Origin of the sequence: Paenibacillus validus NBRC 15382 (genome assembly GCF_004000985.1) — a bacterium.
Taxonomy (GTDB): Bacteria; Bacillota; Bacilli; order Paenibacillales; family NBRC-103111; genus Paenibacillus_G; species Paenibacillus_G validus.
In genome coordinates, this window is the sequence record NZ_BIMH01000003.1 from 114,221 (window position 1) to 171,891 (window position 57,671).

The 57,671-nt window shown below is 49.2% G+C and carries 53 protein-coding genes, 1 pseudogene and 1 riboswitch (2 of these 55 running past the window's edge); of the genes and pseudogenes, 15 read left to right on the forward strand and 39 right to left on the reverse strand.

Features of this window, described 5'->3' with window-relative positions; all coding sequences use genetic code 11:
- Positions 1–695: the 5' portion of a purine/pyrimidine permease gene (locus PVA01S_RS03525; protein ID WP_127605218.1), read on the reverse strand. It extends 637 nt beyond the left edge of the window; only the first 695 of its 1,332 coding nucleotides appear in the window; it begins with the start codon at positions 693–695; its stop codon lies beyond the left edge, outside the window.
- 242 nt (positions 696–937) lie between these two features.
- Here PVA01S_RS03525 and PVA01S_RS03530 point away from each other — a divergent pair, with 242 nt between their 5' ends.
- Entirely contained in the window at positions 938–1,264 is a 327-nt protein-coding gene (locus PVA01S_RS03530) for a hypothetical protein (RefSeq protein WP_127605220.1), read from the forward strand.
- A gap of 72 nt (positions 1,265–1,336) precedes the next feature.
- Here PVA01S_RS03530 and PVA01S_RS03535 read toward each other — a convergent pair whose 3' ends face one another.
- The 7 genes from PVA01S_RS03535 to PVA01S_RS03560 all read right to left on the reverse strand — a co-directional run bounded on the left by PVA01S_RS03535 (position 1,337) and on the right by PVA01S_RS03560 (position 10,350).
- Entirely contained in the window at positions 1,337–2,920 is a 1,584-nt protein-coding gene (locus PVA01S_RS03535) for a SagB family peptide dehydrogenase (RefSeq protein ID WP_127605222.1), read from the reverse strand.
- A gap of 19 nt (positions 2,921–2,939) precedes the next feature.
- Positions 2,940–4,883: a TOMM precursor leader peptide-binding protein gene (locus PVA01S_RS03540; RefSeq protein WP_127605224.1), complete on the reverse strand. Its 1,944-nt coding sequence runs from the start codon at positions 4,881–4,883 to the stop codon at positions 2,940–2,942.
- Positions 4,880–6,802 carry a putative thiazole-containing bacteriocin maturation protein gene (locus PVA01S_RS03545; RefSeq protein ID WP_127605226.1) on the reverse strand — a complete coding sequence of 641 codons (1,923 nt, stop codon included), beginning with the start codon at positions 6,800–6,802 and terminating at the stop codon, positions 4,880–4,882. Before PVA01S_RS03545 ends, PVA01S_RS03540 begins: the two co-directional genes overlap by 4 nt.
- Before the next feature lie 54 nt (positions 6,803–6,856).
- On the reverse strand, positions 6,857–7,240 hold the full coding sequence (locus PVA01S_RS26450) for a hypothetical protein (protein ID WP_164751725.1): 384 nt from the start codon (positions 7,238–7,240) through the stop codon (positions 6,857–6,859).
- 420 nt (positions 7,241–7,660) lie between these two features.
- Complete coding sequence (locus PVA01S_RS03550) at positions 7,661–8,257, reverse strand: MSMEG_1061 family FMN-dependent PPOX-type flavoprotein (protein WP_127605228.1); 597 nt, start codon at positions 8,255–8,257, stop codon at positions 7,661–7,663.
- A 48-nt stretch (positions 8,258–8,305) separates the two neighbouring features.
- The gene (locus PVA01S_RS03555; protein ID WP_127605230.1) at positions 8,306–9,316 is read right to left on the reverse strand and encodes a FecCD family ABC transporter permease; all 1,011 of its coding nucleotides are present in this window, start codon (positions 9,314–9,316) and stop codon (positions 8,306–8,308) included.
- Positions 9,313–10,350, reverse strand: coding sequence for a FecCD family ABC transporter permease (locus tag PVA01S_RS03560; protein ID WP_244932886.1), 1,038 nt, complete (start codon positions 10,348–10,350; stop codon positions 9,313–9,315). The genes PVA01S_RS03555 and PVA01S_RS03560 overlap by 4 nt, the downstream gene beginning before the upstream one ends.
- A 184-nt stretch (positions 10,351–10,534) precedes the next feature.
- Here PVA01S_RS03560 and PVA01S_RS03565 point away from each other — a divergent pair, with 184 nt between their 5' ends.
- Positions 10,535–11,494 (forward strand): ABC transporter substrate-binding protein, encoded by a 960-nt coding sequence (locus tag PVA01S_RS03565; RefSeq protein WP_127605232.1) that lies wholly within the window; start codon positions 10,535–10,537, stop codon positions 11,492–11,494.
- Between the two features lie 104 nt (positions 11,495–11,598).
- Here PVA01S_RS03565 and PVA01S_RS03570 read toward each other — a convergent pair whose 3' ends face one another.
- Entirely contained in the window at positions 11,599–12,384 is a 786-nt protein-coding gene (locus tag PVA01S_RS03570) for a formate/nitrite transporter family protein (RefSeq protein ID WP_127605234.1), read from the reverse strand.
- Positions 12,385–12,631: 247 nt separating this feature from the next.
- Here PVA01S_RS03570 and gdhA point away from each other — a divergent pair, with 247 nt between their 5' ends.
- Together gdhA and PVA01S_RS03580 are read left to right on the forward strand one after the other, a co-directional pair.
- Positions 12,632–13,993, forward strand: coding sequence for an NADP-specific glutamate dehydrogenase (gdhA, locus tag PVA01S_RS03575; RefSeq protein ID WP_054799229.1), 1,362 nt, complete (start codon positions 12,632–12,634; stop codon positions 13,991–13,993).
- Positions 13,994–14,142: 149 nt separating this feature from the next.
- Positions 14,143–14,931, forward strand: coding sequence for an MBL fold metallo-hydrolase (locus PVA01S_RS03580; protein WP_127605236.1), 789 nt, complete (start codon positions 14,143–14,145; stop codon positions 14,929–14,931).
- Between the two features lie 5 nt (positions 14,932–14,936).
- Here the strand turns inward: PVA01S_RS03580 and PVA01S_RS03585 are convergent, their stop codons facing one another.
- Positions 14,937–16,226, reverse strand: coding sequence for a nucleobase:cation symporter-2 family protein (locus PVA01S_RS03585; protein WP_054799227.1), 1,290 nt, complete (start codon positions 16,224–16,226; stop codon positions 14,937–14,939).
- Positions 16,220–16,840 carry a xanthine phosphoribosyltransferase gene (locus PVA01S_RS03590; RefSeq protein WP_054796137.1) on the reverse strand — a complete coding sequence of 207 codons (621 nt, stop codon included), beginning with the start codon at positions 16,838–16,840 and terminating at the stop codon, positions 16,220–16,222. The genes PVA01S_RS03585 and PVA01S_RS03590 overlap by 7 nt, the downstream gene beginning before the upstream one ends.
- A 167-nt stretch (positions 16,841–17,007) precedes the next feature.
- Positions 17,008–17,111: riboswitch (purine riboswitch) on the reverse strand.
- A 182-nt stretch (positions 17,112–17,293) separates the two neighbouring features.
- Between PVA01S_RS03590 and PVA01S_RS03595 the strand changes: the two genes are divergently transcribed.
- Positions 17,294–18,052: a DeoR/GlpR family DNA-binding transcription regulator gene (locus PVA01S_RS03595; RefSeq protein WP_054796143.1), complete on the forward strand. Its 759-nt coding sequence runs from the start codon at positions 17,294–17,296 to the stop codon at positions 18,050–18,052.
- Between the two features lie 39 nt (positions 18,053–18,091).
- Here PVA01S_RS03595 and PVA01S_RS03600 read toward each other — a convergent pair whose 3' ends face one another.
- The 7 genes from PVA01S_RS03600 to PVA01S_RS03630 all read right to left on the reverse strand — a co-directional run bounded on the left by PVA01S_RS03600 (position 18,092) and on the right by PVA01S_RS03630 (position 25,578).
- Entirely contained in the window at positions 18,092–19,381 is a 1,290-nt protein-coding gene (locus PVA01S_RS03600; RefSeq protein ID WP_127605238.1) for an MFS transporter, read from the reverse strand.
- 46 nt (positions 19,382–19,427) lie between these two features.
- Positions 19,428–20,267 carry a carbohydrate ABC transporter permease gene (locus PVA01S_RS03605; protein WP_127605240.1) on the reverse strand — a complete coding sequence of 280 codons (840 nt, stop codon included), beginning with the start codon at positions 20,265–20,267 and terminating at the stop codon, positions 19,428–19,430.
- Between the two features lie 14 nt (positions 20,268–20,281).
- A complete protein-coding gene (locus tag PVA01S_RS03610) occupies positions 20,282–21,178 on the reverse strand; it encodes a carbohydrate ABC transporter permease (protein WP_127605242.1) in 897 nt (298 codons plus the stop codon).
- An 84-nt stretch (positions 21,179–21,262) separates the two neighbouring features.
- Positions 21,263–22,582, reverse strand: a complete 1,320-nt coding sequence (locus tag PVA01S_RS03615) for an ABC transporter substrate-binding protein (RefSeq protein WP_164751726.1) — start codon at positions 22,580–22,582, stop codon at positions 21,263–21,265.
- A gap of 131 nt (positions 22,583–22,713) precedes the next feature.
- On the reverse strand, positions 22,714–23,172 hold the full coding sequence (gene rpiB / locus PVA01S_RS03620; RefSeq protein WP_054796132.1) for a ribose 5-phosphate isomerase B: 459 nt from the start codon (positions 23,170–23,172) through the stop codon (positions 22,714–22,716).
- A gap of 163 nt (positions 23,173–23,335) precedes the next feature.
- The gene (locus tag PVA01S_RS03625) at positions 23,336–24,397 is read right to left on the reverse strand and encodes a LacI family DNA-binding transcriptional regulator (protein ID WP_127605246.1); all 1,062 of its coding nucleotides are present in this window, start codon (positions 24,395–24,397) and stop codon (positions 23,336–23,338) included.
- Positions 24,398–24,534: 137 nt separating this feature from the next.
- The gene (locus PVA01S_RS03630; RefSeq protein WP_127605248.1) at positions 24,535–25,578 is read right to left on the reverse strand and encodes an oxidoreductase; all 1,044 of its coding nucleotides are present in this window, start codon (positions 25,576–25,578) and stop codon (positions 24,535–24,537) included.
- 322 nt (positions 25,579–25,900) lie between these two features.
- Here PVA01S_RS03630 and PVA01S_RS27130 point away from each other — a divergent pair.
- Positions 25,901–26,373, forward strand: a pseudogene (locus PVA01S_RS27130) (DeoR/GlpR family DNA-binding transcription regulator).
- An 84-nt stretch (positions 26,374–26,457) separates the two neighbouring features.
- Here PVA01S_RS27130 and PVA01S_RS03645 read toward each other — a convergent pair.
- Positions 26,458–26,862, reverse strand: coding sequence for a winged helix-turn-helix transcriptional regulator (locus tag PVA01S_RS03645; RefSeq protein ID WP_127605252.1), 405 nt, complete (start codon positions 26,860–26,862; stop codon positions 26,458–26,460).
- A gap of 157 nt (positions 26,863–27,019) precedes the next feature.
- Between PVA01S_RS03645 and PVA01S_RS03650 the strand changes: the two genes are divergently transcribed.
- Both PVA01S_RS03650 and PVA01S_RS03655 read left to right on the forward strand, forming a co-directional pair.
- Positions 27,020–28,225, forward strand: coding sequence for an MFS transporter (locus tag PVA01S_RS03650; protein WP_127605254.1), 1,206 nt, complete (start codon positions 27,020–27,022; stop codon positions 28,223–28,225).
- Between the two features lie 112 nt (positions 28,226–28,337).
- Positions 28,338–29,177: an aldo/keto reductase gene (locus PVA01S_RS03655; protein WP_412760895.1), complete on the forward strand. Its 840-nt coding sequence runs from the start codon at positions 28,338–28,340 to the stop codon at positions 29,175–29,177.
- A gap of 96 nt (positions 29,178–29,273) precedes the next feature.
- Here PVA01S_RS03655 and PVA01S_RS03660 read toward each other — a convergent pair whose 3' ends face one another.
- The 9 genes from PVA01S_RS03660 to PVA01S_RS03700 form a co-directional block, all read right to left on the reverse strand.
- Complete coding sequence (locus tag PVA01S_RS03660; RefSeq protein WP_127605256.1) at positions 29,274–30,542, reverse strand: nickel pincer cofactor-dependent isomerase, group 22; 1,269 nt, start codon at positions 30,540–30,542, stop codon at positions 29,274–29,276.
- A gap of 17 nt (positions 30,543–30,559) precedes the next feature.
- Entirely contained in the window at positions 30,560–31,555 is a 996-nt protein-coding gene (gene pdxA / locus PVA01S_RS03665) for a 4-hydroxythreonine-4-phosphate dehydrogenase PdxA (RefSeq protein WP_127605259.1), read from the reverse strand.
- Positions 31,552–32,934 carry a four-carbon acid sugar kinase family protein gene (locus tag PVA01S_RS03670; RefSeq protein WP_127605261.1) on the reverse strand — a complete coding sequence of 461 codons (1,383 nt, stop codon included), beginning with the start codon at positions 32,932–32,934 and terminating at the stop codon, positions 31,552–31,554. The genes pdxA and PVA01S_RS03670 overlap by 4 nt, the downstream gene beginning before the upstream one ends.
- Positions 32,935–33,413: 479 nt before the next feature.
- The gene (locus PVA01S_RS03675; protein WP_127605263.1) at positions 33,414–35,276 is read right to left on the reverse strand and encodes a PrpR N-terminal domain-containing protein; all 1,863 of its coding nucleotides are present in this window, start codon (positions 35,274–35,276) and stop codon (positions 33,414–33,416) included.
- A 215-nt stretch (positions 35,277–35,491) separates the two neighbouring features.
- Positions 35,492–36,391 carry an SDR family oxidoreductase gene (locus PVA01S_RS03680; RefSeq protein WP_127605265.1) on the reverse strand — a complete coding sequence of 300 codons (900 nt, stop codon included), beginning with the start codon at positions 36,389–36,391 and terminating at the stop codon, positions 35,492–35,494.
- 193 nt (positions 36,392–36,584) lie between these two features.
- Entirely contained in the window at positions 36,585–37,340 is a 756-nt protein-coding gene (locus tag PVA01S_RS03685) for an amino acid ABC transporter ATP-binding protein (protein ID WP_127605267.1), read from the reverse strand.
- Between the two features lie 23 nt (positions 37,341–37,363).
- Entirely contained in the window at positions 37,364–38,077 is a 714-nt protein-coding gene (locus PVA01S_RS03690) for an amino acid ABC transporter permease (protein WP_127605269.1), read from the reverse strand.
- A 12-nt stretch (positions 38,078–38,089) separates the two neighbouring features.
- A complete protein-coding gene (locus tag PVA01S_RS03695; RefSeq protein WP_127605271.1) occupies positions 38,090–38,797 on the reverse strand; it encodes an amino acid ABC transporter permease in 708 nt (235 codons plus the stop codon).
- A gap of 185 nt (positions 38,798–38,982) precedes the next feature.
- The gene (locus tag PVA01S_RS03700; RefSeq protein ID WP_230876158.1) at positions 38,983–39,876 is read right to left on the reverse strand and encodes a transporter substrate-binding domain-containing protein; all 894 of its coding nucleotides are present in this window, start codon (positions 39,874–39,876) and stop codon (positions 38,983–38,985) included.
- Between the two features lie 300 nt (positions 39,877–40,176).
- Here PVA01S_RS03700 and PVA01S_RS03705 point away from each other — a divergent pair, with 300 nt between their 5' ends.
- The gene (locus tag PVA01S_RS03705; RefSeq protein WP_127605394.1) at positions 40,177–41,343 is read left to right on the forward strand and encodes an acyl-CoA dehydrogenase family protein; all 1,167 of its coding nucleotides are present in this window, start codon (positions 40,177–40,179) and stop codon (positions 41,341–41,343) included.
- Between the two features lie 256 nt (positions 41,344–41,599).
- Entirely contained in the window at positions 41,600–42,724 is a 1,125-nt protein-coding gene (locus PVA01S_RS03710; RefSeq protein ID WP_127605396.1) for an L-dopachrome tautomerase-related protein, read from the forward strand.
- Between the two features lie 261 nt (positions 42,725–42,985).
- On the opposite strand, the gene PVA01S_RS26990 is transcribed toward PVA01S_RS03710, so the two are convergent.
- From PVA01S_RS26990 to PVA01S_RS03735, 6 genes are read right to left on the reverse strand one after another with little or no spacing between them, the layout of a single operon-like run.
- Positions 42,986–43,375: a hypothetical protein gene (locus PVA01S_RS26990; RefSeq protein ID WP_196426927.1), complete on the reverse strand. Its 390-nt coding sequence runs from the start codon at positions 43,373–43,375 to the stop codon at positions 42,986–42,988.
- Positions 43,348–44,058 (reverse strand): mannose-1-phosphate guanylyltransferase, encoded by a 711-nt coding sequence (locus PVA01S_RS03715; protein ID WP_196426926.1) that lies wholly within the window; start codon positions 44,056–44,058, stop codon positions 43,348–43,350. The genes PVA01S_RS26990 and PVA01S_RS03715 overlap by 28 nt, the downstream gene beginning before the upstream one ends.
- A complete protein-coding gene (locus PVA01S_RS03720) occupies positions 44,051–45,157 on the reverse strand; it encodes a glycosyltransferase (RefSeq protein WP_127605273.1) in 1,107 nt (368 codons plus the stop codon). Before PVA01S_RS03720 ends, PVA01S_RS03715 begins: the two co-directional genes overlap by 8 nt.
- A complete protein-coding gene (locus PVA01S_RS03725; RefSeq protein WP_127605275.1) occupies positions 45,157–46,338 on the reverse strand; it encodes a glycosyltransferase family 4 protein in 1,182 nt (393 codons plus the stop codon). The genes PVA01S_RS03720 and PVA01S_RS03725 overlap by 1 nt, the downstream gene beginning before the upstream one ends.
- A 46-nt stretch (positions 46,339–46,384) precedes the next feature.
- Positions 46,385–46,906: a hypothetical protein gene (locus PVA01S_RS03730; protein ID WP_127605277.1), complete on the reverse strand. Its 522-nt coding sequence runs from the start codon at positions 46,904–46,906 to the stop codon at positions 46,385–46,387.
- Between the two features lie 46 nt (positions 46,907–46,952).
- Positions 46,953–47,744 (reverse strand): transposase, encoded by a 792-nt coding sequence (locus PVA01S_RS03735; protein WP_244932887.1) that lies wholly within the window; start codon positions 47,742–47,744, stop codon positions 46,953–46,955.
- A 493-nt stretch (positions 47,745–48,237) separates the two neighbouring features.
- Between PVA01S_RS03735 and PVA01S_RS03740 the strand changes: the two genes are divergently transcribed.
- From PVA01S_RS03740 to PVA01S_RS03760, 5 genes are all read left to right on the forward strand, one after another.
- Positions 48,238–48,528, forward strand: a complete 291-nt coding sequence (locus tag PVA01S_RS03740; RefSeq protein ID WP_127605279.1) for a helix-turn-helix domain-containing protein — start codon at positions 48,238–48,240, stop codon at positions 48,526–48,528.
- Entirely contained in the window at positions 48,503–49,444 is a 942-nt protein-coding gene (locus tag PVA01S_RS03745) for a DUF1861 family protein (protein WP_127605281.1), read from the forward strand. The genes PVA01S_RS03740 and PVA01S_RS03745 overlap by 26 nt, the downstream gene beginning before the upstream one ends.
- 88 nt (positions 49,445–49,532) lie before the next feature.
- Entirely contained in the window at positions 49,533–50,093 is a 561-nt protein-coding gene (locus PVA01S_RS03750; RefSeq protein WP_127605283.1) for a 50S ribosomal protein L25, read from the forward strand.
- 188 nt (positions 50,094–50,281) lie between these two features.
- Positions 50,282–51,136: an SDR family NAD(P)-dependent oxidoreductase gene (locus tag PVA01S_RS03755; protein ID WP_127605285.1), complete on the forward strand. Its 855-nt coding sequence runs from the start codon at positions 50,282–50,284 to the stop codon at positions 51,134–51,136.
- 177 nt (positions 51,137–51,313) lie between these two features.
- The gene (locus PVA01S_RS03760) at positions 51,314–52,387 is read left to right on the forward strand and encodes an LLM class flavin-dependent oxidoreductase (protein WP_174817555.1); all 1,074 of its coding nucleotides are present in this window, start codon (positions 51,314–51,316) and stop codon (positions 52,385–52,387) included.
- A gap of 193 nt (positions 52,388–52,580) precedes the next feature.
- Here the strand turns inward: PVA01S_RS03760 and PVA01S_RS03765 are convergent, their stop codons facing one another.
- The 5 genes from PVA01S_RS03765 to PVA01S_RS03785 form a co-directional block, all read right to left on the reverse strand.
- A complete protein-coding gene (locus PVA01S_RS03765; RefSeq protein WP_244932888.1) occupies positions 52,581–52,985 on the reverse strand; it encodes a sensor histidine kinase in 405 nt (134 codons plus the stop codon).
- A gap of 258 nt (positions 52,986–53,243) precedes the next feature.
- Positions 53,244–54,539 carry a polysaccharide deacetylase family protein gene (locus PVA01S_RS03770; RefSeq protein ID WP_127605287.1) on the reverse strand — a complete coding sequence of 432 codons (1,296 nt, stop codon included), beginning with the start codon at positions 54,537–54,539 and terminating at the stop codon, positions 53,244–53,246.
- Between the two features lie 32 nt (positions 54,540–54,571).
- Complete coding sequence (locus PVA01S_RS03775) at positions 54,572–55,219, reverse strand: hypothetical protein (protein WP_236595735.1); 648 nt, start codon at positions 55,217–55,219, stop codon at positions 54,572–54,574.
- A 563-nt stretch (positions 55,220–55,782) separates the two neighbouring features.
- Positions 55,783–56,556 carry a TerC family protein gene (locus tag PVA01S_RS03780; RefSeq protein WP_127605291.1) on the reverse strand — a complete coding sequence of 258 codons (774 nt, stop codon included), beginning with the start codon at positions 56,554–56,556 and terminating at the stop codon, positions 55,783–55,785.
- Positions 56,557–56,996: 440 nt separating this feature from the next.
- Positions 56,997–57,671, reverse strand: the 3' portion of a protein-coding gene (locus PVA01S_RS03785) for an ATP-binding protein (RefSeq protein ID WP_127605294.1). It continues 336 nt past the right edge of the window; the window shows 675 of its 1,011 coding nt (coding positions 337–1,011); the start codon falls outside the window, past its right edge — the gene reads right to left on this strand; its stop codon occupies positions 56,997–56,999.

Below are 57,671 nucleotides of genomic sequence, written 5' to 3' on the forward strand. Positions count from 1 at the left end.
CGCGGCAATCCCCATGCGAATAGATCCGGTAAGGATACAAGTGCCGTCGCCCGGGGCATACTTTCTCCCCCGTTCACCAGCACAAAGACCACCCACCCGGCAATCATCCCTGTGAGGACCGCATAGCTTTTCATCCAGCTTTTCCCCCAGATGGAGAGAGCCAGCACCAGGAGGAAGACGGAGAATGAAACGGCGACATTGCCCGGTTCAATCGGGGTCGACGTCCCGCTGAACCCTATCATTCCCTTTAACATGGCGCCGCTTAATTGAAAAGTGAGGATGATCAAGTAAACCCCGTTGACCAGAGGTGTAAATAACTTGAGCATCTTTTCCATCCAGCCCGCCGCCCCAAGGACCGCCAAAATCGTGCCCGCCAGCAGCATGGAGCCTTCCAGCAGCCGCAAGTTCTCCATGGGATCCTGTTGATTTAAGAAAGCCATCTGCCCCATTAAAACAAAAACCCCAACCCAGATGCCGGCCGGACCGTCAACGATAGGCAAGCGGTGACCTAACCATCCCCCCAGTAAAGTCGATACCCCCACGACAAGGAACGTGCGCTGCATGAACCCGGAAATTTCATCGGCGGGCAGTTGATAGGCATGACCGATGATGATCGGAAACGCTATAGATCCGGCAAGCAAAAACATAAACCATTGAATGGAGGCCATAGCCGTTCCCCATGATCCGTTTTTCATTCTTGATCTCCTCTTCTTCCTCTTCGTAATGGTAACCGAATAATGACATTTATTCTCTAAGATTACTCTTACTCCCCCTGCAGCTCAAGATTTTTTTGGCATCCGCGTATAGGGATAAGTGCCCTTTTCCCGCATGCCGGCATATGATGCAGTATGTTAAGCGAAGGATCCATGGCTGTACGAAGCAGTGAGAGGCATAGATCCGGCGCGACAAAGCTCAACTTCACCGCGGGAGGAAAAACATGAATCAACAACAACTATCCGGACAGAACCCCCTGGCAGTCCCCCCATCCTACCAGCCGATGCAGCCGGGTCCGGCTCAACCGTCAATTTATCCTTGGCCTCGTCAAGACTACATCCTGTATGAGGACTACTTTCAAGACGTACGCGATCATGACTACTATTTTCATGATGATTATGTTCATGACTATTGGGATCAGCCGGAGCCTGCCTGGCACCATCCGTGGGATCATCACGAACACCGCTACTCTTGGTGGCATGACGGGCTGTGGTACGATAACTCCTACCCTCCATCCCTCTTGCCGGCTTATCCTGGCTTTATCGATTAAAGAAAGCCGACACCCCTACTACGGGTGTCGGCTTGAGTCCTATCCAATATAGCGGCTAGTTTCCTTGGATAACTAGCCGTGCAAACCTCCTTGCAGCCTTGGGCGATGCCGATACGGGCCGACTGCGATTTGGATCAGACTCGTTTTGCCTTGCGGCGTTAACCGGTAGATCTCATCGCACACAGCCGCATCAAAGGCGAGCAGCGGATGTCCTCCCATCCCGAGAGCGGATGCCGCAAGCAGTAACCGCTGCACGAGCATTCCCGCTTCCATCTGTTGGATGCGGTATCCTCTGTAGCCCAGTTCAGACTTGTAGTGCTCCTTGTCCCCCGATACGTGCAGGCAGAGCGGCACCTGGAACAGATTGACAATGTCTGGAGGCGTCCCCTGCAGCAGCCGGAACCGGTGGTCACCGGGACGTATGGGCCGCAGCGCATGAGCTGAGCGGTCATAGCGGTAAGCGCCATCCGGGACGCCTTCTACATGATGTAAACAGCCATGCAGCGATACCCGGGACTCCGGCGGCCGTCCATGCGCTCCATCCAAGTCGTTCCAATACGGGAAGGATGCCGTCGCCTCGTGAAGCAGCGCGGCTACTTGCAGCCGGCTTACCTTGGCCAACGCGAAATCCATCGCCGGCGAATACCGCTTTCGGCAAGCCGAAGCCAGATCATAGGACAATCGCTTCACAAGAGGCAAGGCCACCGCCCGATCCCCGCCCTCAGCGGTTCGTCCTTCCCCGACCTGCCGGAACGATTCCCTCGAATCCAGCCGGGACGCTTCATTCATGCGGATCAGCATCGGGTACTCCACCATTCTCCGCGACCGCACATAGTGGTCGTGCCGAACCGCAGGCAGCTCCTGGCCTAGTTGTGTGGCCGACCCCATCGTGCCTCTGTCGCTCCCGACCCCGAACCATGTGACCGCAGGCTCCACGGACAAAGGAATGACGGCGTACACGCTCTCCTCATTCTCGTTGAGCCCTATAAGATGGTTGACAGCCCGGTCGAGAAACTGGAAGTAAACCCCCGAAGCAAACTTGTAGCGTTTGGCCACCTCCAGCAGCTGCCCGATCAGCACGCCGGCATCCAGCCCTTGAAGGCGGTATGAGAAATTATGGTATTTAAAAAAGTTTTTCCAATACATCGCCGACACAAAAACGGCGGCGAAACAAGCCGACACCTCGCAGCGGCCGCCAAGAGCCCGGGCCAGATACGAATCGAAATGTCCTTCGCGCAGCAAGACCAGGCGATGGTGCGCGGCATCGTAGTGGTATACCCCGGCAGGCAAATCGTCCAGTTTCAGATACACGTACAATTCATTGGCATACAGCCCCCCGCCGGACGGGGCAAACCGCCGGCAGGTTGAGCTCAGATCCGCGGTTTGTTCCGCAGGATCCGACCAAAAGACGGATTGACTGAACTGCGTGAGTCCATAGGTGTACCAGAGGAAATGACCGATTTCGCGAAGAGCGGGCATCGAGGGCGATACCCGTCCCTCAAGCGTCAGCGGGATTTCAGCAGACAACGGGACCGTAGGCAGCCCCCGGTAGAGCTTATAGGCAAGCGGTGCGTCTTCCCAATCCACCTCCCAGTCCGCGGGTTTGTTCTGGTCGATGTCAACATGCAGATGGCGCAGAAAGGCATCCAGACTCATCTTTCCCTCCTACTCGCGTTTATGGAAACGGATGCGGATGCGGATTAAGCTGTTCAAGTGTGAGCGGCTGCTTCACATAGCCGAGTTCGGCCGGAACCCGCAGCACCCTTTCCAATCCTGTCAAGCGCGTCAAGTGATGTCCGAATGTCATCGGCAGCATGCCCGGTATCAGTACTTTCACACAGTGCAGTCCGTTTCGCCTCATCTCCGCCGTCGTCTGATTCACGACGATGACTTCGAGGTTCAAGCGGTTGAACACTTGAATCAAACTCATCAGATCATCAGTCAGATCGGCCCGTCTCTCCCTTGGCTTGAATTCCTCGTTAAAGGTTCGCAGCGGGCGCTTCTCATCGAGCAAAAAGTGCAGGCGTTCTTCCGCCTGCGGCAAACCGTACAGCATGGAGTGGTGTTCCATCTGCTGCACCAGGGACGAATCTTGGAGCATTCGCGCATATTCCTCCCGGTTTGCCTCAAATTTCTCGTCCATCGTCCGCATCATACCGGCCAACTCGTAAATCGCGCCTTTCACCGCCCGGATCGGGTCCAGATGGGATCCTGCTGCACAGATGAGGTTCAGCCCGGTTGGCTTCCTGTTTTTCGCCACGGCCCAGACGCTGGGGATCCCGTTCTCCATCGTCGCGTTAAATACATGCAGATCGAATCCCGCCACGGCCTGCACACGCTCGACCATCAACTGCAGCTCCTCGTCGTCCGCTGAACGAAGCTCGAGGCGCGGGAGCGGCAATTGCGCGTACCAGGTCAGCAAGAAGGAATCGCGCTCCACGATCTCCAAAATACCGTAAAATATAGCTTCCTCCAGGCTTCCGCCCAAGGCGCAGCCGTTGGAGGTTTCATAAACGAAGCCGTGTCCGCAGCCCAAGCTGTAATAGGAGAGCAGCTCCGGAACGAGAATCGGCCGTTCCTGCAGGAACGAATAGCCCCATACCCAGTCGATTTTACGATCGGGATGAAACGGCTTGAACGGAAACCTGGGACGCTCATACTGCGCCTTGTCGTGCACGCCAACCTGGAAAGGGTTGAGCGCTTGGTCCCGCAGACGGCTGAAGCTGTCGCGGATGACGGTCCGCTTGCCCCGGGGAGTAACGCCGCCGTAGCGCTCCAAAGCCTCCAGAACGGCGGTCAGCTCGCTTTCCGCATAGGAGTGCGTCCGGCCCGCCGAAACTTCATCGCCCGTGAACAGCGGCTGGTTCACCGTTACATCGGCAAACGGCGACACGAGATCTACCATTTTTCCGTTCAACAGGCCGGTCCGGTAATCCAAGTAGTCTTTGAGCAAAACTTGCTTCAGTTCGTCCAGCGGACGGCAGCGGAAGCTGTCCGGGCTGCTCTTCGGATTAGGCTGCAGCGAAATGTGCGCAGCTTCCGGCGAATCGTCGGGCACTTGCCCGCAAACGGAACAAAGCGGGTTGGGCAGGAAGAAGTGAAGCGAGCTGCGCAGCGTTTTCAGGTTGATGGCATATACCTTGTCTCCCAGTAAGGCCGGTTCTCCCTGAAGCGCTCGCCGGGCTTCCGCCGCGAGCAGGTGAGCCGCCTGCAGCAGTCCTGTGCGAGACGCCCACGCATCGCGGCGGAAGCCCTCGTGCGCAGCCAAGCTTTGCCGCAGCTCCCACATTTCCTTGCGGTCTCGCCCCGCCATCAGATGCCGCATGTCGGCGCACTGCGAGCACCCGGGGATACCCGGGCGAACCAGCGGTCCGATGAGGCCCTCGCCGAAGTGGACAAAGCCCCGTAACCAGGCAATGCCGGCCGACTGGAACACCTCTTCGGCCTCATGATACGCGGAGGGATGCCACGCATCATGCAGCAGCAACGCCAACTCCGCTGCTTGCGGGATGCCATCTCTCAAGCCTGTTTGACGAACGACCTGATATTGGGCGGACAACTCGCTGCATACATAGTCGGCCAACAGTCCATCTCCGACAACCGCGACGACAGCGCTCATTGATGCTCCTCCTCTCGCCATACCACGCCGAACGCACCCGCCAGCTCCTCTTCCCACAACGGTTCCGCCGTCAGCTCGAAGACTTCGAGCCGCTTCTGATTCCGCTTCAAGACCTGCAGGGCCGATTGCAATACCTTCGACTGCTCCCCGTCTTCACACGGGGAAATCACGAGGCTTTGCCGTGCGTTTCTTTCAGGCTGCAGGGATAACACCTCGACGGCTTGCGTCAGACGCGCCGCCGGATGTTGTACCTTCAGCAGCGCCTGCTGCAAGGCTTGCCGCAAGGCCAGCGTCGCATTCAACCCTGCACTGCCGTACCAGCGACCGCCCGTTCCGATCCACGCTACGGGGAATCCGCACAGTTCCTCCCCCAGCCCGATCATCGGTTCTCCTTGCAAGGTAGTCAACGCCTGTAAATAATACCGGCAGCGGTCATCCTCTACCGCTCGAAGCCGCAGCGGAATGACCGTTGTCTGCCGCTCCTCTTGCCGCTTGCGCAGTTCCTCGTCCAAACGATGACGCAGCCCGCGGCTAACGCCTTCCGCGACGGTTGCCCCTGCTCCCACACCGACGAATTCATGCGGTTGCACAAGCTTACCCTCTGCCAGCGGCCGGACCATACGCGACAGATACGCTTCGATCCCGGCCAGTCCCGCTTCCCTTCGCGCTTCCTCATGCGTCAGTCCCGCAGCAATGATGTCCGGCAGCGGCATAACCGGCCCCTCCGAGAGCGGATCGGCCGGCCGGACGCGGCATAGCGCCAACGGCAGCTGCTTCAAGTCGCCCTCCTCCCAACTGTGGAAAATGCCCGATTGCGGCGATGTCAGCTGGTTAAAGAAAGGAAGCAAACCCCCGGATTCATCCCCGTCCTTGCTGTGTTCGAGCCGCACATCGAGATCTTGAACCCATTGGACGGCGGAACGTCCGGTCACCAGCGGATGGGGGACGAACGTATGCCAGCCGCCTTCCAGCGTCTCCAGATCAAGGAGGAAGAATTGATTGTACAATTCCGCTTCGGTCATGCCCGTAACCGTTTTAAACAGCTCAAACACAATGACATTCGCGAGCATCGCTCCCGCTACGGAAGAAAACGGGTGCAGCTGCGGGTCTTTGTCGATGGCGGACCGGTGTATCCGGCGCCAAGCCGACTCCCAGCACCCCTCGGAGTCCGGGTGCACCACAGGGCCGGCGAAACCGACCTGCTGCATACACATGGCGGGGAGAAACACCTTCTTCTCAGCTCGGCAAACCGCATGAAGAGCCCTCAGTTCCTCGGTATTGCCCTCCTCCGACACATACAGAATCGAATGAAACGGCTGCACGGCTTCGCGCCAGCTCTCTTGCAGGCCAACCTCTACAAGCGCCGCCTCGGGATCGGCTCTGCGGGCATGCGCCTCCAGTTCCGCCAACCGCCACCGGTGGGCCGGCTCCGACTTCGTGATCAGCACGTGGACCTTAGGCATGCCGGATTCGAACAACGCCGCAACGAGCGAGGCCAGGAAGGAACCTGAGCCGACCGCCAATACCGGGGCTTCCCGATAGGATTGGAAACGGTACGCGCCCGAATCGCCGAAATTGTCCAATAATTCAATTTGCGGGGCAAAGTTTTGGAGAACTTCGTCCGGCAATTGATGCGGGCGGTCTTGACTCACATCCCGGACAAAACCGTTTTCGTACATTTTTCCTGCGATTTCATACACCCGATCCCGATACGGTTCCGGTAATCCGTTCGTCAAATCGTCCAACGTGTACTTGCCGTTGAACACCGGGATCAGCTTCTCGATCCATTGATCGATCGTACTGCCTTCCAACTTGAACGAGCCTGAGTTATTTCGAAAATAGACATGGCCATCTGGATCAGGAAGAAAAAACGTATCCCCTTTCACTTTCAGACGCATAGAAGGATTCAAACCCGTCATTCCGCTCCTCCTTACCGCGAGCAGCTTTATAAGCTGTGCCCTCACGTTTTATCTTTATCTTATGTACGGCTTGTTGTCCCACTTGCCTAATCTTTTTCTTGTTGAGAAAAAACCCCTGCGAAACAAATGCATGGTCTGCGCAGGGGTTGCCTTTTCTGCAATACCAGCCGCGGTTTCCTTCAGAAAACTAGCCTGCGAAACAACGGTGGGCACAACCGCCGCAGCCGCCGCAGCCACCGCAGCCACCGCAGCCGCATCGGAAGCCGCCGCAGCCGCACCGGAAGCCGCCGCAGCCGCACCGGAAGCCGCCACAGCCACAACGGAAACCGCCGCAGCCGCATCGGAAGCCGCCTCCGCCGCACTGGAAGCCGCATAGTCGAGCCGGATCGTACTGGCCTTGGTACTCCATAGGTACCATCTCGCCTGCTTGGAATTCACTAATTTTCAATTGTTGAAGCTCTTTTTTGAAATCATCCATGATTTAACCTCCGAAAATTTAGTTTAGTTGGAGTTTTCCGCGTAACAGGAATGTGCAGGAAGCACGAGCTTTAGGCAAACGCACCATCCAACATATACTGCAATTTATGAAGGAGGCTCCGCTCTTGTTACTGATTTTCTCCTTTTTCTTTGCAGCCCTTGGCCACATGCAGGCCCCATCCCGCTTCCATCGGCGGAGATTCCAAAGCTGCCTATACCTTCTTGCCCCGGAAGCTTCCCCGCATCATGGAAAAAACAAATAAGGCACCCTCAACAGGTGCCCTTACCGCTTACCGCACAATGAGAAATATATTTCCGCAGATTGCGCATCGGACCTGATATCCGAACGCCTTCATCCTTGTTCCCTTTCAAGGACGAAGGCTATTCCTTCAGTGTGTAGCCATTGATCTTCAAGTGAGCTTGAAACATCTCCGCTGCTGAAGGCAAGTTCTCTTTCGAAGGCCACGTGTCAACATCCCAAATTTGAGATTTGTTTAAAGCTCTGGAGCAATGGATAAAACATTCCTCCACCTCAACCACAACGCTAAGTAAAGGAGGCTCTTGGTTCGCGGGCCACTTTGGCATAACGTCAGCGGTTTTGACTACACAGGCACGTCCATTAATCCGCAGCACTTCATGGAGTCCGGGGATGAGAAAGAGAAGTCCGGCATGAGGGTTGGATAAAATGTTAAACATTGAATCCCCCCGTCTGTTGCCCGGTTTTTCGGGGATCATCAATCGACGCTCATCCAGAATGTGCACAAATCCCGGCTGATCCCCCCGGGGGGAAACGTCGCATTTCCCTTCTGCGCTGCTGGTCGAAATGAATACAAGTGGCGACATGGAGATGAAATCCTGGGTACGTTCATCTAACTGAGCAACACTTTTCTTTACAACCGCTTGGTGAGGCGTCCCTACCAGCTCTCTTAACTCGTTCTGCGAACGAATGGAAAGTTCAAAAATATCGCTACCGTCCATGGTTGAATTCCTCCGTCTTCTGGTCAAAAATGGTCATCGTCATCCGCCTTACTTCACTCTCATCAGCAAATACACAAAATACGGTGCGCTAACCATGGAAATGACCAGTCCGGCGGGAATCTCGGTGGGCGGCAAGGCGTTTTTTCCAATCGTATCCGCCAGCAGCAGGATGAGCGAGCCCAACAGCGCCGCTGTCGGCAGCAGCATCTGATGTCTGGGCCCGACAAGGCGGCGGGCGATATGGGGAGCGATGAGGCCCAGGAAGGAGATTCCTCCCCCGGCAGCCACACCGAGACCCGCCAGCGCCACCGCCAGCACGAGAAGGATGAGGCGCTCCCGGTCTGCACGAACACCGAGTCCCATCGCCACCGGACTGCCCAAATTTAATACATTAAGCGTATGAGCTTTATACAGCGTGTACGGAAGCAGCACCGTATACCAAGGCAGCAGCGCCCATACAAACGACCACTGCGTCGTCCACAAATCGCCCGACAGCCAGACCGCCGCTTTCATGAAGTCAAGCGGATTCAGCCTCAGCTGCAGGGCAATCAGGATAGCGCTCAGACCGGCGTTGATGCCTATCCCGACCAGAATGAGACGAGTGGCTTGAAGTCCGCGCTTCCAGGCAAATACGAAAATGAAAACTGCGGTCAATAAGGCCCCGGCAAAAGCAAAGAGCGGCAGCATGAACGTGCTTAGCGTGCTCAGCCCTCCGGTTGCAGTTTGAAACAAGGTGATATAAACGACGACCGCTAACCCCGCTCCCGCATTAATCCCCAGGACGCCGGGATCCGCCAGTTCGTTGCGCGCCGCGCTTTGCAAAATAGCCCCGGAAACCGCCATGCCGGCGCCAACGAGGAGCGCCAGCACGATGGAAGGCAGCCGAATGTGCAGCAGGATCAGCTGCTGTTTCTCGCTTCCGCTGCCGATGAGCGTCCGGAATACTTCGCCGGGTGACAGCGAAACGGCGCCGAGGTTCAGGCTGACTAAAGCGACAAGAAAGAGGAGCACCGCCAGCGCCAGCATCGTCCAACCAAATTTACCCGGCATGCTGTTCATGAGAACCGTCCCCCTTCTCTTCGGACTAAATACAGGAAGAACGGCACGCCCATGGCGGCTGTCACTACGCCAACCGGCGTTTCGTACGGCGGACTGATCATCCTTGCCCCTACATCGGCCAGCACCAGCAGAAAGCTGCCCAGCACGGCGGAAACCGGAAGCAGGAAGCGGTAGTCCGGCCCGACCAGCATGCGGCTGATATGAGGGACAACCAGTCCTACAAAGCCGACCGCCCCCGCTACGGCAACCGAGCTGCCCGTTAACAGCAGCACCGCGAAGACCCCGAGTATTTTAACCAGCATCACATGGATGCCCAGTCCCTTCGTCACTTCCACTCCCAGATTGAACAGCGTTAACGAGCGGGCGAGCAGGAGGGCCAGCGGAATGCCGATCGCACCGGCTGCCGCAAGCATCCGAACCGCCTTCCAATCGGTATTGGCCAATCCGCCGGCATACCAGAAGCTCATCTCTTTCGACACGTTAAAATGCAGCGCCACCACGGAAGTGAGCGAGCTCAGAAACATGCCGATCGCCACACCGGCAAGAGCCAGCTTGACCGGCGTAATCCCCCCTTTGGAGACGGAGGTAATCGTAAAAACAAAGAAGGCCGCGAGCCCCGCGCCGATCATCGAAGCGGCTGTCGCCCCAAGCGCCGAAACGCTCGGGAACAGCGTCATCGTGATCACGAGAGCGAACGCCGCCCCGTAAGAAACCCCTAGGAGCGAGGGCTCCGCGAGCGGGTTTCTTGTCATCGCCTGCATAATAGCGCCCGATATCGCGAAATAAGCGCCAATCAATATGGCCGCCAGAGCCCGCGGCAAACGGATTTCCCCGACGATTTGGTGAGTCGTATTACCGGCTTCATAATGAAACAAAGCCTCCCATACGGTTGCCAGCGTCAAGTTTTTCGTCCCGTAAACAAGAGAAAGGGCCAGCGCCAACAAGACACAAATGATGCCGACGGAAAACATCAAGCCGGTTCGCGCCCCCCGCCCCGCGGGTGCCTTGATTTGTCCGAACTGGTTCGTTGCCAATTACATTCAACCTTCCTAAACCGTTAATAGGGTACTGATGAGAATTATTATCATTATAAAAGTATGTAACGCTTGTTTCAATCACTTTCGCATAAAATAGCCCGATTATGAAATTAATGGATGTTGACGATTATCTTGAGAATGGTTATCATTATCGTCGGAAACACATTCTAAGGAGGCCACTATGCTATTTCGCAAACAAACGATAGGATCGACCATTCTTATGATCTGCGCTTTATTCCTGCTGGCCGCATGCGGCAGCAATGACGGCAAGAGTACAAGCGTAAACGAGAGTCATAAACAGGCTGGAGCGGAATTGAAAGTAACGGACGCGATGGGCGAGGTGACCGTTCCCGCAGACGCCAAACGCATCCTCGCGCCGCACCTGGAAGATTCGCTGATAGCACTGGGGGTAAAACCTGCGGCCCAATGGTCGATCGGCGCTACGGTGCTCGATTACCTGCAGACCGATTTGAAAGGCGTGCCTACAATCGGTTGGGATTTGCCGATCGAACAAACGATCGGAGCTGACCCGGACCTGATTATTTTCAGCTCGGCATCGGCTGTCCAAAACGGGCAGTACGAAAGCTATAAAAAAATCGCCCCGACTTATATTTATAAAGATGCGGATAGCGCTGACTGGCGGAAGCAGCTGCAGATCATGGGCCAGCTGCTCGGCAAAGATAAGGAAGCCGCCGATAAGTTGGCCAGTTACGATGCGAAAGCCAAGCAGGCCAAGGAGAAGATCAAGGCGGCAATCGGCGACCAAACAGCCGCGATTCTTTGGGTGATCGGCGACCAGTACTATCTGTTTGAGAATAACCGGTTTGCGGCGAACGTCCTGTTCGGTGACCTCGCGGTCGCTCAGCCGAAAATGATCCAACAACTGCCTGCGGCGGAGAACACCTGGAAACCGATTGCTCTTGAAGCATTGGCCGATCTCGATGCCGACCATCTGTTCCTTGCCAGCAAGCCGGAAGAAGCCGGTCTGGACAAACTGAAGCAGAGCGCGATTTACAAAGGACTCAAGGCGGTCAAAGGCGGTCACGTGTATGAGATGGCCGATCCGAGTCCCTGGACGATCAGCGGCCTCATAGCCAACGAAATCACGATGGATCATATCGTTAAAGCCTTAGTGAAATAACGAGGACCGTTACAAAGAAACTCCCGGCTGAGCATACCGTCGCTTGGCCGGGAGTTTTTCGATTATTTTTTGCAAAACCTCCCGCACGTTCTACCGGCAGGCTGCTACCTGCTTCTCTCCTGCGTACCTCTGATATAGGAGATCCAATACACGAGCGCAACGAATAGCGAACCTCCAACCGCATTGCCCAGAAAGACAGGAATGAAATTACTGCCCCAATCGGCCCAGCTGGCATGACCTGCAAAAATTGCAGCCGGAATGATAAACATATTCGCGACCACATGCTGAAAGCCTATAGCTACAAAACCCATGATTGGAAACCATATGGCCACAATCTTCCCTGTGACATCGTCGGCCGAATAGGAAAGCCAGACGGCCAGTCCGACCAGCCAATTGCACCCGATGCCGGATACAAACGCCTGAAGAAAAGTTTCACCCAGCTTCGCATCGACAATCGACAGCGTTTTCGCCAGGAATGGACCTTCGGCCGTTAACCCGACCACATGACCGAAAAGGAACGCTACACAAACAGCGCCCAGAAAGTTACTCACGGTGATCCAAAACCAATTCCGCAGAAGTTGACGAAATGAAGCTTGCCCGGCAAGCATCGCCATCGTTACCAGCATCATATTCCCGGTCAGGAGCTCCCCGCCGCCGACGATGGTAAGAACGAGACCTAACGGGAACACAGCCGCCCCTAGAAACCCGGACAAGCTCCCCCACTCCTTGGGCATGCTCCCGCTGACACGAATATCCAATAAAAAGCCTAAAGCGATAAATGCGCCGGCCAAAAAACCGAGGGACAACAGCGTTGGAAGGGGCAAACTTATTTTGCGCTTGCCTGCCTCGATGCTTAATTCCGCGACCCGTTGAGGAGTATTGTAAGCCATTGATTACCTCCAACCCTTATTCCCTGTTAGGTTTTCCCTATTTGGACTTGTTATTCCTGATTTCTTTTCACAAATTTGGAGTTGTTTTTTTGTAACAAAACTGTATACTTAACAAGCGGTGTAAATAATTGTTGCCGCATTCTTCATCCTGTGTAAAAATAATAAATAGTAGTTTCTTACTTGCCATAGGCTTGATATGAATTAATTTTATGAAGGTGGTTGAACAACAGTGAGTATTCTTCAAACGATGAGTCAAGAAGAAGTGAACGCAAGAGATTACGTTCAGGACGTATACGAAACCGTCGTCAAACGCAATCCTCATGAAAGCGAGTTTCATCAGGCAATCAAAGAAATCCTCGAATCCCTAATCCCCGTTATCGCCAAGCATCCGAAGTATAAGGAACATGGCATTCTGGAGAGAATCGTTGAACCGGAGCGATTGATCAGCTTCCGGGTACCTTGGGTAGACGACCAAGGGATTGTAAGAGTGAACCGCGGATTCCGCGTACAATTTAATAGCGCGATCGGGCCTTTCAAAGGCGGATTGAGATTCCACCCTTCCGTCAACGCCAGCATTATTAAATTCCTCGGATTCGAACAAATCTTTAAAAATTCCCTTACCGGCCAACCGATCGGCGGGGGCAAAGGCGGATCGGATTTCGATCCGAAGGGGAAATCCGATGGAGAAATTATGCGGTTTACCCAAAGCTTCATGACCGAATTGTTTAAATATATCGGCCCCGATACGGACGTGCCTGCCGGCGACATCGGCGTAGGCGCCAGAGAAATCGGGTACATGTTCGGCCAGTATAAACGAATCCGCGGCGGCAATGAAGCGGGCGTGCTGACAGGTAAAGGCATTGTATACGGCGGCAGCTTGGCACGTACGGAAGCTACCGGATACGGTACCGTTTATTTTGTTAATGAGATGTTGAAATCGAAGGGATTAAGCTTTGAGGGAAGCACGGTTGTCGTTTCCGGATCAGGCAACGTAGCGATTTACGCGATCCAAAAGGCCACCCAGTTAGGCGCAAAAGTCGTTGCATGCAGCGATTCTAACGGGTACGTCTATGACAAAAACGGAATCAATCTCGAGACGGTACAGAGATTGAAGGAAGTCGAAAGAAAACGCCTCAGCGAGTATGTGAAGGAGCATCCGGACGCGATCTACTCGGAAGGCTGCCAAAACATCTGGACGATTCCATGCGATATCGCGCTGCCTTGCGCTACGCAAAACGAAATCGATGAGACCTCCGCCAAAATATTGGTCTCGAACGGTGTTCAAGCCATCGGCGAAGGCGCCAACATGCCTTCCACGCTCGATGCCATCGACGTATTCTTAAAAGCCGGTGTGTTATTCGGACCCGCCAAAGCCGCCAATGCGGGTGGCGTAGCGGTTTCTGCGCTCGAAATGTCGCAAAACAGCATGAGATATTCGTGGTCCTTCCATGAAGTCGATGACAAGCTCCATCAAATTATGAAAAATATTTATAGAAACTCCGTCAACGCCGCTGAGGAATACGGGCATCCCGGTAATCTCGTGGTAGGCGCCAACATTGCCGGATTCCTTAAAGTCGCGGATTCTATGATCGCGCAAGGTGTCATCTAATCATGAACCAAGCACCTCTTCTGACGAAACGTTGGAAGAGGTGCTTTTTTTTCCTATCCATGGGGCAGTCGGGGCTTCCTGAACGAAAGAGGGGAATAATTCGGATGAAGCCGCACATCCTAACCACATGAATGGAGGGAATGTAAAAAATGGATGCAGGGCCTGAAGATATGCTGTACATGAGAACATTAATAGCGAATGTCGTTTTTGTCGGAGAACCGGGGAGCGATGACTGGGTGTTGGTGGATGCGGGTGTCTATACGTTTGCCGATAATATTGCAGATACCGCGAAAAAACGGTTTCGTTCCGTTCAGCCGCGAGCCATTGTACTGACCCACGGACACTTTGATCATGTCGGGTCACTTGCAGATTTATTGGAGCTCTGGGACGTTCCGGTATATGCTCACGAAAAAGAACTCCCCTATCTTACGGGGAAGGCGGATTACCCCGAGCCTGATCCAACCGTCGGAGGCGGCTTGATGTCGCAAATATCGCCTCTTTATCCTCGTAAAGGCATCGATATCGGTGAGCGGGCTCAAGCGCTGCCGGATGATGGCAGCATCCCCGTGATGCCCGGCTGGCAATGGATTCACACACCCGGACATACGGAGGGGCATGTTTCCTTATTCCGCGAATCGGACCGGACGCTCATAGCCGGGGATGCTTTTATTACAGTCAAGCAAGAATCAGCGCTCGCCGTCATCACGCAACGTGCAGAAATTCATGGACCTCCCGCTTATTTTACCGTGGAGTGGGACAAGGCCTGGGCATCCGTCAAACGCTTGGAAGCTCTCAAACCGCTCTTCGCCGTTACAGGACACGGCATCCCTATGTTCGGGGAAGAGCTTGAGCAGGGACTGGCCAGGCTGGCCCGCGATTTCGATAAGCTGGCGATTCCGGAGCATGGCCGATACGTCCATCATCCTGCTGAAGTATAACCTGGTTAGGCGTCCTTCAGGACAGCAGACGAGGCGTCCTTCTGCTTGGATAAGAACAGATTCAACAAAATAGCGGTCAAGGAACCGGATACGATGCCGTTTTGCATGAGCATTTTCGCAAAAGCCGGCAGTTGGTCGAACATTTGCGGCAGCGTCGCCGAGCCCAGGCCGACAGCGATGCTGCATGCGGCAATCAGCAGGTTGCCATCCTTGCGCAGATCAACTTCTGACAAAATCGAGATGCCCGAGGCCGCAACCGATCCGAACATGACGATCATCGCGCCGCCAAGCACGGCGCTGGGGATGACTGTCGTTAAAGCCGCCAGCTTAGGCAGCAGGCCCAAAATAACCATGATGCCTCCCGCAGCAAAAATAACATCCCGGGATTTAACGCGGGTCAGCGAGATCAGCCCGACATTTTGGGAGAAAGCCGTGTATGGAAATGCGTTGAAAATTCCGCCGAGCATAATAGCAAGACCTTCGGAACGCAGGCCGTTCACAATCTGCTTCTTCTCGACCTTCTGTTCAGTCGCTTTCCCTACTGCAAAATAAACGCCGGTGGACTCCACCATACTGACAATATTGACGATAATCATCGTGAAAATAGCCGTGATGCTGATTTGGGGAACGCCGAAGTAGAACGGCTGCGCAATGCTAACCCACGACGCTTCCGCAACGGATGAGAAGTGAACGATACCCATGGCATACCCGGCAGCCGTTCCGGCCACCAAGCCTACGAGCACGGAAATGGAACGCAAAAATCCGGTAGCCAGACGGTTAACGATTAAAATAACGAGAAGCGTGCCTAGCGCAAGCAGCAAATGATGCAGCTGGCCGAAATCGGCGCTTCCCTGGCCGCCTGCCGCATTGTTCATCGCCACCGGAATTAAGGAAAGCCCGATAATCGTTACCACGGAGCCGGTCACAATCGTAGGGAAAAACCTTAGCATTTTGCCATATAGCGGTGCGGCCAAAACAACGAACAAGCCAGACAGAATAATGGCTCCGTACGCGGTAGCCAGATTCGAAGCGGAGGCAATCGCAATGATCGGGCCAACCGCAGTGAAGGTGCATCCCAAAATAACAGGCAGTCTGCTGCCAAAATACTTCGTTCCCATGACTTGTAAAATCGTCGCGATCCCGCATGTAAATAAATCGGCTGCGATCAGATAAGCCATCTGGGTGCCGTTCAGCTTAAGCGCTCCACCCACAATCAGCGGCACGATGACAGCGCCCGCATACATCGCCAGCACGTGCTGAAAGCCCAGGGTAACCACTTTCTGTTTGCTTAACATCCTGCATTCTCCTTCATCTGATGGATTGACGTATCGTCTTCGTCTTCTACAAAGCGAACCTCACCTGGCGACATCGAGGCGATCCGGGCCAGGGCGTGAACGCGCACACCCTTTTGCTCCAGCAGGGCGCGACCTTCTTGAAAGCTTTTCTCAATCACACAGCCGACACCCAGCAGCTCCGCTCCCGCTTCTCTCACGATATCGACGAGCCCCACAAGAGCTGCGCCCGTAGCGAGAAAATCGTCCACAATCAGCACTTTATCGTTCGGGCCCAAGTATTTCTGAGAGACGCTGACCTGGTACGTCTCCTGCCGGGTGAATGAATGCACGGATGCCGCATACACATTCTCGGAGAGCGTGACGGCTTTCTTTTTCTTGGCATAAATAAAAGGAACGCCAAGCGCGATCCCCGCCGCCATCGCAAATTGAATACCGCTGGCTTCAATGGTCAGCACTTTGGTAATCGGCTCATTGGCAAATATCCGCCCGAATTCCCGCCCGATCTCCAGCGCCAGCTGCGTATCGACCTGATGATTCAAAAATGAATCGACTTTCAGCACCGTATCGGACAATATGAGTCCCTCTTGACGTATGCGCTCTTCAAGTAATTTCATGCTACATGTCCCGCTCCTTCTCCAAAATAACAAAAAGGACAGACTCCCTGAGCTATTTCTCTCAAGTGAAGCCTATCCTTCCGGGCTTTTATCCCTTATGGTGTAACACGTAAAGTGTCTGCATCACTCGGACCAGTCCTTCTTCCGCAAAGCAAAAGAAACGGAACCCTAGATGCGCTCTCACTCATAGTCGGACGATTACAATGGTCATCCGGTAGAAACTTATGGGCCATATCCCCAAAATTATACGAGTCGTTTGAAGTTATACCATGTTATAGTACACACTCTTTCCTGCGTTTTCAAGAGGGAATTTGACACAACACGACAATTTTCGCAATTCTCCTGGTTCAGCTAGCTCGCTTCTACAAAGAACTGTGCTATATGCTGAGATTGAAGAAACAAGCAGCTGATTATACAATGAAGGGAGACATTCGGTTAAAGGGTGGGCTGCGCATGAATCAAGAGGAACGAATAAAAGCGATCGTGGATTATTTGAAACTGAATGCGAAGATCAGCATGGAAAAGCTTTGCTCCATGTATGGGGTTTCTTACGATACGGCTAGACGCGATTTGGTGAAAATGGAGCAGGATGGCTTAATCGTTCGTATCCGCGGAGGAGCTATGCTGCCTTCTCTAACTAAACATATTAGCAGCTACAAGGAGCGGTTGGGCGACACGGAAAACAAACGCTCCATCGCTTTTGCGGCAGCTTCGCTTATCCAGGACGGCGATTATCTGCTTATGGATACAGGCACCACAACGCAATATACGGCTGAATTTTTGACGACCCAAAATAACGTAATTGTGACCAATTCCATCGATATCGCAGCCATCCTGTGTGAGAAGCCTCAAACCACCACCCATCTGTTGGGCGGGCAATTGAATACTTGGCACCGCTACGCTTTCGGCCCTCGCGCCATCGAAATGCTAGCCGACATCAGAGTGGATAAACTTTTCCTCGGCACGTGCGGCATTTCGACCGAAGGCTTGTTCGCCCCTACGGTGGAGGAAGCCTACATGAAAAGAGAGATGATCAAAAGAGCAAACCAAATCATTGTGCTGGCCGATTCAGCCAAATTTGATAAGCATCTTTTCCACCGCGTATGCTCGTTCGACCCTATCGATATCCTGATCACGGACGCCGAACCGAAGCCGCCTTTCGATAAAATATTAACCGATTTCAACATTAAGCTTATGATCTCGCCGAGTTAGATCGGCAATGCGGCCTCACGCTCACAAACTGTGCGCGGTCTACGGAATTCTTGCAGGCGGCGGAGCTGAGAAAGCAAGCAGCGCCCCGATGGCCCAGAAGATGACCATCATCCATAGAATGGGGTTGTAATTCCCGATATGGTCGTAGGCCCACCCCAGCTGAATGGGGCCTAGTGCAGAACCGAAAACCATTGCGGTCGTTGTCACGCTGTTAATCTTCGCCAAATGCTTGCGGCCAAAGTAATTCGGCCATATGACGCTAAGAGGCGCATTCACCAACCCTTGACCGGCTCCCCATATCATGGCAAAGAGGTATATCATTGTTTCCGACTGCGCGGTAATCAGCAGAGCCGGGGTCAGCATGTTTAATCCAAAGGTTAAGCCGAGCATCGTGTGAACCCGGACGCGTTCCACAATAAAGCCCGCAAACAACGAGCATATGAAGCTGATCAAAGGAACGAAGCTTAAGATAAAGGCGGTTGTCATCCGATCGATCTGGTGTTCGTTCAAGATCGAGAAAATTTGAATGGTAATTCCGCCGTAGACCATAGCCGGTATCGCGGTGCAAACCAGTATAAACCAGAAGGCTCTTGTTCTCATGGCCTCCGATAACGTCCAAGAATCTTCGCCGGCAGAGCTGTGCGAAGATTCTTGATCCGAATCCGACGATGCATGATCCGGCAGCAACCCGACATCCTCCGGTTTATTTCGCACCCAATAAAAGGCTGCAGGAGCGAAACAGCATAATATGGCGGCTCCCAGCACCCTCCATGCCGTCTGCCAGCTATAGGCTTCAATCAACCAGTTATTCACTGGCGGAAAGACAGCCGCGCCCAGCAATCCTCCCAGACCGGCAAAACTTAAAGCCCGGCCTCTGCGCTTTACAAACCATTGGGAAACCAACGTATTTGGAATTAAAAACATCGATCCCTGTCCAAATAATCGTATCATCAAAAATCCGATAAAGAGAGTAACCGTACCTGCCGCAAAGCTGTTCCACAAACAAGCCAGTCCCAGCAAAACAGCAGTCCATGTCATCATCACTCTATGGCCGTAGCGATCGGTCAATTTGCCCACACCAAACAAAAGAATCCCGGCGATCATCGTTGCTAGCGAGTAAATGCTCGAAACCGTTGTTCGGTCCATATGGAATTGTGCCATATAAGACTCGATAAAGACAGCATTGGAATAGGCTTGGCCTGGTCCGGAGAAGAAGATGGCCCATCCGCTGATCAGCACGATGTACCACCCATAATAAATCGTTGTTTGTATAGGAACCAAGGGCATGCAGGTTCGTTTCGATACCATGTCATCGTTAGTAAGCGGCACAAAACTCCTCCTGCCTGTGACAAGCGTCAAACCGGATATACCGGATTTATTTAATACCGGACGTTGCAATTCCCTCGACGATATATCGCTGGAAAAATAAGAAGATGAAGAATACCGGTATAATGGACAGCACCGACATGGCAAACAACGAACCGAGCGCAGCCTCTCCGCCCGCATCAGTGAACATCCGAAGCGCAAGCGTCACCGTATATTTCTTCACGCTGCTAAGATAAAGAAGCTGGCTGAAAAAGTCGTTCCAAGTCCAAATAAATGTAAAAATCGTCGTGGTCACGATGGCCGGAGTGGTTAACGGCAAAATAATCCGCGTATAAATACTAATCGGTCCGCATCCGTCTACGGTTGCCGCTTTATCCAGCTCTCGCGGCAGGGAGCGAATAAATTGCACGGTAAGATACACGAAAAATCCTTCAACGGCAAAAAATTTCGGTATGACGATAGGAAGTATCGTATTGACCCATTCCAATTTATTGAAAATAATATATTGCGGAACAACCAGCACATGCATGGGAATCATCATCGTCATCAACATCAGGGCAAACATCGCTTTCTTCCCTTTGAACTCCAGCCGTGCAAAGGCATACGCCGCAAGCGAGCAGGATATGATATTGCCAACGACGGCCAGCCCGACCATAAGCAGAGAATTCATATAAAAGGTCGTGAACGTAGTGCCCGATGTACCTTTCCACCCTTTGATATAATTCGAAAGTGTCAGGTTTCTCGGCCAAAGGCTGTTATCTGTCAGAATGGTTTCCGTCGGTTTAAATGAACTGATGATCATCCATAGGATCGGGTACAGCATGATGATGAACCCTGCGATGATGAGTGCGTGAAGCAGCAGCTTTTGAACCTGAACCCTCATTGCCATTATATCTGTCACTCCTAATCGCCGTAATGAACCCATTTTTTCGAGGTAATAAAGATCAACCCTGTAAAGAAAGCAATGATGACGAGAAGCGCCCAGGCCATCGCGGAGGCGTAGCCCATCTGAAAGTTACCGAAGCCGTTCTGGTATAAATACAGCGTATAGAACAGTGTCGAATTCACAGGCCCACCCGTACCGTTACTGATAATATACGCCGGCGTGAAGGCTTGAAACGAACTGATGATCTGCATGATGGCATTAAACAATACGATAGGGGACAAGATCGGCAGTGTGACATGATAGAATTGACTCCACTTGCCTGCACCATCCAGGGAAGAAGCTTCATAATAGTCTGGCGGAATTTGCTTGAGCCCAGCCAGAAAGATAACCATCGGGGAACCAAACTGCCACACCTTGAGAAAAATAATCGACCAGATGGCATAATCGGGCGTGCCTACCCAGCTTGGCATATCGATTCCGATCAAACTCAACACTTGGTTGACGATACCGCGCTCCCCGAACACCTGCTGCCACAGAATGGCAATCGCTACACTTCCCCCGATCAACGAAGGCACATAATAAACCGCCCGGTAAAAACCGAGTGCCCGTATTCCCTTATTCAGCACCAGCGCCAAGAAAAGGGCGAAGGCCAGCTCTAGCGGCACGGCAACGAGCACATAAGTTACCGTAACCTTCAATGCTTGCAAATACTGCGGATCCTTGCCAAACATGGTCACATAGTTTTTCAATCCGATCCAATTCGGCGAGGACACGAAATTGTAGTTCGTAAATGAGAGATATAAGGAACTGAGAATCGGGATGGCGTTGAACACCAGCAGTCCGATCAACCAAGGTGCAAGAAAGAGGTATGGTAGGATCCATAACCATCGTTTGCTTTTCGAAATTATCGGCATGGCATGAAATCTCCTCTGTATGCGGCTGGAGCTCAGGGCGTTAGCTCCCCGAGCTCCAGCCCTATTAATGACTTATCAATGGACTTATCGGCCCAGAACCTGATTCGCCTGTGCGAAGAATTCGTCAACCGCTTGCGGAATGGTCTTCTTGCCGAACGCTATCGCTTCATTGTTAGATAGCAGCAGCTTCTGAACCGATGTGCTTCCGCCCGGCATGGTTGGATATGGCTTCGTGGTCGGCATCATTTCATTAACGAACGCGTATTCCTTCTCCTCCGGCTTGCCAAGCAGCGGCTTGATCACTTCCTGCATTTTCTTGGAGGCCTGCGGACCATGCTCTCCCTTAAAGATATTAGCCGCATCCGGATCGTTAACGACAAAGTTGATCAGTTTAGCCGCTTCCTTCGGATGCTTCGTTTTTGCGGAAATGCCCAGCGAAGCCACGATCAGTGGAATTTTCTTTTGTCCGTTCGGATCCATCGGATAACTGACGATGCCGAGCTCGTCTTTGGCGCTGCCTTGATAAATTTTCAGCTGATTGGAGCTTTTGGTGATCATCGCTACCTTGCCGCGCGCAAGCATCGACTGTTCCTGCGTTTTATCCCCTTGTTCCGATTGAATCGCCGGAGGCGGGGTTAAGCCGTCTTTTCGCATTTGATCCCAGAACGTAAACCAGTCCGTCAAATCCTGTTTATCTATACCAAGCCCGTTCTCGGTAAACACTGACTTGCCTCTTTGCTGAACGAAGAGCTCCAGAACCCTGTACACGCCGCCCTCATCCTCACTCGCCCAAGCATCCTTGCCCAGCGATTTTTGAAGCGCTTTCGCCGTAGCGACATAATCATCCCAGGTCCAGTTGTTTTTAGGCATGTCCAGACCGGCTTTTTTGAACATCTCCGTGTTATAGATGATCCCATTAATATTGTGCCCGAGGCTGATCGCATACAGCTTGCCATTTACTTTACCGCCGTCTACATCGACAGGGTCAAAATCGGAAACGTTGATATCCCCGGATGCGACTAGCGGATCCAATTCGAGCATCATATTGCGCTTTACAAAGTCGAATTGGAAGAAGCTGCTTGTCTGCAGCACATCCGGCGCATTACCTCCGGCCGCCTGTGTCGTGAATTTCTCCGCGTATTGGTTCTCCGTCGTGAATTCACGGGAAACTTTGATATTTGGATTTTTTTGTTCAAACAAGTCGAAAAGTTTATTCATTTTATCATGGCGCGCTTGACCTCCCCACCAGGCTACGCGCAGCTCCACTTTCTCGCCGCTATCGGATTTGTCCGTGCTCTTGTTGCTCGCTGCAGGATCGTCCTTCGCGTCTTGCGCTCCGCAGGCGGTTAACCCCAAAACCAACATAGCAGAAATGATGGGCATTACGACTTTTTTAGACTTCATTGACTTCCCCTCCATTTATATAATTGATGAGATGCCAGCCCCGCATTCAAACAATCGCCGGACCCTATCGGATTCACAAGCTTATCTGTATGCGCTTTCAACATCTGGATAACGCCGCGTCACGATGCCTTCTACTTTGGCGCTGTAAACTGCCGCTCCATTTCATGCAGCTTTTCAACTCTCCGCCGGAACTCCTCTGCGGTGCTGAATTCAGCCTTCAAGAAACTTTCGAGCAGTTCCACGACGATGACAGGACCGATAATTTGTGCGCCTACGCACATCACATTGACATCATCGTGTTCCACACACTGATGCGCAGAATAAATATCGTGGCATACGGAAGCACGGATGCCCGGGATTTTGTTAGCCGCGATGCATGCCCCTACACCTGTACCGCATACCATAATGGCCCGTTCCGCCTCTCCCGAGAGGACTGCTGCACATACGGTGCGGGTAATATCCGGGAAATCGACGGGATTGCTGTCATATGATCCGAAATCCGTAACCTCATGACCCATTCTTTTTAAAGCTGTTACAACCGTTTCCTTTAATGGGAAACCAGCATGATCTCCTCCAACTGCAATTCTCATGTTCTCTTCCTCCAGTTATCTGCATCTGTCTTCATTCTCTAGTAAATTTTTTTACTGAACCAACGGTTTTATGTACAAAATGCGGTTAATCGTTTAAATGGAAGTGTGCAGAAAACCAACGAGAGTCCTTCGCGCCCGGCTTGCTTTGTGCCAGTCTTCAATATCATAAGCTCGATAGGACGTCTCTCAATTGGTCCGATGCGTCGGGGAATTGTTGATCGACCTTGCATCCGCAGGAACGCCGGATGATCAACGTCGTATCCATATACATGATTTCCCGCTTCACTTGCCTGTCTTTAATTCTTGCCAGCATCAAGCTTGCCGCCTGTACGCCAAGCTGATAAGCGGGCTGCCTTACCGTTGTAATCGGCGGGTCTACGATATCCGCCCAGTCGGGATCGTCATATCCGAGAACCGCGATTTGATCGGGAATGCTGATACCGGATTCCTTCAAATATTTGTATGCCCCGAGTGTCATGGAGTTGTTGCAAATAAATACGGCATCCGGCTTCGTATCCTGTTCCATCAGTTCTTTCATCTTGTCGTAGCCGCTCTGGATGGTGAACATTCCTTCCTTCACCAGCTCATCGGATAGTGTGACGCTGTAATCCTCAAGCGCTCTCTTATAGCCAATTAAGCGATCTTTGCCCGTGCTAATGGAAGAAGGGCCTGTAATAACGGCGATTCTACCGTAACCATGCCGAATCAGATGCTCCGTGGCGGAATAAGCTCCCTGTATATTGTTCGTCATGATAACATCGGAATTCATAAATTCCGGACATCGGTTCAGAAATACAATCGGCACGCCCGACTTGTCCAGCGAACGGAAGTAATCGCCTGTGTTCCCGGCGGATGAAACGATCAGACCGTCCACCCTTTTGCCAATCAGCACTTCAAGATACTTACGCTCCTTCTCAACGGAAGAATCCGTGTTGCACAGCAGGATGTTATAGTTGCTCTTGGCAAGCTCTTCTTCGATCCCCCGCACGACAAGAGTCAGGAACGGGTTGGCGATATCTGAGATCAACAGCCCGATGATTCGGGATTCCTGCACGCGCAGACTCTTGGCTACAATGTTAGGCTGATAATTCAGTTCCTGTATCGCCGCCTGAATTTTGTCCATGACTTCTTCGCTTACATATTTTGTTCCGTTCAGCGCATTGGATACAGTAGCCGTGGAAACTCCAGCTAACTTTGCTACCTCTTTGAGCGTCGCCCTCTTCAATTCAGAGGTTTCACCTCCTTTTTAATCGTTTAACCGGATTATAAACCCGACTGGTTACATATGTCAATAGTGTTGTCCCAGCTAAGCACCATTCATTCACCTTTTTTTTGTCGGCCGTGTTTTAACGGGCGCCTCGGTTATTGAAAGAAAACTACTCGTTTTTCCTGACTGCTTTTTTTAACCAGCTCAATCACCTTGATGGTATGCATGGCGTCGGTTGCGCTTACGGGCACCGGTTTGTTATCAACAATCGCTTCAACGATCCCTTCATAATAGGCTTCGTAGGAACCTGTCGCTGTTTCCACCTTTCCTTTCAACACTAGATCGCCTACGCCTACCGTTAATTCACCGTAGTATTCGGCTTGATCCTTGCCCCAGAGAGCATCTCCCGGCGCTTTTCCTTGCCTTAATAAACCTTCTTGCGAATCCAGACCATATTTAATAAAGCTGCCCTTACTGCCATGGATTTGAAATTTGGGGCCGCCGTTCTTCACGATCGAACTGGAATGCAGGATCACTCTCAATCTTTCATACCCTAGAACAATGTGAAAATAGTCGTCTACGACCGAATTTTCCCTTTGCGCGAATACATCCCCATAAATGGTTTCAGGCAGCCCAAAGAGGTGGAGCGCTTGATCGATCAAGTGCGAACCGAGATCATAGAGCATACCCGAGCCTTCGATATTTTGCTCTCTCCATCGATGGGTGACTTCAGGACGAAACCGGTCGTAATGTGCTTCGTAGGAATAAATTTCGCCCATAACCCCCGACTCCACACATTCCTTGACGGTAAGGAAATCATTGTCCCATCTTCTGTTTTGGAATACGCTTACTATTTTGTTTTGCTCGGCCGCAATGCGAATTAGATCCTCTGCTTCCTGCGAATGGTTCACAAATGGTTTTTCTACCACTACATGTTTGCCCGATAATAAGGCTTGTTTGGCATAGGGATAATGCGTTGTGTTGGGCGTTGTGATGACAACAAGGTCAATGTCGGGGTCTGAAAATAGTTGTTCCACTTCTGCGACAACCTCAACATGAGGACAAATTTCATGTACCTTCTGGGCATTCGACGAAACAATTTTGGAAATTTCCAAACCTTTAATCGTTTGTATAATAGGCGCATGAAACGTATGTCCGGATAGCCCGAACCCAATAATACCCACTTTTATTTTTTTCATGAAGCCCACCCTCTCCTCATAATTAAAATATGCAATAATCATATGTTAAATACTTAAATATCGCAAGATAATTTCAAGTTTTTGAATTAATAATTTGAATCATTTAAGTATTAAACTTATAATCAAACTACATCATTATTTTTCTGGATGAGGTCTCAGCATGAATCAGGATGAAAGAACCCGCTCCATTCTTCAATATCTACAGGAACATCATAAAATTCAACTTGAAGATATTTGCGGGCTGTAAAATATAAAGAGTTACCGGGAACGGTTACATGATGCCGACAACAAACGCGCGATTGGCCGCATTGCGGCCACCCTTATTCAAGATGGGGACTATGTCCTCATGGATACGGCTACAACCATACAATATACCGCCGAATACATGTCTACGAAAAACAACGTGGTGGTAACCAACTCCATAGATATTGCCGGAATTTTATGCGACAAGCCTGACATAACCACTGGCATCGGAATGTCTTCGGACCCCGCACGTTAGACATGTTATCTGAAATTAAAGTAAATAAACTGATTGTCGGTGCGTGCGGCATTTCTTCCGACGGATTATCGGCGCCTTCTGTTGACGAGGCCTATGTAAAATTGGAAATGATAAAAAGAGCTGATCAAGTTATCGTATTAGCGGATGCATCCAAATTCGGTAAAAGCCTTTTTCATCGAATTTGCGACCTTGGGCAAATTCATGTTCTGATCACGGATCAGGAACCTGATCGTAAGATGAAAGATATTTTAATAACCCATCAAGTTGAGATTATGGTTATCCCTCCGGGAAGCTGACCGCACAAAGGGTCGGGGATTCCTGGTCCCCGACCCTTATCCAGTCCTTTGCTCCCGGTATGGCCACCTTGTCATGCTTGAACCTTAAAGCACATCTTGATCGCGGTTATCTGTCCCTTCTTTTACATGGTTATTTAATATGTTATCTTCCAGTACAGCAAATTTATCACCGTATTCTTTAATAATATGGTTTTCTCCCCAAGCGCATAGAGAGTCCAATATCGTTTTCAAACTCCAGCCGTACTCACTAAGCTCGTACTCCACTTTGGGCGGAATCTGATTGTAGATAATCCGATTTACAATCCCGTCCTGTTCCAACTCTCTCAATTGTTGAGTCAGCATTTTTTGCGTGATGCCCGGCATCAAACGCTTGAGATCGCTTGTTCGTTTTTTGCCGCGTGTTAAATGACAAAGGATTACACACTTCCATTTTCCCCCGATGACCTCCAGGGTCGCTTCCACTGATATGTTATATTTCTTCTTGACCACAAAGTATCCCCCCGGACCTATTTATAGGAACTTTTTAGTACCTATAGTACTGTTGAGTACCTATAATACTAAAAAGTACGTACTATTCATTTATGTGTACTTAACTCATAATAGCATTTACCGGCCGGTCGTTACCATACTATTAGGAGTGGAACAAATGACATTAGATAAAAAACGGAGTATATTGGCGCTCCTTGCGTTAGCGGCGAGTGCCTTTGCGATTGGAACAACCGAGTTTATCAGTGTGGGACTGCTCCCTCTCATCGCTGAAGACTTTCAAATATCCGCCTCGACTTCGGGATTAACCGTTACCTTATATGCTTTAGGGGTAACTTTGGGAGCCCCCATTCTAACGTCTCTGACGTCTAGTGTCTCGCGGAAATCATTACTGCTATGGATCATGATTGTATTTATTGCAGGCAACAGCCTGGCGGCCGCTGCGGATGGCATCGTCGTGCTGCTGATCGCGCGCGTGATCTCCGCGTTATCCCATGGTATATTTATGTCGATTGGTTCCACGATCGCAGCCGATCTCGTCCCTGAGAACCGCCGGGCCAGCGCAATATCGATCATGTTCTCCGGTCTTACCGTAGCCACTGTTACAGGGGTGCCCCTGGGAACCTTCATCGGACAACAATTCGGTTGGCGAGCTGCCTTTATCGCCATCGTTGCCGTCGGCATCCTGGCTCTCATCGCCAATCTGTTGTTGATTCCTTCCGATTTGCGCGCAGGAACCAAAGCGCTGCTTCGCGATCAGCTTAAACTGGTTACGAACGGACGATTGCTGCTCGCATTTGCCATTACTGCCTTGGGGTACGGCGGCACGTTTGTCGTCTTTACTTATTTATCCCCGCTGCTTCACGATATAACCGGATTCAAGGAAAAGACGGTAGTCGCCATTCTTCTCGGATACGGAATCGCCATCGCCATCGGCAACATGATCGGAGGGAAAGCCGCTAACCGCAAACCTGTCGCTGCCTTGTTCTATATGTTTGCTTTTCAATCCCTGGTGCTCTTCCTGTTAACGTTCACCGCTCCCTTTAAAACCGCCGGTCTGGTCACGATTTTCTTCATGGGGCTGTTAGCTTTTATGAACGTTCCCGGCTTGCAGGTGTATGTGGTTATGTTAGCCGAACGTTTTGCACCGAATGCGAAAGATGTAGCTTCTGCTGTCAATATTGCCGCGTTTAACGCAGGCATTGCGATCGGGGCGTATTTGGGCGGTATAGTTACGGATACGATCGGCCTTATTCATACAGCGTGGGTGGGAGCCGTGATGGTTCTGGGCGCTGTTATTTTGACGGGCTGGAGTCGTGCCTTGGAGAAAAAGGATGAAGCCGCAACCGGGCACAGCCCCGCTTAGGCGCTGCACTCGTGTTCACCGAAGCATGAGGTGCCCTGCGCTTGCTCAGGAGCTGCTGGAACCTTGAATCGCGAATATAACTGTAATCTAAAATTTAGGAGGCTATTTGATTATGAAAAACCTGCAAGATACAACAACTCTGCACAACGGTATCCGCATGCCTTGGCTCGGGATCGGGGTATTTAAAGTCGAAGAGGGGGCTGAACTGGTACATGCTGTGAAATCAGCCATTCAACATGGTTATCGCAGCATCGATACAGCGGCTATTTATGAGAATGAACGAAGTGTCGGACAGGGAATTCATGAAGGCCTTCAGGAAGCTCATTTGTCCAGAGAAGACCTCTTCGTGACTTCTAAAGTTTGGAATGCCGATCTTGGATACGAATCAACACTTGCCGCCTACGAAGCAAGTCTAAATAAACTTGGATTGGCGTACCTCGATTTATACCTCATCCATTGGCCGGTGCAAGGTAAATATAAAGAGGCATGGAGAGCTTTGGAGACCCTATATAAAGAAGGGCGAGTCAAGGCAATCGGGGTAAGTAATTTCCAAATCCATCATCTTGAAGACTTAATGAAGGAAGCTGAAATTAAACCCATGGTGAACCAGGTGGAATTCCATCCGCTGTTAACTCAAAAGGAACTGCTGGAATTCTGCAAGAAGCAGAACATTCAGTTGGAAGCGTGGTCTCCGTTAAGGCAAGGTCAACAGTTAGATCATCCTGTGTTAAAAGAAATTGCGGAAAAACACGGCAAATCGGTTGCCCAAGTCATTCTGCGCTGGGATTTACAGCATGGCGTTGTCACGATTCCAAAGTCAACGAAAGAACATCGGATTATCGAGAACGCGGCCGTATTTGATTTTGAGCTAACCCTTGAAGATATAGCCCGGATTGATGGATTGAACCAGGACGATCGAGTGGGTCCGGATCCGGACAACTTTGATTTCTAAGTGAACAGGGTCCCACATGAAGAAGCCAACTCCCTTAACAGGAATTGGCTTCTTTAACGTGGCATGGTTCTATCATACAGTGGCGATACCCCGCATTTAGTGGTCAAAATCGCTCTTGGCAAAATAACCTGCCGCGTCAAACGCCATCTCTTCAGGCTCGCCAACAATTTCGATATGCGGAAGCTTGGCGACCTCCGGCAGCAGCACTTCCGATACGTAGGCATATTTCAAGTGGAGCGTATTAGGAATCCGGACAATGCGGGCCTGCTTTGGTTCAACGCCCCAAGTTGAGCGTAGAGCTACACGCAATGCCTCCCTGTCATTGTCCATGACGATGGGAATCATGGCACGATGCAGGAACGAGCTTGTTATCACATTTTCATTCATAGCCTGTAAATCAATTTTATGGAACAGCCGCCGTGTGGTCAGATCGGCAAGTCCGATGCCAAGCGCATTTCCGTGCGATGCCTCGCCGAGGTCGCTGGCGATAATATACTTGATCCGCGGACTGCTCGGTTCCTGCTCGCCCAATATCCGTATGCGGCCAATAATGTTCGTGTCCATACCCGTCCCGCTGTAACTTTTGCCTATCTCGTCAACTACCAATACGTCAATATCCTCAACCGGCAGACTGGGCATGAAACTCTTGGATATTCGCAACAGTTCCCTCTCACGAGCCGGAATGTTCTCCGTAGGAACCGCTTCGATGATCGCTGTTTGATCGAATGCATTCTCGACAATACCAACCCCGAACAGAACATTCAGCTGATCCAGCACGACCTGACCAACCTCAGGCATAATGTCCCGAATACCGTGAATCCCGTAGCTGTGCAGCAGCAGTGCCTGCTTGTGCTTACCGACGCCTATAGCGGCCATCTTGAGCAAACCGCTCTCGATCCATTGCGCCGATTTGAAATCGGTATGCATTTTGATCCTTCCGAGCAAAATAAGTCCGTCGCTTGCCAAAATATGATTATCGGCATGTACCGGCATCCCGCTTGGCGTCGTCCCAATTTGGGTCACATCCATGCAGGATAAAATAGGAGCCTCGCAGAACTCCTCCGTCACGCCGAGACTATGAAGAATTTCAACCTGGCCCTCGGCCGTAGCCCCGCCGTGGCTCCCCATGGCGGGAATAATGCGCGGTTCTGCACCCAAATCTCGCAGCGCTCTTGCAATGGAGCGGATCATCAAGGCAATATTGGCAATCCCGCGGCTGCCCGCGGTAATCGCGATTTTCATACCAGGCTTGACTTTATCGGCCAATCCTATCCGTTCCATCTGACGAAATACTTCCGCTTCAATGTCTTCTATTACCGGACCGGTAAAGGTTTGTTTAATCTTCACGAGCTTCGGCAATTCCATAGCGTATTCCTCCAAACCTATCTTTTTGGCGCCAGCTCCACAGCTTGTCGGACCGCTTCCTTTAAGCTTAATTCGTCAGCTATGCCTTTGCCTGCAATATCAAAGGCCGTACCATGGTCTACGCTGGTGCGGATAATCGGCAGACCGACCGTAATATTCACGCCGGCTTCAAGCCCGAGCACCTTAATCGGCCCATGTCCTTGATCGTGATACATCGCCACGACGATATCGAAATCCCCGCGCACGGCCCGGAAAAATAACGTATCCGCGGGAAGCGGTCCCTGCACGTTGATGTTCTCCGCTTTGGCCCGTTCCACCGCAGGCACAATCTTCTCTTCTTCTTCACCATATCCGAACAAACCATTCTCTCCGGCATGCGGATTAATTCCGCAAACGCAAATCCGGGGATCGGAATAGCCCGCTTTTCTCAGCGTGTCAGCAGCCATTCGAATAACCGAATATACCCGCTCCGGTGTAATCGATTTAACCGCGTCAATGATCCCGATGTGCGTCGTAACGTGAATGACCTTGAGCTTTGGGGAACTCAGCATCATCGCATAGTCTTGGGTTCCGGTTAAATCGGCCAAAATTTCCGTATGTCCGGGATACCGATGCCCGCCTTTATGTAAAGCCTCTTTGTTTAAAGGAGCCGTGCAAATCGCATCGATTAGCCCAAGACGCGCCAGTTCGATCGACTTCTCCAGAAAGCGGAACGCCGCATCCCCCGCTAACGGAGAAACTTGTCCATAAGGCAAATCGCCGGGAAGCAAGTCCATGTCCAGGCAGTAGACGACACCGGCTTCTCCGCTCGCTTCCTCTACCGAGGAGATCGAACGGACACGAAGGCCGGTCTGCAAAAAACGTTCCGCCCGGGTTAAAAATTTAGCGTCCCCAATCACGATGGGGCGGCACTGTTCATGGATGTGCGGATCCTGCAGCGCCTTCATAATAATTTCGGGGCCTACGCCTGCCGCATCCCCCATCGTAATCCCAATCGTCGGTATATCCATCATATATTCCTCCCGCTGCTAAGTCCTTGTGCGCCGGTCTGATCGGCAACCCCGCCGCCGCTCATCGGAGAATGCCCCAGGCTCCTGATGGCACGGGCCGCAATAAGCATCGAATGACGATGGCCAAAGGCGCCGGCTTTCGTCACTATAGGCATCGTCCATGCGCCCTCTGTCAAACAGAGCGGAAGCCCCTCTTCCACTTCATCGATGATCCGTAAGCTGCGGACACCCAGGTGCTTGCATGTGCGATAGGCGATGTCTCCACCGGTTAATACAGCTCCCGCTAGCGATCCTTGCGACATAATGGCCGCTGCCAGCTTGCCCATGCCGTCGGCAATCCGATCTCCCCCATCCATGCCGCCGATGCCAGACTCCTGCAAGAACGCTTGAACCTGATTGCGCTTGGCGGCGGATACATCCGTGGAGATCACTACGCTTTTACCGGAAGCGATGCACTGCTTCGCCTTGCTGCTTATCGTTTCGATTTCCAGCAGTCTGTCATTTCCTTTATCCCCGTTCGCTTCGTCCAGAAATATCAGGGGGTCGATCAACAATGACTCAAATCCATCCTGCTTCAGACATTCAACCTGCCCGAGCGTCACGGCGCTGACGCTGCCGGCCATCACTAACACAGGAGGCCCCCCGCTGCCCTCCGTCGGCTGTACCGTCTGCAGCATCTGCCGGGGGTATTGCCCGGCCAGCGCCTCGGCAAGCCCTGCCGCTCCAACCCAGAGCACCCGCTGACCGGACAGTTCGGCGACAATCTGCTTGATATCGTCTTCCGTTGCGCTGTCAAAGACAACAACGTTTTCTCCCGCACGCTGCAGCGCCTCGAGCTGGGACAACCACGCCCCGCTGCGAATCGTACTGATTCCGATCTCGCCGATCGAACAGTTCCACTGGCGTCTGATGATTTCGGAGACCTTCGAATGCGTAACCGGGAATTTGGGATCACGCGAGATCTCGCTATCTTCCAGCAGCTGCTGATGCACCAGTTGATAGCCGCCGACGGTTTTTCTTCCCTTCTGCGGATAAGCGGGAACCACGATCGCCGCCTTGAACAAGCCCGTTTCCATACATGCTTGAATTTCTTTACCGACATTGCCGCGCAAAGTGGAATCGATTTTTTTAAATACAATCTGATAGCTGCTCAAATCGATCGATTCGAGCAGCCGTCCCCATTTCCGGTAAGCCTCCTCCGGCGATAATGAGCGACTTTCCACATTAATTACACATGCTGTGCCTTCTGATGCAGGATCAGGTAGTTGGCAATCATCGATGCATACCACCGTAGGGATTCCGTGTTTAGCAAACTGAACGCCGGAATCGTTCGCCCCGGTCAGGTCGTCTGAAACAATTATGATGTTGTCCACTAGCCTCACCTCTGATTGACATTATGCCCACCGCTCCTTCAAATAAGAACGGATTATTCAAACAGCATTGTGCATAAGAGCACGATGTCGCCCGGCTTGATTTTTGCCGTGCGATGACACAAGCGACCTGCTTGGCTTGCAGCTGCCGCATCAGATTAAACAGCCGTTTGACCTCATTGCTGGATAAAGGGGCCTTTTTGCAACATCGATCATCAGCCAACATTGTTGCAAAATGTATTTTTCAAAGCTTATGGCTTTACTTTATTTCGATTGTATCAGCCGTAGTTACAATTATCAACATATATTTTCCTGTTTATTGTTTTATTTTTAAACAATTTGGCTATGTGAAAAGGCCAGCCGAATGCCGGCTGGCCTGATCCCGCGAAAATCCCCTCCAACTACACTGGATTCGTCTCCACCAGCGCTGTTTTCTTAAGGGGATGCTCTCCTGCTTATGAACTGTTGTTTTTTGCAGCGGTAACCTTCCGCTACTCCTGGTTCAGTTTCCTCCATAGCGTTGTCCGGTTTATGCCTAACCGTTTGGCCGTCGTCGACTGATTGAAACCTTCCTGCTCCAGAACGATCCGAATAATATCCCGTTCGATCTCCTCCAGCGTCCGGTCTTTGCCGACCAACTGCCGCAATGCCCCCTCCGGAGCCGGGCGTTCGAAGATCGAGGCAAGAATCGGCTCGGCTTGCTGCATGGTCACAAACGAGCCGTCGCTGGATTCGATCAATACCTTAAGCACACGCTTTAATTCCAGCATATTTCCCGGCCAATGATAAGACTTCAGCAGCTTCATCACATCCGGCTTAATGCCCAAAACCTGCTTGCCCAACGATCGGTTCATTTCGGCCAAGTACCAGAACACCAGGTGATCCAGATCTTCGATGAAAGAACGAAGCGGAGGCATATGAATCATGTGCGGCTGCAGCAGAGTGAACAGCTGCCGGTCAAATTCATTCGCCCTGACCTTCTCCTCCAGATCGTCCGATGTGGAAACGATCAATCGGAACGGGGGAGTGAAACTATAAGCCCCCTCTCCCCGTCGGTTTGAAGCTTGCAGCATGGCAGCCAGCCTGCGCTGCGATGGCAGCGGAACATACTCGATATTATGAATATACAGTGTCCCCGCTTCCGCTCTGAGTACAAGCGCATTCTCGTCGCTCTCGCCGCTATCCGAACCAAAGAGCAAGCGGCCTAGCTGATCGGAAGGAGTTAGATCGGCATACAGGACGACAAAGGGCCCTTTATGATAACCGCTGCGATTGTGCATCGCTTCGGCCAGCGACCGTTTCCCTGTGCCCGACTCTCCCACGATGACAATCGGATCGGCAAGCTCGCTCCACTGCTCCGCCCTATCCATGTAGGAAGCTTTAATAAAGTCCGTTTTCACAAAATGCTGGAATTGGCTCGCGGGCGGGGAGAAGCGGTCCTCCTCGGCACGCCGGAATTGCTGCTGCAGCAGCCGAATGTCTTCCTTCCGGTAAATGGTGTAGTTCATCCCCCCGTCCGCCATGGGCTTGCCGTAAATTAGCAAGCCCTGATTGTAATGGGCCTTGCCGACAACCACTTGAACAAATTCTTCCCCCCTGTCAGCCTCCAGCGAGATTTGGGCCTGCGTTAGGAAGTCCCCCCATTTCATTCGCACAGCTTGCTCGGCGCTCACCCCGAAGATTTCGGCGGCCGTTTGGTTGTAAAACTGGATAGACCCATCCGCATGCACCCCGATCACGCCTTGTCCCATCGTATTTAGCAGTTGTTTGATAAAGGCCATTTCCTGATGTTTTTCAAGACGCGATAACACCGTTTCCTTGGCCCGTTCAAGTACTTCGAGGATAGCCTCACGGCCGGATGTGATCAGAATCGCCTTCAGTCCGTAGTTCTCCGAGGTAGCCACCGTAATCACGTCGCCAATCACAAGACTCACACCCTGCTCCTTGGCCTGCTGAACGGCACTGGCCGCCTGATCCTCGTGATGAATCACGAATTTCATCACCTGCATGTCCAACAGCTCCGCAATCGTGTCAACGCCATTCACAATGTTCGGAAAGCCGATAATGCCGACCTTACCGGGATATTCCTTAAGAAAAGTCAACGAGCGCAAAATATCATAACCGTTGACGGCAATTTCAATGACAGGGATGCGTACATGCTGACGAATCAGCTTAGCCGTTCCCCCGCGGCTTATAATAACGTCATATTTTTGCTGCTCCGCCGCCTTGGCGATCGTTAACCCCTGCTGCAGGTCGCCAACCTCGGCATGTATTTCATACGGAAGCTCTTCCGCCATATCTTCCAATAAATCCTTCAACCCTCTATAAGGTGCGATAATCAAAAATTTAAACATCAACGGCCCCCCATGCTCTCAAAAAGCAATGCCGCTTCGCCTATAACGAAGCAATTTCACACTCAATATGATGCAATATTCATCAGTTACATTATACACAAATCTTTATTTCTTGTCTTTCGTTAATTTAATGTATCATTTCGAAACACAATTTATGGCATACAATTATATAAGGCTTTCGTAACGGAAAGCCTTTCAAACTTGCCTTTATCAGCTCAAGTTTCCGTCATCACGCCGCCGTTCACGTGAAGCACCTGTCCCGTTACATAGGAGGAATCGTCCGATGCCAAATAAATGTAGGTCGGCGCAAGCTCGAACGGCTGTCCGGCGCGCTTCATGGGCGTTTCCAAACCGAACGTTTTTACATATTCGGCCGAATAGCTGGATACGATGAGCGGGGTCCAAATCGGGCCGGGTGCCACGGCATTGACCCGGATGCCCTTGCTGACCAATTGAAGCGACAGCGAACGGGTGAACGATACGACCGCGCCTTTGGTTGAAGAATAATCGATAAGTAAAGGGGCGCCTGCATAAGCGGTAACGGATGCCGTCGATATAATGGTGCTTCCCGGCTTCAAATAAGGAAGCGCGGCCTTCGTTAAGTAGAAATGGGGAAAAATGTTGGTACGGTACGTATCCTCAAGCTGCTCGTCGGAAATATCCAATATGCTTTCCTGGGGGAACTGGACCGCTTGGTTCAAAATAAGCACATCCAGCTTCCCGAAGCATTCCAATGTTCTTCCTACCGCTTCCGCGGAAAAAGCGGGCCGGCGCAAATCGCCTTCGATCAGTAGGCAGCGGCGCCCGTAACTCTCCACCATGCGCTTGGTCGCTTCGGCGTCTACGCGTTCATACAAGTAAACGATCGCCATATCCGCCCCTTCTTTGGCGAAGCCGATCGCGACGGCGCGGCCGATGCCGCTGTCGCCTCCGGTAATCATGGCGATTTTCCCAGCCAACTTGCCGCTTCCCTTGTATTCGGGATTGTCGGATAGGGGTGCCGGGTTCATCAAGTACTCCAAGCCTGGCTGTACGTCCTGATGCTGCGGCGGAAAAGTGATCGGCACCTGGCGGCAGCGTGATTCATAGCCGTAATAGGGATACATCGGAATCATGGCGAATCCTCCATTGCTTTTATAGTCAAAAGCAGAATATTCGCCCAGTCTCCGGTTGGTGCCCATCATGGTGTATTTTATTTTTGTGCTAATGAAGAACGCTTTTATGCCGATTCTATTCTGATGCGTTAACATAGGTTAATGATGATCGGCACGAAGCAATCGGCTAAGCGAGACGGGGAACACGCAAACTTTAAATATAATAAGTAAAATCGCCCGGCAGCACCCTTTTTAAGAACTGTTGTGTTCTTTCTTCTTTCGGATCTGTGAAAATTTCCTTAGGGGTCCCTTCTTCTACTATGACTCCGCCATCCATAAAGATAACCTTGTTGGCTACATCCTTCGCAAAAGACATTTCATGAGTAACAACTAACATGGTCGTTCCTTCCTTGGCGATATCCTTCATGACTGTTAGCACCTCTCCGACTAATTCCGGATCCAGTGAAGAAGTGGGTTCATCAAATAGAATGATGTCGGGATTTAAAGCGACTGCTCTTGCAATTCCAACTCTTTGCTGCTGTCCGCCCGACAATTGACTCGGATAGGCATTATATTTTTTTGACAGGCCCACTTTATCCAATGCTGCTTTACCCATCTCATTTGCTTCTTTTTTGGGGACCTTTCTTCCAACAATAAGCCCTTCCGTTACATTTTCTAATGCTGTTTTGTTATTGAACAGATTATAATTTTGAAATACAAAAGCGATCTTTTGCCTGATTCCATGAATTTGTTTTTTTGATGCTGCCTTAAGATTAACTTCAGTATCTCCGAAGGTGGCCTGCCCTTGATCTGCTTTTTCAAGAAAGTTGATGCATCTAAGCAAGGTTGTCTTACCGGAGCCGCTTGGCCCGAGTATTACTACAACATCACCCTTCTCTATTTTCAAGTCTACTCCTTTTAAAATCTCATTTTTTCCAAATGCTTTATGTACATTTCTAATCTCTAACACCTTATTTGCCTCCTACTTCATTCTCAGGCATTGGCTGTTTTATACGTTATTAAACGTTTTTCATACCACTTAAATCCGTATTCCACAAGACTACATATAATTAAATATACTAGAAAGATATCGATATAAGCCTCAACATAGTTGTACCCTACATTGGCCGCCACTTTGGCTTTTAACGTAATTTCTTGCAATGACATTGCATAACCCAACGATGTGGCTTTAATTAGATTGGTCGTTGCTGTACAAATATTCGGTAATGCTACAACTAACGCCTGTGGAATAATAATTCTTCTAAATGCCTGCACATTTGTTAATCCAACAGACAGCGCAGCTTCCAGTTGTCCCTTACTTACTATGCTTAATGCGGATCGAAACACTTCTATCAGAGTTGCTGTCGTATATAAGGAAAAGACAATGAACGCGTACCAAATCGGGTTTACTTTGTAAATATCAGCTTCGATATTAAACTTGGCAAATAGCGTAGACATCAATAAAGGGACACTGCTGTATACAATAAAAATTTGAACAATAACCGGCGTTCCTCTTACAAAAGAAACATAGATCTGTGCAACATGATTTAAAACCGGAATTTGATTTATTCTTGTTAATGCACCCAAAAAACCTAACGGTACCGCAATTAGTAAAGCTACAAATGTAATAACCAACGCTATAGGAGCCCCTGACAATGCTACAAAAAATGCATCCACTAAAAACTCATAATTTAGACCTTCCGACACTCTGTAGCCTCCTTATGCGGTTTTTAAAACTTGTTTTCCTTTACTAAATACTTTTTCTAATAGTAGAAAGAGCCGTTCAATAGCAATCGATATGACCCAGTAAATCATAGATAATGCAAGATAAGTTTCTAATGCATGGGCATTATAGTTACTTGCGATAATTAGACTCGCTTTTCCTATGACATCTATCAACCCGATTGTATATGCTAAAGATCCTTCTTTAATCAACGCAAGCAAGCTGTTACCGAAGTTGGGTAATGCCACTACAAAAGCCTGTGGTAAAATGATTCTCCTGTAAGCTTGTATAGGACTTAATCCTACACTTACCGCAGCCTCATATTGTCCTCTGTCTATAGATTCATACGCTGTTCGAATCACCTCAGACATAGCCGCTGCGAATTGAAGCGAAAAGGTAATCACAACAAATACAATTTTATCAACGTCGTTCAGATCTATGCCGAAACTATTCGAAATTGCCGGAATACCATAATAAGTTAAGAATAGAAGAACAATAGAGGGCGTACATCTTAATGTTGTTGTATAGCCATAGGCGATTTTCTTGGCCATCTCGTTTTTTCCCATTTTCGCCACTGCTATGATGAACCCCAGGAGCGTTCCGAACAGTACAGATAAACCGGCTACCATAAATGTCACTTTTAAAAATGGAAGTAGCATGGGGATGGATTCCAGTATGTATTTCGCTTCGAAATATTGGCTCATATTTCGCCTCCATTCTCGTTCACTGCTTTAAAAAAAGCTAATAACCCTATAATTTCAGGGTCTTTAATCGCAAAAAACTTGCCACTCTTTACATATTAAGGTTTATTGAGGTTACCCCACACCCCATTCCCTTAATAAAGTGACAAGCTGCGACCTCAAACATTTAGTTCGATTAACCATTGCTGTTATCTCTTAACGCCATCTAATACCTCGAACAAATCTTTGCCATAGAATTTTACGCTAAGTTCATTTGTTTTCTTTTCTTTTTGCAGCTTTTTAATGGCTTCATCATAAGCATCTGCAAATTCCTGTTCTTTTTTGTTGAACAACGGCCAGGTTTTGATGACTGCGAACTCATTGTAAACCACATCATTTGCTAATTTATGATAGGGACCATCGGGTTCAACTACCTGCTTATTAAAAGGACCCTCAATCATGACTCCTCCGTCTACACGACCTTCGTTTACCCATTGAACGACGTCTACTGTGAATGAATCTCCAGCTTGCAGTTTTACTTTATTGTTTGGATTAGCCTTGTTGTATTCATCAATAATTGTATATTGCGCATTGTTAGCAGCAATAGGTGCTAAAGTCAAACCAGCTGAAGCAAATGCTGACAAAGTTTTAATATTTTCATTTGTTTTCTTTAACACAAGTCCTGTACTGCTCAATCCTAAGAATTCTTTAGGAAAGATAAATTTCTTGGTTCTTTCCTCTGTCCAGAAAGCATTTTTTACACCTACCTGGTATTTCCCTTGTTCAACGCCTAACAATAAGTCATCACTTGACGTTCCAATGTAATCGAATTCGTATTCCGGAAGTAATTCATCCACCAATTTCATAACCTCTACATCGTATCCTGTTGGATTTCCCTTTTCATCTAACCAGGAGATCGGTTTTGAAGCCTGATCATAGGCTACTTTTACTTTTCTGACTTTTGAATCTTTATCTGCATGAGCTGAACCGGTTGCTGCGTCTGTTGCTTTACCGGAAGTTGCGCTTGATCCGCATCCTGATAATAGAACTACGAACGCTAAACCTAATGCTGCGACATTTAAAAACTTTTTATTTCTCATCATACAAATCTCCTTTTTATGGTTTATTTCATGATTGTTTTTTCTAAAATCGCCCAAGCCGCTGGACGTCCAGCAGGCGTATCATCCAATGCATCCAAATATTAACATAACAATTCCAATCAGTAAAGACGGAATTAGATAAAAATGGATGTTGCCACCAACGAAGTCACCCGTCTCCAGCAAAAGAATACAATAATTCTTGACAATTTTAATCGCCGGAAATATGATTTAAAACATTAAACATATGGGTATTGTTGGTTATTTCTGGTTTCAATTTTACCCATAAGCGGGGGAATGAACGTGATGAACTTATTTATACGAAATGAAACCCAAAAAGAATGGTTACGAAGACTAAACGAGAAGCAAACCGTATTTAAGAATAAGGCTGATCGAATCGATGAATTGGCCATTTTCCCAACAGAAAACGTTCTCGAGTTAATTGATATGGGGTATACCAGATCCACGCTTTCAAAGACGTACGGTGGTGAAGGTTTAAAAATATATGATATGGTACTCCTCCAAGAAACACTCGCTAGCTTTGATGCTTCGACAGCCCTTTCAATTGGCTGGCATCTATCTGTTGTAGGGGAGATATTCGAGAAAAAGCATTGGACTACTAGCGACCTGGATTTTATAGCTGGGGAAGTTGTTAAGGGAGCTTTAATCAACCGTGCGGCTAGTGAGGCTCAAACAGGCAGCCCGACTAGAGGTGGACGCCCCGAAACAAAGGCTGTAAAAAAAGGGGAGCATTGGATTATTTCAGGACGTAAGATTTTTACAACATTGTCCCCCGTTTTAACTTATTTTCTTGTTTCTGCATGGATTGAAGAACAACAAACGATCGGATATTTTTTATTGCATAAAGACTTGGAAGGACTCCAAATCGAGGAAACATGGGATACCATTTCATTACGAGGAACAGGGAGTCATGATCTTGTCCTGGAACAGGTAGTCGTTAATCATAATAAGCTTGTCGAACTCAATAATCTTCCTTCAGGCAAGGAATTGAATGGCTGGCTACTTCACATTCCGGCTTGTTATCTTGGCATTGCACAAGCTGCACGAGACTATGCCTTACAATTTGCCAATCAATATTCACCTAATAGTATAAGTGGACCGATTAGTCAACTATCTAATGTCCAACATTTAATAGGTGAAATGGATCTTGAATTAATGAAAGCAAGACATTTTTTATATAGCGTTGCAGAGGCCTACGATGATGTAACACGGAGGGATTATCTTTCAACCGAGCTTGGCGCCGCAAAACATGCCGTTACAAACTCCGCTATCACTATTGTCGATAAAGCAATGAGACTCGTTGGAATCAAAAGTCTTCACCGTAATAATCCTCTGCAAAGATACTATCGAGATGTAAGAGCTGGTTTGCATAATCCACCCATGGATAATGTAACTCTACAAAAAATAGCTTTAGCCGCAATCGAACAAGAGAAAGCAAAAGTTGCAACCTAAAAGCCGCGAGGTACATCTCAATTTGCAGCCAAAGGCTGTGCACTCATGGCCCTTCGACTGGAACCCGCACCATCTTCCGCTATAGGCATATATCTATAAGATCAGGTGATGATCATGATTAACCAACAGTGGGAGGCTATATATGATGCAGCACCCTAATGGGCAGAATCCCCGTCAGCAGTCCCCTTATCGACAAGCGTTTTACCAGCTGCAAAATCCCGTTTCAAAAGAAATCCAGCCAATAGGCCAATATCAAATGATCTTCCATTGGAATCGATTGGATTGGAACTTTCCTGACTTAAAGATGAAACAGGATTTTGAAACCAATCAATATTGGAAAAAGGCGATGCCTGCCGGAGTAAAGGTCGACCAGCAAGGCCATTATTACGTTTCGGTGCCCCGCTGGGCTGATGGCATTCCTTCCACCATGAATCGAATCATAATCAAAGACGGGAAACCACTCTTGGAGGCTTTCCCGAGTTGGGAATGGAATCAAGCGGGCAATGTCCATGTTCTCCAATCCGTTCTAGGTTATGAAATTGATGAATATAACCGGATGTGGCTGCTGGATCAAGGAAAGATTGCCTACGCCCCTTCTCCGGAAGGGTCGCAGAAGCTGATCGTCTGGGATTTGAATACCAACCGGATGATCGACTCCATTATCATCCCGAATGAGATTGCGCCGTACCGGACTTCTTTTTTAAATGATGTGATCGTGGACAATAAGAATGGTTTTGTCTATATAACCGATTCTGGTTGCGGTTGGCCGGATCACCCGCTTGACGGCGGTATTATTGTGTATAACATGAGAACGAGAACGCTCAGACGGGTGCTCGATCGGCATTACAGTACACAGGATTTTCCCGATTTTCATTTTCAAATTGACTATAAGCCGGTATTCAAGGATAAACCTCTTCGAATCGGAGCTGACGGCATCGCCTTATCCGCGGATCGTTCCACGTTGTATTACTGCCAGGTCACAGGGCGCAATCTATATGCACTTGATACTTCGCTGTTAAGAAACTTTACTACGCCGTTAGAAGAAATCCGCAAGGCCGTGCGGGCCATTGGCAGCAAGCGCACGACCACCGATGGGATGCACGCGGATAATAAGGGAAATGTGTTCTACACCATGCTGGAAGGAAAGGGAGTAGGCATCTATACACCTTCCAGCCATACATTCCATGATTTTGTGTCTGACGACCGAATGCTATGGGTGGACGGGGTCGCTTTTGATCAAAAGGGCTCCATTATCTTCAACAGCAACCGCCTGCACGAGATGTTTGGGGGCTATGAGATGGATTGGACCTATCCCTATAACCTTATCATTTGGAAAGCATTTGTCGGCCATGGCGTCAAGTCGTACTTGTATGCCGATTGATAACCGATGAGCCTGGCTTCTACCGTGCAATGACATCCGTGGAGGGAAAACATGCCGTTATTTATGATAACGGTTCGCCTTAACCCCTCTAACGGCGAAACAAAAAAGGCACCTGGCAGGTGCCTTTTTTTGTGACAGAAGTTCAATACGCTGAACCATGGTTGTGCAAAATACAATTCGCCGCCGCGTGTTTATTGCCAATAGACGAGTACCTGTTCCCCCTCAACAACGACGATTAGACTGGCGGCGTTCAAGGGAAGGTTACATATATTCAATCATACCTTTCTCTTTCAGCATATCGACGATTTCTTTGACAGACTGCGCTTTATCTCTGGGACAAATTAATAGGGCATCTTCGGTGTCGGCAATGATTAAACCGTCTATGCCTATTGTCGTAATCAGTCTGCCGTTCCCATATATGATCGAATTCCGGGTATCAATGCCCATGTAGTTCGCTTTCACAATGTTCCCAAATTCATCCGGCGGGAATATGGCGCCGAGCGCATCCCAACTGCCGATATCATTCCAACCAAAATTGCCGGATAGAACCACTACTTCATCACAGCGTTCGAGGATGCCGTAATCAATTGATATATTTTGAAGCGTCGGATAAATCCTGTTAATTATTTCATCTTCTTGTTCCGTACCCAAATACTCGCAAGCATTGTCTTATAAAGTCTGGGCAAATAACGTTTAAAATTTTCGATAATAACGGATGTTTTCCAAATGAAGATACCGCTGTTCCATAAATAATGTCCGGAGGAGAGGTAATCCTGCGCCCTTTGGAAATTCGGTTTTTCCACAAATTCGGCTACCTCATATACCGCAACGGGATTCATAGCGATAGGTACGTTATCGTAAGAAATATAGCCATACCCTGTAGAAGGAAATGTTGGCTTGATGCCAATGGTCACGATTTTATCCGTTTCAATGGCTACCGTACAAGCTTCGTCTAACGTCGATCGAAATTGATTTTCATCAGTAATGTAATGATCGGAAGGCAATACGACCATTAGTGACTCACCGTGAAATTTTTCTATGGACAGCGCCGCAAAAAGAATGCTGGCCGCTGTGTTTCGGGCGACGGGTTCGATCAAAATATTGCCCCTCAATACACTGCTGTGCATAATGCTCTCCAGCAATACCGCCTGGGAACGATTCGTGACGATTACCGTATTTTCCTGGGGGATGATTCCTTTAAACCGTTCAATCGTATCGTTCAACATAATATCATTACCGCTTATATTAAGCAGCTGCTTCGGTGTTTCCTGTCGGGAAAGCGGCCAGAAGCGGGTACCGCCTCCGCCTGCAAGTATCGTGGCGAATTTATTCATGATGCATCACCAGATGGGCAATCGAGTAGGAAATAATACTTTCCGATCCTTGATTAAGGTTCAGTCCGGTTGAATGTATGCCGTCGTAGCAGCCGCCGGTTTGTGGATCAATGAGCGGCACGTTCAATGAATTGCGGCCTTTGTACCAATCGTAGCATAAGGTTGCCCGTTTTAAGTAAGCAGAATCATCAAATGCGATCGCCGCTTCTTTACAAGCCAGCAGCATCTCGGAGGCTTCTATGGGCTGCTCATCATAGGGGGCGGCAGCTTCGCCGCGAAGCTGCCAGCCGTGGCTGCCGACGGGCTTGAAATAGCCTTCGGGCGAGAAGGTTTTGGACACCAAGAAATCCAGGCTCTCCCTGGCAGTTTCCTTAAGGTCGGTTCTGCCTGTGATACGGGCAGCGTTTAGCAATGCCCAGGGCAGCGTCGAATTGCCATAGGTCAAACTATCCTCAAACCAATGCCAGCCATTGCCCTTGTTCCGAATATATTGATGGTGTAGTCTGACCGCCATATTCTCGATCAGGTCGGTGATGAAAACTCTTGGCAAAAATTCCTCCGTTTTCTTACTGACTTCCGTATGCGGAAACGGAAACGAATAACTCAATGCATGAGGTGTCTCAAGCAGGCAACTTAGTCCGATTATGGCATAAGCTTGGGCGCGGGGAGATTCCAAAGCTTGTAGATGCGGTAATGCCTGATTGATCATGAAACGGCAGGTGTTCTTTATATTTTCCGGTACGGAAGAGGATTGGGAGAGTGTAAATCCCAGCGCCCACAGGGTCCGTCCTTGGCAGTCCTCGGAGCCTCTGTCCTCAAGGAATGTACGGTTATAATCCATAAAGTTTCTAAAGTTTCCATCCTCATTCTGGGCGTAATGAATGAAAGAGGCGTAAGTATGGATTAGGTCCAGCGCGCTCGCTTCTCTTCTGCTGTCATATAATAAAACGGCGGCGATTAACGCCCGCGCATTATCATCTGTCGTATACCCTTTGGAGCGGTCGGGAACCCCGAATTTAGTATGCTGAAAGATCCCGGTATCGTCCGTGAGCCTTCGAATATAATCAGTCTTCAATGGCGAGACGGTTTGTAAATTCATTAAATCACACTCCTTTTGAATAAATCGGGGGCCGCTATACTTTCTTGAATGATGGCTGCGTAGGACTTGGCTATTTCGCCCCAAATCATTGTCCGGCCGAGTGCCAGCGTATGAGCTTCCATTTCTTTCACCAAAGCCGGGTCGCCCAGGAGCTTTAGGATGCAGGCTTCCAACGAGGAGGAGTCGCGAAAATCCGCCAGCAAGCCTCTTCCTTCCGCTAGCATTTCCTCGGCATAGCGGTAAGGTGTAGAAACGATGACCCGTCCATACCCGACGCCGTAAGCCAGTGTGCCACTGACCGCTTGATCCTTGCCTAAGTAAGGGGTCATATAAACGTCTGACATGACTAGAGATTGAATCACTTCCTCTTGCGTCAACAGCTTGTCGACGAAAAGCACGTTATCTGTCAATTCAAGCTTTTTTACAAGATCCATGAGCTTCTGTCTATACGCCTCGCCTTTTTCTTGCTTGACTACTGGATGCGTCTTGCCCCATATGATATAGAGGGAATCAGGGTGCTGGGTAACGACTCCCCGCATAGCCTCTATGCCGTATTCGATCCCTTTGCCAGGGCTCAAGAAGCCGAAGGTAGAAATGATTTTACGATCTGCAAAACCATATTGTTCTTTCAGTTTTGATCTTGATTCGGTTTCTACATCAGGCACGCCATGGTGTATGAAAGCTATTTTGTCGGCATCGATATCATAAATCGTGATCAGATCCCTCACAGTAGATTGAGCCATCGTCACGACTTTCACGCTTAATTCCGCCAAACGGTTCATAATAAGCCGCTGTTTGGTAGTGGGCTTTGTCAGTACGGTATGGAATATCACCATGTATGGAATGCGCAGTCTTTCAACGAAAGGGATCAGATATTCCCCGCTCTCTCCGCCATAAATGCCGAATTCATGCTGAATGACAAGAAGATCAACATCCGTGAGATTAAGATGATCGACCGCTTCGTTATAATCCGACAATTCGTGTTGATCGATTTGCATCATGACTTGTTCTTTATAGCTGTAAGACTCGTTATTGTTGACTGCTATAATACGAGGTTTATCAAAACCTTTAATCTGTGTAAATTCGTCCAATAAATCCTGCGTAAATGTAGCAATGCCGCATTCTCTCGGCAGGCTGGTACCTAGAAAAACGATATTCCGATTGCTGTTGGTATCGACCATAAATGTGAGAGCCTCCTTTAAAATGCAAAGTTTTTGGGAAAAAAAACTACAGCGGAATAACCAACACACTGTGTTTATTTTCAAGTTCTTGTAGGTAAGCCAGTGGATTTTTTCTGAACCTTCGGCGAAGGACGCTTTCTTTTAGTCGGTTATTCCAATGCTGTTTTTGTTGTTTGTAATTCTCATAAGAAACAAGACTTAGTCTGTCAGACAAGTCTTTCTGTCGCAGTGCATCGTCGACAAGCACAACATATTCGCCATTTCGAAGTATGTATTCATTCCAGCTACGACGACCTGTCATCCGACGATGACGCGTCTTCGTCTGCCGGAAAAAACGTTCATGGTCATTGTTTGTTCGTGGTAAATGCGAATGATCGTAGCAAGAGAATAAGCCTTTCCAAAAGCCTTTTGTGTAGCTCTCTACGTTCTTCAACATGGGCAAGTCGGTATCCCGATCATAAATGCTTCGCATCCAGATAAGGATTTGAGTCATTTCCTCACGGACGGTGTGACTAGTTTTGTGTTCAGACGGTTCTAGTGCTTTAACGATGCGGCGAATAGGTTCCATCCACCGGCATGTATCGTAGTAATGAGATTCAAATGAATCTAATTTGCTAAATATTCTGACGATGGATTGAAGAATCGAAGGCCCCTTTTTTACTCAGGCATTGTTCAAGTGACGCCTGAATCGCTTTCGCATTTTGGTAAATTCGCATGCCGGGCAGATCCAGTGGCAGATTGCCGTCTTCTAATAGCAGGGATCTCGCAGCTGCGATGTAACCCCGAGCTACTTCGCTCTCTTCTGAAGATTGGGCTTCTACCCTACGCTCGATCTCCCGGATGCCGCGGAGACTTTTCTTGATCTCAGTTTTGAGTTTTCGATCCAGGTCCACAACCGGCTTGGCGATGTCTTTCAAATAGTGATACTGGCAGTATTGGTAAGGTACATTCGGCAATAACTTTTCAAAGGCTAGACGAATCGACTGTTGGCCATCGCTGACGATTCCAATGATAGGATAGCCAAGCTGAGTGATGGGGCGAATGAGATTTTGAAGCTCTTCTGATGATCCGCTGTTCAAGTTTTTCGCGACAAGTACCGTGCCGCTGAACACTTCACGAATGACATACAGTGTTTCGTTTCCTTTCTCTGGTTGAACGCCGTCCATGGAAAGCATCAGACCGCCGTTTTGCTCAGCTACGACTTTCAGAACTTCGCTGACATGCTGATCAATACTTGCGCCAAGAAGAGCGAGGTACCGCTCGTAAAGCATTTGAGCGTTGCGGTCGGTTGTCTTTACACCGCGGCCATTCAGTTCATCAGCAATCTCTTGACGAGTCATGTGATGCTTAAAGCGCAGCTCACCTACAAGACAGAGCACGTCGAATCCGTAGGTCGTAAATTTCATACAGAGTTTTTCTGCTTCAGCAGACCTGTAAAGCGCACCGGGATGAGGGCACTTCTGGCTAGGACAGCGGTACGCCATACTCCATGCGAAAATAACTCCTTGTAACGTCGAAATTTTCTTTTTCCATACAGCATGTGCTCGCACAAGTTTTGATTCACAGTGCGGGCAGTTCGACATTTCGGGACGAAAGTATATGGTTTTTTCAGGAACGATTCAATTTTTAGGACGCATAAAGAGCCTCCTGTTCATTGAGAAATGATACCCCATTACTTCGACAAACAGAGGTCGAAAACCTCTGTTGTATGGTTATTCCACTGTAGAAAAAAAAGAAAATAAAGATATCTTTATTTCCAAATATAACGGCGGCTATTCAAATTTATTGACTTTTTCCATTTACTGTTTTTATTGCCAAAGCATAACATGACCATTTTTTCTTGTCAAATTTATTGATTTTCCTTTATGGTCGATATATATTGGTGTAGGAGGTGCGTGTATGCCGGTCATACGCAGTAATTTAAAGGAAGTTATGAAACAATATGATCCCAAACTATCGATTCGCAAGCTCGCCAAAGATGTTGATTATCACTTTGATTCCATTCGCAGAATGTACAAGGATGAGATGGTTCAATATCCTCGAGACTTACTGCTGAAGCTTTGCATATACTTTAATATCCAGCCAGCTCAGCTCATTGTAATGGAAGATGACGGATATACGGATTGCGCGATAGATGAATCGGATGGCTACCAGGGGGAAAGTAATGAGAGAAAAACAACCCGTAATTGAAACATGCAAGCAACTGCTGGATAAATTTCACGCAGCTCCCCGGGAAACGAAGGTGGAGAAGTTAGTATTCTCGGGAGTCGGGAACCGGGATGTATACAATATAACGGCCCCGTTTCGCTATGACGGGGAGGAAGTTATCGTAGGAAGAGTTGAGGAACGAAACAGCGAGTTCTCTCAAGTCTTCTTTTTTACTTGCACAAACCAGGTTTGGAAGCCAAGGGTGCATACGCACACCTATAATTTACAGGATCCCTGCATTACCTTCATCAAGGGGGAATTGATTTTCGGCGGCGTAGAAATCATTACCAGTGCCGATAATCCGGATAAAATCGTTTCTTGGGTTACCCAGTTTTACCGTGGATTGCATATCGATTCGTTATGCCATTTTTCGTCCGGACCCGGTACGATGAAGGATATTCGTTTGATAGAGCTTCAAAGTGGTCAGATCGGTATATTCACAAGGCCGCAAGGGGACAGGGGCGGAAGAGGACAGATCGGTTTTACGATTATTCCTTCACTTGAGGAGCTTAATGAACAAACCTTCCTTGATGCGGAAATTCTTCAAGATCAATTCGTTCCTGAAGAATGGGGAGGCGCGAGCGAGGCGCATTTGCTCAAGAATGGCCATGTTGGCGTTCTGGGTCATATCGCTTGTTTCGATAGTGAGCGAAACAAGCATTACTATTCCATGGTTTTTTCAATAAATCCCGAAACCTGCGAGAAAACGCCGATGAAAATTATAGCGGTAAGAGACGATTTTCCAAGGGGGCCCGGGAAACGTCCTGATCTTGAGGACGTTATATTCAGCGGCGGGCTCATACGATTAGGCAATGGCCGGGCGATACTTTCCGTCGGCGTCAGCGACGCTGAAGCCTATCGAATTGAAATTCCAGATCCTTTTATTGAATATGAATAAGAAATGATGAATGTTTGACAAGATTGTCCGGTCATGATATGCTTTTTTTGACAAGAATTTATGGTCAAAAGAGAGCGGGAACAAAACTATGAGCAAATCCATTCAGTTAAGCGAACGTACGAGTGTATTCAAGTCCCAAATGAAGCAAAGCAGAAAGCAGGGACTCATTCCGGCTGTACTATATGGGATGGGCAAAGATACTATATCGGTAGAAGTGAATGAAAAAGAAGTGTTGGATGTGCTCAGGAAAAATCCGCGCGCTATTCTGCAAGCTGTAACATCCGAAGCGGGTGTCGTGCCGGTCCTTATCCAAAGCATTCAACGGGATACGTTGACGGGCAAGCTGATTCATATCGACTTTCATCATGTGAACATGAGTGAAAGCATGGACAGCAAGGTGACGATTCACTTTGCCGGAGAGGCCGTCGGCGTGAAAGCCGGAGGGGTTCTGCAGGTCGAAATGTACGAAGTTGAGGTGCGCTGTATGCCCGATCAATTGCCGAGTGCCATGGAAGTCGATATAAGCGGCCTTGCAATCGGCGACCAGCTTCTCGTATCCGATCTTATTTTCCGGGACGGAGTCAAGGTGTTATCCGATCCGCATGCCGTTATGATCCAGATCAAAACCTTACAAGAAGAAGAGGCTTAAGAAGCGGTAGAAACGCCTTTATCCAAGCCTATAACAAGCAGTTCCCTTAGCTAGAACATCCCCTTATGGCAGACAGTGCAAAGAAGCGTTCATGATTGCATGGACTTCCGACACTTGTTGACCTTAGGGGGTTTTTTTGTCGTCGCATAAGGACAAACGTTTACGATTACTCGGCTGAATGAAGGAGAATGATATTAATCGTGATCAACGTGAATGGTGAATCCAATTCGCACGAAGAGAAGAAAGTGATCCGCAAAACTGCCATAGTTACCGGGGCGAGCAGCGGCATCGGCCATGGGATCGCTTTGGTTCTGGCTAAAAACGGATATGACATCTCTACCGTGTATTGTTCCAATACGGAGGGGATCCGAAATTTGGCCGACGAAATCGAAGGCGTGTATGGTCGGAAGCTTCATAGCATTCGGGGCGATCTCTCCGAACCAAACTTCGTCAAAGATTACGCGAAGGAAGCGATCAGCGTTTTGGGAGAGGTTGATTTGCTCGTAAACAACGCGGGAGCCGGTTTTGGCGGCAGGCTAACGGAAATAAAAACCGACGAAATGATTAAGTTTATTCATATAGATTTTATAGCCCCTGTGCTTTTGATGAAAGCCATCGGCCTTCATATGCTCGATAAGGGTATTCGAGGAAGCATGATTAATATTACATCTACCCGTGCGGAACGGGCTTATCCACATGATTCCATTTACGGCGGCATGAAAGCCGCACTTACGAGAGCCAGCGAATCTGCAGCGCTAGAGATGGCCATCCACGGCATTCGGATAAATAACATTGCGCCAGGAGCAACCGAAATCGAGAAAGAGAACCGTGAATTTTACGATAAACTGGGGAAAAAGATTCCACTTCGCCGTACGGGTAAACCTGAGGATATCGGGGAAGCAGTGCTGTGGCTTGCATCCGACGCGGCTTCTTACATAACAGGGGTAAGCTTGCGTGTTGATGGAGGACTTATCCTCCCCGGCATGCCCGAAAGAGATGATGAAACGACGAGATACTATGGATGGGAACCGATGAATGAGTAAGAGCTGAGATATAATCATAATTGGAATTAGAGGGAATTATCGACAAGATTGGAACGTATGCAAGGGGTTAATTAAGCATTGGGCTTCCTTTCCCCAACATTCCCGATAGCAACTTATTAAATTTGAGAAGCCATAAATAAATGAGTAAACTATAGGTAATAAAGGAGGCGAATCAACATGGCCGATTCGGCGATCAACATGGAAATAGGAATCAGTACATTTTTGGAGACTACACCTGACCCGGTGACAGGAGAGGTCATCAGCCATGCCGAGCGGCTACGCAATGCGGTTGAGGAGATCGTACTGGCCGATCAGGTCGGACTGGATGTCTATGGAATTGGGGAGCATCATCGACCCGATTACGCAGGCGCCGCGCCCGCTGTTGTATTGGCGGCAGCGGCTGCCATGACCAAGCGGATAAAGCTTACGAGCGCTGTTACCGTGCTGTCCTCGGACGACCCGGTACGCGTGTATCAAGCTTTCTCCACCCTTGACGGCATTTCCAACGGCCGGGCCGAAATTATGGCGGGCCGGGGTTCGTTCATTGAATCCTTTCCGCTGTTCGGATACAGCCTGGATGATTATGACGAATTGTTCGAAGAAAAGCTGGAGCTGCTGCTAGCGATCCGCTCCTCGGAGAAGGTGTCTTGGCGCGGCGGTCATCGTCCCGCTATCCATAACCTTGGTGTCTATCCCCGGTCCGTGCAGAACCCGCTGCCCGTTTGGATCGCAAGCGGCGGGAATCCACAGTCTGCTGTTCGGGCAGGAATGCTGGGTCTTCCGATCGCATTCGCCATCATCGGGGGAATGCCCGAGAGTTTCGCGCCGTTAGTCGACCTCTATAAGAAGGCTGCCGCGAAGTCCGGGCACGATCCTGCCAAACTGCCGATTGCGACTCATTCCCACGGATTTGTCGGGGAAACAACCGAGCAGGCTGCCGATTTATTCTTCCCTCCCACACAAGCCCAAATGAACGTTATCGGGCGTGAGCGGGGTTGGGGCCAGCATTACAGCCGGGCAACTTATGATGCCGCACGCAGCCTTCGGGGCGCCCTCTACGTGGGTGATCCCGAATATGTGGCGGAAAAGATTATTCTACTGCGCAAAAACCTGGGGGTTACCCGTTTCTTTCTACATGTGAATGTCGGTACGATGCCGCACCGTGAAGTCCTGCGTGCCATCGAACTGCTCGGCACCAGGGTCGCACCAATCGTACGTAAGGAGCTTGCCCGAAGCGAGGCAAAGGAATAAGCAAATGGCGGGAATCCCCTCGCCTCCTAAACGAAAGGACGCTGACCGCGTGAGGTCAGCGTCTTTTTGCGTTTGCAGGCGGTATCAGGAGAAGAACCCCTTTTTGGGGGACGGCCGACACCAAAGGAAGTTAAACGTAAACGTGGTATTTTCATTGATCACGCTTTTGGCGTAAATTTTGCCATTGTGTTGATCAATGATGGCTTTGGCAATAGCTAACTCCATACTTGCGTACCCTGGATTGATCCATACGATAGAACCGATCAAAGATCTTTTCCAGATGCTCTGATGAGATGCCTTCACCGGTATTGGCAACCGAAAAAAGAATATCGATAAGCTGCTTCTTGAGAGTAATGTTTATTGAACCCTTAGGATTCGTGTATTTAATAGCATTCTCCAAGAGGATCATGACCACTTGTTTGATTTGCTCGCTGTTGCCGCGTGCAGTCAAATCAGGTTCAATTTCATAGCCAAGTGAAATATGTTTCTCAAAGATAACGGCTTCCATCGTTAAAATGACATTTTCAACAGCTTCGCTTACATTAATTTCTGTATAGATCATGCTTGCTCTAGAATCATCCATTTCGGTCAAGTACATGAGGTCAAAAAACTATCTTACATCAGTTAATTTCCAAGATAATAATTAACCAATCAGACAAAATTCAACAAAGAAGACTTTGTGCTTACTTATGATACGGTTCACCATATCATCTATAGAACGAAATCAAAAAGCACCCAAATGGGTGCCTTTTACGTCGTTGCTAAGCAGGCAACAGCATATGCAAATGGGGAGCTACCCCTTCTAGAGAACACACCTACTGCTGAGAATCTGTACTATCTATCACTTTGGTATATTTTATTTGAAGGCAACGAACGTTAAGTTCTTTCCTTTTAAGTATTTTATAATATCTGGAAGTGCCTCCACCGTGTTCTTGTCTTCATGCAGCACATATACGCCCCCAGCAGCTTCGACCTGATGGAAGTATCGAATGATGTCCTCTGGCTTCTTCGCATTCCAGTCCTCCGGATCTCGATTCCACAGGAGGATCTTCATATTCTGCTTCTTGGCCGCGGAGACAAGTTCATCGTTAACCGCACCGTATGGGGGGCGGAACAAAGTAACGGCAGTATGCGTTAGGGATTCGACAACGCTGCTTGTCTTCGACAAATTTTCACTCTGATCCTGAGGGGCGGCTTTCGTAAGTACACTGTGATCCCAGGAATGATTCCCGATCGACATTCCATGCTCGCTCGTATAGGTAACGGCATCCGGATTGCGTTCCGCATTCTTCCCTACGAATAGAAATGTCGCCGCCACCTTGTGCTCCGTCAGAATGTCCACGATATTCTTCGTGAACGGGGAGGGCCCATCATCGAAGGTTAAGGCGACGTATTTCTCCGGCAACCCGAAGAACTTCTTCTCTTCATCGATGTCGATGACTTCAAAGTCTATCTGCGCCTGATTGACGTTGGGCTGAATCGAGGCTTGTGTTAGGGCTGTTTGGTCTGCCACGACAGCCGCATGTGAGATATCGCCCTTGTGCATATCACTAATGGATGCGGAAACAATCGGTGCATTCGAATCATCCGTTGTTACCACTGCCTTCGCTACGCCGATTTGCTCGCTAAGTATACGTACGGAATCGTCCTTGCCCCCGGAAGCGATAGATAGAAAAGCCAGCAAGCCGAGCATAACCGGGAGTAGATTCGCTATCCTCGGCACGCGTGCAGAGAATCGGCGTAGGAATTGGGATCGGCGCTGAGCGAATTTCTCTACCCCGCCATCCTGCCCTCCCTCGTCCATCGGAACGGGCGGAAGGTCTGTTTGCCTGATCCGCTTTATCTGACTTATGTATTCTTCGCTGCATGGAAAATACAGCGTATCCCGGGAGACGCCTGTGGTTCTGATTATGGCACTATAAAAGGTATTTCGGTAAGGATCCCACTTGGAGTAGGGAGAGAGTCGAATCCTGTCTCCATTCAATGGCCTCAACGCTTCAAGCCCAAGAAACGTAAACTCGTCTATATCGATCACGTATGTAGCTTGCCTGTCCTCTTGGGTAACGACGACCTTGATTTGGTTTACACCATCGGAGGTCTTCCCAAGCGACAGCAGCTCCATCACCTGTGTACTGTATGTCTCCATACCCATCTTCGTCCTTCTCTTTCAATCCCGACATGACCTTAATCGGTTGAAGCTCCATCAATCGGGCCTGCATTCGGTGCAAATGGAGACGTTAGCCGGTTAGTAAAGTCATTTACAATATTAAGGAGATGCGTCTTCTCCTGACGAAGGGCATCGAATTTCTGTTTCATTTGGGAGAGCTCGGCTTCAAGCCTCCCGTTCTTCTCTTCAAGCTCGCTGATTCTCTTGTTCTTATCGGCAGTCGTCTCGTTGTGCTTCTGAAGCAAGCCCGCATAGTTCTGGCGTTCGAGCTCAATCACGCTTTTAAGCTCCTCGATCTCACCAGACAAGGTGGAATGGAGCTCTCGGTAGTCTTCCATCATCTGGTCGACCTTCAGATTCTTATCGGTCAGTCTCTGCTCCAGCTCCTGGATGCTCTTCTCACGCTCCTCGATGACCTTGCCCAGGTTCTTCAAGTCCCTGTTCAATCGATCAATTTGTCCGTTCGAATGGCTTAGCCGATCCTGCAAATCGTTGTGGCTCATTTCGACATGCTGCTTGGCCTTAATCATCTGCTCTACGGCGAATACCAGATCGAGCGACCTTTTGTCCATATGGGCCTTATTTATCATAATAGAGCCTGAAGGCTCTTCACTCGCCTCGGATTTAGCTGAATTTACCGACACTTCCTCCTGTGGTTCTTCCAAGTCCCTCCTTATGCCGCGATCCCCTCGCGATTGTTGCTCCTCAAGGCCATTCTTCTTCTTTTGGAAAGGAGAAAACATAGACAACTCACCTTTTCTGAGAAAATATCGATTAATATCGAAAAAAGTTTCCTTAATTATAGATGAGTTTTCCAAATTTATATGCGGGTCTAAAGTACCGATTTATGCCTATTTCTAGGCTAAAAGGAGCGGTAGTATAGGAGGATATCAACGCTATCTCGCTAGATCCATAAAAATTAGGGAGTTGGAAATAAGAATGGAGACGGAAGGCTTACTCCGCCCGTCTCCATTTTGCTTTAGAGTATCTAAAGTGGGCTAATCGCACTAGCCAAAGAAATCCAAAGTTTCGCCTCATTTATGGTACGGTTCACCGCGCTGTCTTTAACGGCAAGTTTTAGGGCCATCCTACAATGGATGGTTCACCTGAACGCCTTAAACGTCGTTAATTACTCCTTAGTAGCAGCAGCTAAAATCAAAATGCAAAATGGGGCTGTCCTTAGGGGATGGCCACTTGTCAGCTATGAAGGACTGTCTGGATGTTGAACCTAGAGCTGATCAGCCTGTGAATGTTTTTTCGCAGGCGCAAACCAACCGAGAAGGGCGATCGCAACCAACACACCATAGAAGATAAGGGTCCAGCCTGTGCTATGCGGGAAATGATGACCTAACACACCAATATCTTCATGGGCCAGGGTAATCACAGCGAGCTTCACACCGACCCATGCCACGATCGCGTAAGCCGTGGTCTCCAGTGCTGGCCGCTGAGCAAGCAGCTTTACAAACCAATTAGCCGCGAATTTGATTAGGACGAGCCCAGCGATTCCACCAAGCACAACAACGATGAATTGTCCTCCGTCCATACCGCCGAAGTCACGAAGCGGTGAGTCCGGGAGACCGAGTGCTAGAGCTACTGCAGCAAGAATGGAATCAATCGCAAAGGCGAGATCCGCAAGAGCAATTTTTCCTACGGTTGGCCAGAAGCCTTTTCCTGTAGCATCTTTTTTTATGTCCTCGCGGATGTTCTCGTTTTCCTTGCCGAAACGCGCTTTGATTATGTGCTTTAACCCAAGGTATAGAAGATAAGCTGCTCCAATCGCCTGTATTTGCCAGACGTTCGCAATAAACGATATCGCAAACAGAGCGGCGAAGCGAAAAACAAAAGCCATAATGATCCCATAATTGATGGCTTTCTTCTTCTGGTCCTCCGGTAAATGCTTCGCGATAACCGCCAGAACAAGGGCATTATCCGCCGATAGCAAACCTTCCAATCCAATAAGAATCAGTAATGCCCATGCATATTCCAACCAAAGTGAATCCAACAGCACTTCTCCTCTCTATGTAAGAATGGTGATGACAAAGTTGTCGCTTACAACCTAAGTTCAATAGAGCCTAGGATTTCCCCGTGTTCACGGCTTTGATTGTACCGTTACTCCTTTTCAATCTCCTCAAGACCTTGAAGTATATGCCATTTTATTATTAGCTTGTCCGACTATAATATACCACTTTGAAGCTGTCAAGTAATGTCTCATTTCATTTTATTAATCGTATAAAGAACATTCTAATCAGATCGATGATTCCTACCGTCATTCAATTGAGAGATATCCTGACCTGAAGCTAAAGAAAAGCAGGAAAAAACTTGCCGTTACTTATGATACGGTTCACCGCTCTATCTTTAACGGCAAGTTTTTGGGTACTGTTTCTAAAATCTTTATAGTCAATAAAAGGGCACCCATTGAAGGCCATTGAAGGTGCCCTTTTATTATTGTCTTTGCAAGAAACCAGCAAATTGCGCATGTCTTCTCAATGTAACTTTTATTGCGTCCTTTATTGAAGACGGCATGGTTGCTTCTGTTGAAAAAGCCTTTATTTCAATTATTACCTTCGGCTTTTGAGAACCTGGGCGCTTTATGAAAATATCAGCCCGTACTGAACTATACCCAGAAGTTAAGGTTTCTTCATAAGTAGCCTCAAGTCCGCTTGTTCTAAACACTCTTGCTATCCTTCTCCCAAGCTGGGTTGGCTTAGTTGTAACACTTTCATACCAAACCCTTGCTTCTTCAGCCCGTTTGGACTCTCTCTCCTTTAGAGGAGTATACTCATATTCATCCCACTTATCAGCTACAACTTGGTAAAAATGAGTTCTCATAAACCTTCCAACATAAGAGTCACCATAAGTACCCTCTGGATTATCTAAGTCATTACAGAGCCTACGAAGGTCTGCAGCCCGGATAGGTATTATCCTTACGTCAAAATAAAGACGCGTGCGATTCAATTCCTTCAATGGTAGTTGGGCCCGATCCTCGGCATTTAGCTCTCTATGCCAGGCTTCCCAATTAAGTTTGTAACCTTCACGGGCTTTAGAGAATTGCAAAACGCGCTGGGTTCGTAGAGCATCCGAAACTGGCCACATTAGTATTACTTGGTATTCCGATAG

Bases quoted from the DNA above. Each gene is read 5' to 3' on its own strand.
- gdhA (WP_054799229.1), top strand. From the start codon at position 12,632: ATGAGTCAAGAAGAAGTGAACGCAAGAGATTACGTTCAGGACGTATAC.
- PVA01S_RS03590 (WP_054796137.1), bottom strand. From the start codon at position 16,840: ATGAAATTACTTGAAGAGCGCATACGTCAAGAGGGACTCATATTGTCC.
- PVA01S_RS03745 (WP_127605281.1), top strand. From the start codon at position 48,503: ATGAGAGAAAAACAACCCGTAATTGAAACATGCAAGCAACTGCTGGAT.
- rpiB (WP_054796132.1), bottom strand. From the start codon at position 23,172: ATGAGAATTGCAGTTGGAGGAGATCATGCTGGTTTCCCATTAAAGGAA.
- PVA01S_RS03695 (WP_127605271.1), bottom strand. From the start codon at position 38,797: ATGAGCCAATATTTCGAAGCGAAATACATACTGGAATCCATCCCCATG.
- PVA01S_RS03770 (WP_127605287.1), bottom strand. From the start codon at position 54,539: ATGGGTATGGAGACATACAGTACACAGGTGATGGAGCTGCTGTCGCTT.
- PVA01S_RS03630 (WP_127605248.1), bottom strand. From the start codon at position 25,578: ATGAAAAAAATAAAAGTGGGTATTATTGGGTTCGGGCTATCCGGACAT.
- PVA01S_RS03760 (WP_174817555.1), top strand. From the start codon at position 51,314: ATGGCCGATTCGGCGATCAACATGGAAATAGGAATCAGTACATTTTTG.
- PVA01S_RS03755 (WP_127605285.1), top strand. From the start codon at position 50,282: ATGATATTAATCGTGATCAACGTGAATGGTGAATCCAATTCGCACGAA.
- PVA01S_RS03565 (WP_127605232.1), top strand. From the start codon at position 10,535: ATGCTATTTCGCAAACAAACGATAGGATCGACCATTCTTATGATCTGC.
- PVA01S_RS03750 (WP_127605283.1), top strand. From the start codon at position 49,533: ATGAGCAAATCCATTCAGTTAAGCGAACGTACGAGTGTATTCAAGTCC.
- PVA01S_RS03615 (WP_164751726.1), bottom strand. From the start codon at position 22,582: ATGAAGTCTAAAAAAGTCGTAATGCCCATCATTTCTGCTATGTTGGTT.
- pdxA (WP_127605259.1), bottom strand. From the start codon at position 31,555: ATGATGGATATACCGACGATTGGGATTACGATGGGGGATGCGGCAGGC.
- PVA01S_RS03545 (WP_127605226.1), bottom strand. From the start codon at position 6,802: ATGACGGGTTTGAATCCTTCTATGCGTCTGAAAGTGAAAGGGGATACG.
- PVA01S_RS03570 (WP_127605234.1), bottom strand. From the start codon at position 12,384: ATGGCTTACAATACTCCTCAACGGGTCGCGGAATTAAGCATCGAGGCA.
- PVA01S_RS03710 (WP_127605396.1), top strand. From the start codon at position 41,600: ATGATCTTCCATTGGAATCGATTGGATTGGAACTTTCCTGACTTAAAG.
- PVA01S_RS03715 (WP_196426926.1), bottom strand. From the start codon at position 44,058: ATGAATAAATTCGCCACGATACTTGCAGGCGGAGGCGGTACCCGCTTC.
- PVA01S_RS03650 (WP_127605254.1), top strand. From the start codon at position 27,020: ATGACATTAGATAAAAAACGGAGTATATTGGCGCTCCTTGCGTTAGCG.
- PVA01S_RS03765 (WP_244932888.1), bottom strand. From the start codon at position 52,985: ATGTACTTGACCGAAATGGATGATTCTAGAGCAAGCATGATCTATACA.
- PVA01S_RS03580 (WP_127605236.1), top strand. From the start codon at position 14,143: ATGGATGCAGGGCCTGAAGATATGCTGTACATGAGAACATTAATAGCG.
- PVA01S_RS03735 (WP_244932887.1), bottom strand. From the start codon at position 47,744: ATGAAATTTACGACCTACGGATTCGACGTGCTCTGTCTTGTAGGTGAG.
- PVA01S_RS03540 (WP_127605224.1), bottom strand. From the start codon at position 4,883: ATGAGCGCTGTCGTCGCGGTTGTCGGAGATGGACTGTTGGCCGACTAT.
- PVA01S_RS03655 (WP_412760895.1), top strand. From the start codon at position 28,338: ATGAAAAACCTGCAAGATACAACAACTCTGCACAACGGTATCCGCATG.
- PVA01S_RS03610 (WP_127605242.1), bottom strand. From the start codon at position 21,178: ATGCCGATAATTTCGAAAAGCAAACGATGGTTATGGATCCTACCATAC.
- PVA01S_RS03660 (WP_127605256.1), bottom strand. From the start codon at position 30,542: ATGGAATTGCCGAAGCTCGTGAAGATTAAACAAACCTTTACCGGTCCG.
- PVA01S_RS03725 (WP_127605275.1), bottom strand. From the start codon at position 46,338: ATGGTCGATACCAACAGCAATCGGAATATCGTTTTTCTAGGTACCAGC.
- PVA01S_RS03675 (WP_127605263.1), bottom strand. From the start codon at position 35,276: ATGTTTAAATTTTTGATTATCGCACCTTATAGAGGGTTGAAGGATTTA.
- PVA01S_RS03530 (WP_127605220.1), top strand. From the start codon at position 938: ATGAATCAACAACAACTATCCGGACAGAACCCCCTGGCAGTCCCCCCA.
- PVA01S_RS03535 (WP_127605222.1), bottom strand. From the start codon at position 2,920: ATGAGTCTGGATGCCTTTCTGCGCCATCTGCATGTTGACATCGACCAG.
- PVA01S_RS03700 (WP_230876158.1), bottom strand. From the start codon at position 39,876: ATGATGAGAAATAAAAAGTTTTTAAATGTCGCAGCATTAGGTTTAGCG.
- PVA01S_RS03595 (WP_054796143.1), top strand. From the start codon at position 17,294: ATGAATCAAGAGGAACGAATAAAAGCGATCGTGGATTATTTGAAACTG.
- PVA01S_RS03740 (WP_127605279.1), top strand. From the start codon at position 48,238: ATGCCGGTCATACGCAGTAATTTAAAGGAAGTTATGAAACAATATGAT.
- PVA01S_RS03585 (WP_054799227.1), bottom strand. From the start codon at position 16,226: ATGTTAAGCAAACAGAAAGTGGTTACCCTGGGCTTTCAGCACGTGCTG.
- PVA01S_RS03705 (WP_127605394.1), top strand. From the start codon at position 40,177: ATGAACTTATTTATACGAAATGAAACCCAAAAAGAATGGTTACGAAGA.
- PVA01S_RS03680 (WP_127605265.1), bottom strand. From the start codon at position 36,391: ATGATTCCGATGTATCCCTATTACGGCTATGAATCACGCTGCCGCCAG.
- PVA01S_RS03730 (WP_127605277.1), bottom strand. From the start codon at position 46,906: ATGGAACCTATTCGCCGCATCGTTAAAGCACTAGAACCGTCTGAACAC.
- PVA01S_RS03605 (WP_127605240.1), bottom strand. From the start codon at position 20,267: ATGGCAATGAGGGTTCAGGTTCAAAAGCTGCTGCTTCACGCACTCATC.
- PVA01S_RS03720 (WP_127605273.1), bottom strand. From the start codon at position 45,157: ATGAATTTACAAACCGTCTCGCCATTGAAGACTGATTATATTCGAAGG.
- PVA01S_RS03555 (WP_127605230.1), bottom strand. From the start codon at position 9,316: ATGAACAGCATGCCGGGTAAATTTGGTTGGACGATGCTGGCGCTGGCG.
- PVA01S_RS03550 (WP_127605228.1), bottom strand. From the start codon at position 8,257: ATGGACGGTAGCGATATTTTTGAACTTTCCATTCGTTCGCAGAACGAG.